The following is a 56,438-nucleotide window of genomic DNA, read 5'->3' as shown; positions in this document are numbered from 1 at the left end:
TTCTGGTCCATGCCCCCTGCCCAGCTGAACACGGGTTTGCCGAAATGAAGAAACTCCACGATGGCAAGCCCGAAGCTCTCACCGATTTTCTTGGCGTTCACACCCGCATCGCAACTGTTGATGAACCGCGACTTCTCGGTCGGACTGATGACGGGCGGCAGGAAAAGGGCTCTTGGATGCGAAAGAAACTTTTCCGTATTGACGAACAGAAAGTGGAGATCGGGGCGCCGTTCGAGTGCTTCGGCAACAGCCGTTTGAGCAAAGGGAATGTTGAACTGGTCGAACCCGCCATAGCGGCCGACCACGAACGCGTCCTCTGCGATGCCAAGTTCCGGGCGCAGGCTTCCCGCGGCCTCCGGCAGATCGACAATATGCGGCACAGCCGGTGCGGCCCCGCCTGTCATCCAGTCGGATAGCCAGTCGGAGACATAGGCATAGACATCTCCGTGGGGTTCGAAATGCCGGAATACCGTATGCACGCCGGTTCGCTCTGCGCTCAGACCCAACGGTTTTGAGCGCCCGTCGCGGATAAAATAGCAGAAGTCCAGTTTGTAGGGTTCGCTGAACAAACGCTGGTCCCGACCGTTCGGCAGCGCGACCAGGTGCAGCGATTTGCGGAATTTCTCGACGACCTGGGGATCGCTGTGGTGTTCGCTGTAAAAGACGATGGCCTCATGCCCCAGGAGTTCCTGGCAACCGCAGGCATAATCGTAGAGCGCAACACTCATTCCGCGCTCGTTTATGGCGCCTGCCTGAAATCCAATCCGCATTCCGGTCCCGCTTCTCAAGTTGCGGGACCGATATCGGATTTAACGGTCAAGGTCCATGGACTTGCGGAACATTCTCATCGCGCCGCCTCGGTTTCAATCCGACCCGTGCCGGCTAAAGCTGATCTGAGCCTCCGTCGCCATTGGGATCGTCCGGATCGAAGATACCGGCCGCCCCGCCGGCCGCCGCCGCCTGGATCGCGGCTTTTACGGCTGCCTGTGCTCCGGCGGGCGTCACGTCGCCGGCATCTGCATCCGCATCGCCTTCCCCGGCAACCCGAACAGTAACCTGGCGATGCGCAAACTTGATACCGTTCTGTTCGAACATGTCGCGCAGGCCGGCATAGACGATCTTGCGCAGTTCGAACTGCTTGCCGGGCTTGGTCGTGAACTTCACGCGCGCGATCATGGCGGAATCTTCCATCGACATGATGCCCTGGGACTTCAGAGGTGCCAGGAACATCGGCCCGTAATACTCGTCCTGCAAAAGCTCCTTGCCGAAGTTCTTGACCAGCTTGCGCATCTTCTCCACATCGGTGTCATATGTCACCCGGAATGCGAGCTTCATGACGGCCCAGTCTCTGGAGAAGTTCTCGACCTGCTGGATTTCTCCAAAGGGAATGGTGGTCAGTGCGCCCCGGTGATGCCGCAACTGCATCGACCGGATGGAGATCTTCTCCACAACACCTTTCGCGCTGCCGATGTCGATGTATTCCCCTTTCCGGAAGGCATCGTCAAGCAGGTAGAAAGCGCCTGAAAAGATGTCCCTGATCAGGGTCTGCGCGCCAAAACCTATGGCAAGACCGACGACACCGGCACCGGCAAAGAGCGGTGCAATGTTCACGCCGAGTTCCGACAGGACCACCATTGCGCCGATCACGACGATGGTAATGAGCAGGAAGTTCCGGAAAATCGGCAGCAGTGTCGCGATCCTGCTTTCCCCTGCTCCGCCAACCTCGACTTCCTCGTCTTCTTCGGCGGGCGATTCCTTTGCGATTTGCCGGTCAATGACAATCTTGACCGATTCATAGGCCATGTAGCCAAGGAATGTGACCAGCAGAACTTCCACGAACGAGCCGATCAGCGAACTGCTGCCTGCAAGAGGCAGTCCCCACCAGGAGGCCAGAAGATCAACCGAGCCGAACAGCACGATAATCACGGCGCCCTTGTCGAACAGGTCGCGGAAGGGCGACCTTTGCGCCTCACGCTCCGCTGCCTCGGCACGAGCCTGCGCCAACGCGCTTTCCACGTCTTCCTGATGGCCTTCGCTTTCATCCGCCCGCTGAATGTCCTCGGCAATTTTCGCCTGCGCATCGGCCGTATCCAGGCGTGGCAGCAGAAGCTTGTCTATGACCAGGACCAGAAGACCGTAGACGATTGCTGCCAGGAGCATCACCTGCAGCGGCGCGCCGACCAGACCGGTCGCGTCGGGAAGGTCAAGCAGGATGCGGACTGCGGAAATGCCCCACGCGATAAGGAAATAGATCACGGCGACGAAGTGCCAGACATTCGCAAACACTTTGCGCCACATTGGCGCTTCGCTGCCGGCCTCGCCGCGGATCAGCCGGGCGATCACCTTCCGATAGGCGACGGAAATGCCGATCAGGATGATCATGGAAAGCGCAGATGCCGCGATAAGCGCGATCTTGTGGGCATCACGAGACAGTCCGAGACGCTCCATCCACAGGCAGAAGCCGACGGCGAACAGGGAAACGGCACCGCCGATGACGAGGGCTCTGTAGAGGCCGCCGGCTTCCTCGCTCGTCAGATTCAACAGGCGATGGCTGTCTGCGTCCGGGGCAAGCACGTTGAGGAAAATGATGCGCAGAACGGCAAAGGCCGCGATCACGCTGAAGACCACCAGCGCTGTCTGGTTGGCTGCCTTCAAACCCGATCCGACCATGAGATATACAACGACCGCCACACCAAAGAACAGCGCGACACCGACAAGCATCAAAAGCGCGCGCAGGTAGAGATAAATGATCTTGTCCGAGCGGCTGTAGACATCTTCCCGATACATGCCCATGAACTGTCGCCGCCCCCAGCGCGCCAGAAGCGTCATGGCAAGCACCCCGAAAATGACGCCTGCGGCGATATCGACAAGCGCGGTCGGGATCCAGCTCAGCCCCAGCCCTTCGCCCTCGGCCTGCAACGTTGAGAGCATCGTCTGGTGTATGTCGGGGATTTCTCCAAGAATGGACCGGAAGACATCACGCGCTGAAACGGCATGGTCGACAAACTCGTCAACGTTCTGGATCAGGCCGGCTTCCTGTGCTTCGACCGGCGGGTCCGCGGCCGTCTTTGCCGCTCCGGTTTCGGCTGTTTCCGCGGTGTCCGTCCCGTCTTTCGTGTCGTCACTGCCCGACGCGATGCCGGAGACGACGCCGGTTATTCCCTGAGCCTGTGCTGATGTCGAGCCTGGATGGAACCCGGCGGACAGGACAAGTACAGCTGCCGCCAGGCAAATCGCCGCGCGCACCATGACCAGCCGAAAGACACCCTGTTGGAATAGGATTTTGTTCTTTTGCATTTGAGCCCCATGCGAGTCGCGTTTAGTCCCCCGCCCTTGTTAAGCACGGTTCCGCTCGATTTTAAAGAATCGTTAAAATGCACATGTGCTTTAACGCAAAAAAGCCCGGCGTTTCGCCGGGCTGAGATTTCGATGTCGCTTGCAAGCTGGGCTCAGGCGACCACCTTCTTGTCCCAGTGCGCCATTTTCCGCTTGGCTTCGGACACCGTCATGCGGCTGAACAGCGACATCGTCGCCACACGGACTTCAGGCGTAAGCCGGTGCCGCCATGGGCCGATGGACAACAGCCCGCTGACGGAGATGGACGAGAACCCGAAGCTCTTCGCCAGAACGATAAACGGCTCCGGATTGGGGCTCACCATGCAATGGCTGAGTTCTTCGACTTCAACACGCATGATAAAGGCGAGCGTGGCGACTGCTTCCGCGAAACGGTCCTCGGAGCAGAAGCGGCGCAATGCGGCTTCGTTCACCATCCCGCGCTTTGCGAGCAGCAGCACGCGCGCCCTGGCGGTCTTGAAGTCGTACTTGCCGAGCCAGTACTGGTTTGACATGTGCTGAGCGGCGATGTCGGCTGCCTCGCCGACTCTTTCAGCCTCTTCGCTGCACCCGGCATCACGAAGCTTCTTGCGGACTTCTTCGCTGGCAACCTTGACCAGATCCGCGATATGCGCTTCGGCAAGATCACCACGTTCGCTCAGGAAATTCTGCAGGGTTGCGTCCGAGGCGGCATCATTGATGAGCAACTTTACGGACGCATCTGACAAGGTCGCGCCATCGTTGCCGGCGACCTTGCGCTTTACTTTCAGGTCGCCCTGCTGAACCAGGATGTCCGTCACGCCTACTGACAGCACCTCGCGTTGCGCGATAGCGAGACAGTGCGAATTGCCGCGCTTCTCCGCAATCTTGATGAGGTCTTCATCGCTCAGGACGGTCGACCGTACCAGGATCGGTTCTGCGATTGATATCTCATCGTCCGCGAGACGGCGGATCGTGTCCCGAGGCCCGCGTTTCAGACCCGACATCTGCTCGGCGACATAGCGGCGAACCTCGCCTTCCACCATATCGACCAGCCGCAACAGCACGCTGTCATATACGCCGACCTGTTCGTCGGAGCAGCGCTCCGAGGTCAGCGCGAACAGCGCGGCGACATGTTTGGCCAGTTCCGCCTTGCGGGCGTTTCCTGCTTCCCCGGTAAGCTCCGAAAAGTTCACCAGTTCTGTTTTCAACGCTTCACTCATGCTTCGATACCAATTCTTGCACAAACGCCTGTCAGGGCTCTGATATCGAAGATGATTTGGAGAATTAAAGAAGAAACCAACAGGTTTGAACAGAATGTAACTGTCTTTTTGACAAATTTACCGAAAATTCGATTTTCATTGCCCAAACTCCCTATAGCTTATTGAAAAATATAGAGTACTAAAATTTTTTCGATCAAATTTTGCCCTATATGAAAGAGGAAAAAAATTGTAAATTTGATCGAAAAAAAGATGCTGCATCTGCGAACGGAAGACGGTCTGTGAAAGCGTCTGCGCTCCACAAATCCGCGCAAGCCGGTGCATCTCCGCACTTTTCGCAATACGGGCTCGTCGCCCGCGATCCAATCAATCGGCACGCTGTTGTCGGCACCGGCGCGATCAAGGAATTCGGGCGCAATCTCGTATTTGGAAATATTTTTCTTTTTTTATTGATCGCCGCCCGACACCCTCCTAAATTAAAAAAGAAATTCCTTTCTTAATGTAGGAGAATCGGATGCCCAAAGTGACCCCCTTTCCGTCACCGCAAAGATCCGGGCATGACGTCACAAGCGCTCGCTGGCCAACTTTTCTGCGGCGATTGAGAGATTGGTTGGAAACGCGGCGGCGGCGGCGGCGGTCACTCAAGAAAATTCCAACGGAACTTCTTAATGATGTGCTTCCCGACGGCGATACGCGCACCCGCGAGGAACTGCGCCGCAGGCCGAAACGTGTCGAGACCGGTCTCTGGTACTAACAAACAAGGGCACCGGTCCCGGCTGCCTCCCGGAACTGTCTCCCAACGGATCCGGGAGGAAGCCGGGCGGGACATGCCCCTACTCTGCAGCTTCCAGAAACTCGCCGGCCGTGTCGCTGTGATCGTCACCGTTGTCGGTTTTGTTGAGCTGTTCCATCAGGACGCGCCGCTTGTCCATCGCCTTGGCCAGGTTGGCTTCCTTGACGGGTCCGAACCCCTTGACGAGTTCCGGGACGCGGGCAAGTTCCACGAGCAGTCCATAGTTCACGAACGGCAGCCGGTTCAGGATTTCGGCAATGTCAGACTTGTACTGAGCGATCAGCGCGCGCTCTGCACGTCTTTCGGCGGTCCTTGCAAACGGGTCATACCATTTGCCCCTGAGGCTCTTGAACTTCGCCAGGAGCTTGAACGCGGTGAAGATCCACGGGCCGAACGCCATCTTTTCCGGGCGCCCCGTTTTCGGATCGATCCGATGCGCCAGAAGCGGAGGCGCCAGATGAACCTTGACCGTCTTCGGGTCCTCGAAGCGCTGCAGGATCTTCTGACGGAACTCCGCATCTGAATAAAGGCGCGCGACCTCATATTCGTCCTTGTAGGCCATCACCTTGTACAGCATGTCGGCAACCGACTGTGTCAGCCGCATGGTGCCTGTACCATTCTGCTCGTCGGCGCGTCTGACAGCCTGAACCAGGTCCCGGTAGGTCGCGGCATAAGCCGCATCCTGGTAGAGCGTGAGTTCGCTCTCGTGAAGCGCAATTTTTTCGTCCAGGCTCAGAACCTTGGGCAGCTCCTGTGACGGTAGAGCGCCCAGCAGTTTTTGCGCGTCCGCCGCCAGAACCCGTCCCGCGCGGAAGGCCTTGATATTGTTGGCGACGGCTGCGCCGTTCAGCTCCAGCGCCGTTTCGATCGCATGGCCGGAAACCGGCACTGCCCCGCTCTGATAGGCCATGCCGACCAGAAGCATGTTTGCAAAGATCGCATCGCCGAGAAGCTTCTCGGCGATCTCCGCCGCATTCAGGGCCAGGTAAGTGCCGGAGGCTTCCCTGAGCGCCTTGTCCATGCGCTGTTCATCAAAGGAGAGTGTCTGCTTGAGAACGAATTCCGCTGTCGGCGCCACCTTGGTGTTGGCTACCGTCAGTGTGTGCCCACGTTGCGCGAGTGCAAGCTGGTCGGCGTTGGTCGCGACCACGAGATCGCTGGCAATCAGAAGATCGAGGCTCGCGGTCGGGACACGGGGTCCCTCGATCGACCGGTCGCTCGCTGCGAAACGCACATGAGAGGTCACGGGACCGCCTTTTTGGGCAAGTCCGGTCATGTCAAGCGTCGATGCCTGCTTGCCGTCGACATGGGCCGCCATGGCCAGAACGGCGCTGATGGTTGTGACACCCATGCCGCCAATGCCGGCAACGAGCGCGTTCCGGGTCCGTTCGAGCGATGGAAGCACCGGTTCGGGCAAGGCGTCGACCATCGCCTCGATGTCGACATCGGCCTTTTTCGGCTTGCGAAGAGCAGCGCCATCGATCTCGACAAATGAGGGGCAGAAGCCCTTGATGCAGGAAAAGTCCTTGTTGCAGCTCGACTGGTTGATCACGCGCTTTTCGCCGAATGGCGTCGCAAGCGGCTCGACGGAGAGGCAGTTCGATTGCACGGAGCAGTCTCCGCAGCCTTCACAGACGCGGTCGTTGATGAAAAGCCGCTTGTCAGGATCCGGGTAGAGCCCACGCTTGCGCCGACGCCGTTTTTCCGCAGCACAGGTCTGGTCATAGACAATCACGGAAACGCCCTTGAACAACTGAAGTTCCTTCTGGACGTCCATCAGTTCGTCGCGATGATGAATTTTCGTGCCCCGGGCAACCGGCGTCCAGGAGCCATAGGCTTCCGGGTTCTCCGAAACAACGGCGATACGCTCGACACCTTCCGCCTCGAGCTGCCGCGTGATCTGCGGAACGGTAAGCTGACCGTCGACCTGCTGTCCGCCCGTCATTGCGACGGCGTCGTTGTAAAGGATCTTGTAAGTGATCGGCACCTTTGAGGCGAGCGCCTGTCGTATCGCGAGAATGCCGGAGTGGAAATAGGTCCCGTCGCCGACATTGGCAAAGACGTGGCTGTCGCCGGAGAACGGCTGTTGCCCGACCCAAAGAACACCTTCCCCACCCATGGCGATCTGGCCTTCGGTGGTACGGCCGGCCATCTCGGTCATGGCATGGCAGCCGATCCCCGGCATCGAGCGTGAGCCCTCGGGCGTCTTGGTCGAGGTGGAATGCGGGCATCCCGAGCAGAAATAGGGAATGCGAGCAGCCCGTTCCGCGTGTCCCTGAGCCCACATGACCTGTTTGGTCATGCGATTGGCGACCGCTCCCATTTCCTCCGAAACGACCTCCTGCGGCAGCCAGGCCATCAAACCCTTGATCAGTTCGGCGACGGAAAGCTCCAGAACATCGGACAGGAAAGGCGCCCCGTCCGGCCGGCGCTTGCCCCAGATTTCAGGACGGCTCATCTCGGGCCAATGATACGAAATCGCCTTGATCTGCGTCTCCATGAAGGCACGTTTGTGCTCGACGACGAGAAGACGCTCCGTGCCACGCGCGAAGTCGCGCAGTCCCAGCGGCTCAAGCGGCCAGGTCATGGCGACCTTGTAGACGGCAAGCCCGATCGACTTCGCGAATTCCTCGCTGACCCCCATGAGATTGAGCGCCTGCAGAAGATCCCTGTAGGCCTTTCCGGATGCGACTATCCCGAGCTTGGCCTGTCCCCGGGCGCCGAATGTCACGCGATCGAGTCCGTTGGTGCGCACATAATTCTGTGCGGCCGGAATTCTGAGGTCTCGCACGAGACGTTCGGTCTCCAGCCGGTTTCCGAGAAGCAGGTCACGGTTCTGGCGGTAGTCCTTGCGCGGATCGCCTTCCAGGGGCCGGACAAGCCTCAGCCTGTCTGGCGAAACATTGATCGTTGCCGATGCGTCCATTGTGTCCGCGACACAGATCAGCGCAGTCCAGAGGCTCGTGAAGCGCGACATTTCCAGCCCGTGAAGACCGTAATCAAGAACGTCCTGAATATCGGACGGGTTGAGCACCGGGATCTCCGCGTGCTCGAAGAAAAACTCGCTCTGGGCCGGGAGAATGGAAGATTTGGCAAGATGGTCGTCGCCGGCCAGCGCAAGAACGCCGCCGTTCCGATCTGTGCCGGAAGCATTTGCCTGGCGCAGTGCGTCGCCTGCGCGGTCAACACCCGGTGCCTTTCCGTACCAGATACCGAACACGCCATCATACTCGGTCGGCCGGCCGACACCGCCCTCACCGCGCAGTTTCTGGCTGCCCCAGACCGCAGTTGCTCCGAGTTCCTCGTTCACGCCCGGTTTGAAGACGACGTTGTTCCGGTCGAGATGTCTGCGTGCGCGCATCAGCTCCGTGTCATATCCGGCAAGTGGTGAACCGCGATATCCGGAGATGAACCCACCCGACTTCAGACCCGCCTGGCGGTCCAGTGCAGCGCGTTCGAGTGCAAGCCGCACAAGTGCCTGAATACCCGTTAGATAGACCTGTCCGCCCGTTGCAACATACTTGTCTTCCAACGATACGGTTGGCATGTGAACGTTCATCCAGCATCCTCCTGAAACGTCGATCCTGGCGGCTGCACCTCTCCGCTCGCCATCTTCAGATAAATATCATCCTTTTCTCGGGCGATTTCTGTGCTAACGTTACGCTCTCGATCCCCATAACCGCACAAAATTTCCTCAAATCAGCAATGTCCGATAAAAATCTTCTCGACCCTTCCGACATCCGCGTCCTGCGAGTCCTGCAGCGCGACGCATCGCTTTCGATAGCCGAGGTGGCCAAGGAAGCTGGAATGAGCCAGACGCCCTGCTGGCGCCGGATCAAGCGCCTGAAGGAGCAGGGAATCATACGGCAGATCACAGCAATCGTTGACCGGGAGTCGGTCGGGTTGGGCTTCGTCGCCTATTCCTTTGTCAAGCTCGCCGTGCCCAGCCGCGACAACATGGATACGTTCGACAAGCTTGTGCATCACTGGCCCGAAGTCGTGACATGCGAGCGCATCACCGGCGCCGTCGATTACCTCATCAAGGTGGTGACCGACGATATCAAGACCTATGACAATTTTCTGCGCCTGAAGCTGCTCGACAATACGCTGGTGTCGGACGTCCAGTCGCGCATCGTCGTGAACACGGTCAAGGACACGGTCGCGCTGCCGCTCAGGGAGAACTAGGTCTTTCAAGGGGCGCAGGCACCGGACGCAAGGGCGGCGTCAGTCCAGTTCGACCTTGATCACCTGTCCGGATTTCGGGTCCACCTTGATCTCGTACTTGGTCCCTTCCAGGATCGCCTCGATCTCGATCCGGTTTCTTTCCACGTCGATCTCCCGGATTTCGTAGCCCCCGGCTTCCAGGGAACCGGCGATCTCGGAAACGGATTGCCCCAGAGTGTCGCCCACCTCGAACTGCGCAAAGGCAGCCGAGCAGGTCCCCAAGGTAATTGCGGCGGCAAATATCCCGGTTTTCGCCGGGCCGAACATGTTCAAATGGATCATGACTGATCTCCTACTGGTACCGGCACCGTGCCGGCATACAGTTTCAAAATGGGGACGTTCCGCGCGCACCCAAATTAAGGATTGTCCACGAATGACCGGCAACCCAAGACGGGATCAATGTGCTGGAGGTCCCGTTCCGGTTTGTCCTATTCAGCAAATCGTGCCGCAGAAAAAGCGCTGAGGTCGAACCCCGTCTGCCTGCCTGCAATTTGTTCCGCCAGCAGCCGGCCGGTCACGGGTCCAAGCGTGAAGCCGTCGTGGCCGTGGCCGAAATTGAGCCAGAGCCCGGGTGTTTTCCGGGACGGCCCGCAGACGGGCAACGAATCCGGCAGGCACGGCCTCGACCCCAGCCAGGGTTCTTCCTGCAGCGCCCGTCCGAGTGGCAGCAACTCTGAAGCGCGCCGTTTGGCAAGCTTGATGATATTGGGATTGGGTGGCGCATCCCTGTCTGCGAGTTCCACACCCGTCGTGAGCCGGATCCCCTTGTCCGTAGGTGTCAGTGCAAAACCGTTGTCCACGTCGACTACGGGTCTGGACAGCGAGGCTCCAGTCTGTGGCTGGAAATGCATGTGGTATCCGCGTTTGGCAACAAGAGGGACGTCTTCGCCGAAATTCCGCAACAGATCGTTCGACCACGCTCCAAGGGCGATCACCGCGTTTTCGGCGAGAATCGTGCCGCGTTCGCTGTCAAGAAACCAGTCGCCTTGCCCGCGCTGAAGCTTCAGGGCATCACCGCGATAATACGCGCCGCCTTCCTGGATGAATCCGCGCCAGAACGCATCGACGACAGCGCCCGGATTGGACACCGAGCAACTCTCGAGCCAGTGAACAGCCCGGATGTTTGCCGATTTCAACCCAGGCTCAAGCGTGCGGGTTTCCCCCGACTGAAGCTCGTCATAAGTCACACCGAACACCCGGGCATAGTAGCGTTCAATCTCACCGTGACGGTACGAGGCCTCGCTGCGATAAAGATAGAGCCAGCCGCCTTTGCGGTAGAACCGGTCGGCAATGGTCGACTTCGCGAGGTCGAGATGATCTTGTGCCGCCAGCGCCCTCAGCGGCGCAATGGCACGCGAGTAGGCTTCGATGCCGCGCGGACTGCACGCTGCATGATACTCGCGGAGCCAGGGTAGGAGCTCGAAAGTCTTTTTCAGGTTGAGCGAGACGGCGCTGGACATGCCGAAAGCGATTTTCAGAAGCTGGACGGGATTGGTCGGTATCGCATGCGGTGCGAAGCCGTTGCACTGAACGATCCCCGCATTGCCGAACGAAGCTTCTTCGCCCGGATGCACCCGGTCGACCAGCGCAACTTCCAGTCCCAGGCGCCGCAAGTGAATGGCGGTGCAGACACCGACAATACCCGCGCCAAGCACCACGACATCATAGACATGTGGCTGAGCTGCCCTGTTTGTCATACACCTACCTGAAGTATCTCAGGCACGCCGATCTGGCTGGTATCGGCGCCCCCGTTCGGTTAAGTAGCGCAAGGTGCCGCCTCATCTTGCGGTTTCAGGAGACGACTTTAGATGATTCGAATGCTCGGGGCAGGATTGGCCTTCACCGGCCGTCATGGAACAACCGCGCTTGCGGTGAGCATCTTCATCGGCCTGGCTTTGCCTGCACTGTCGGCGTATCTGCGGCCCTATCTTGAGTTTGCTGTCTTCGGTCTGTTGACGCTTGCGTTCCTGCGGGTCGACCAGACCGCCATCAAAACGCGCCTGAAGCGGCCCGCCCTGTTAATCGCCGCCTTGGTCTGGATGATGCTGGGGGCACCGCTCCTCACCTATCTGCTGCTGGCGCATACGGGACTGTCGCAATTGGGCCCCGACGTCGCGCTCGCGCTGTTCATCTCCACGGCGGCCCCTCCGGTCCTTGCGGCACCCGCCTTCATCTACCTGCTCGGCCTGGACGGGACACTCAGTCTTGCCCTTTCCGTTGCTGCAATGATCGTCACGCCACTGACGGTTCCTTTTGTCGGCGGTCTCATGCTTGGCGACGCCCTGCCCCTGAGTGTCGGCGGCCTGGCGATGAAGCTGTCGGTCCTCCTGGCCGGGGCGTTTGTGATCGCGATGATCCTGCGACGCGTTTGCGGCAAGGAACGCCTCGCCCGCAGCGGTGATCACATCAGCGGACTGAACGTCATTGTGCTGCTTATCTTCGCGATCGCGGCCATGGACGGCATCGCTGCAAGCTTCCTGTCCCGCCCTCTCTTCACGCTTGCGATTACCGGCTTCACCTTCGGCCTTGCCCTGACGCAGATCGGCCTGTCGCTCGGCCTGTTCGTTCCGGCAACGCGGGAGGACGCCTATGCCATTGCCCATACCTGCGGAACGCGAAACATGGGACTGATGGTGGCCGCATTCGGCGGAACGCTGCCGGAATTCACATGGCTCTGGTTCGCGGTTGGCCAGTTCCCGATCTATCTTCTGCCGATGTTCCTAAAGCCCTTCGTCAGGGTGTTCTGCCGATTAAACGCCGATTCTGTGACGCAGCGGACCTGAATTGGCAAACCGGGTTGTTTAAGCTGGTCTGACACATGCGCTCTTCGAAGGACACGCTTATGCCAAACGGACTCCGTTTCACCAGGACCATTGACCGGGTGCTTGTCTGCCTGCTGCCGGTACTCGCATTCATCGGGATTGCGACCGCATCCGCCCGCGCCGGCGACACGGCCGAACTGGAAATCTACGGCTTTTCCAGCCACGGAGACTTTTTCGCCTTCGAACAATACGGGTGGCAGGATGGCTCGGGCTTTCCCTACTCGGAGATCTTCGTGCTCGACGTTCGCACGGACAGCTGGGTGAAACCCTCTCCCTTCCGCCGTGTCGACGAAGTTGACGAAGAAAACGGCTATGATCCTGAAGACGCGCTGGCCGAGACCCGCACTCTGAACCAGAAAGCGGCGCATGCGCTTCTGGACAAGACTTCCATTTTCGGGATGGGAAAGACCGTTGCCTTTAATCCGGCAACGGAGCTCGGCTCAAATCCCTACCACATCAAGGTTGCGCCGCGCCTGCCTCTTTTGGCGGGTGAAACCTCGCTCGACCTCGCCTTGACCGAATTCCCGCTCGAAAACGCAGAATGCGCCGGATACGGCGTTGAAACAAAGGGGTTTCAGTTGACCATGACGGCGAATGGCGTGACCCGGACGCTGAACAACGACACCAGTGTTCCCAAGAGCCGCCGCTGCCCGTTCTCCTATCGAATCGAACGGGTTTTCACTTTCTACCCGGAAAAGGGACCGGCAGTGTTTGCGATCTTCGTCCAGATGGAAAGTCTCGGATTTGAAGGCCCTGACCGCAGATACCTGGCAATCACCGGGCGCTTGTAAAGGCAACTGTGCCTCTCCACACGCCAAACCCGTGTTTGCCGGCAGACGCGCAAAAAGAATTTGAAACAGACAACCTGCCGTGATAGCCGCCCACTCAGATCAGTCGGCCCGGCCTCTTGCGATCCGGACCCTCGGACATTGCGGGAGCCTAGCCATGCCACACGACGTCAAAATTGCACCTTCTATCCTTGCCTCCGACTTTTCCAAACTCGGCCAGGAAGTCCGTGACGTGGTGACGGCCGGCGCAGACTGGATCCATCTGGATGTCATGGACGGGCATTTCGTGCCGAACATCACCTTCGGCCCGGATGTGATCGCAAAGCTCCGTCCGCATTCTGACAAGATCTTCGACACACACCTGATGATCGAGCCGGTCGATCCCTATCTGGAAGCCTTCGCAAAAGCCGGGGCCGACATCATTACCGTGCATGCGGAGGCCACCAGGCATCTGGACCGCACGCTTCAGGCGATCCGCGACCTGGGCAAGAAGGCGGGTGTGTCCCTCAACCCGTCGACACCGGAAAGCGTTCTGGAATACGTCCTGGACCGTCTCGATCTGATCCTCGTCATGACCGTGAACCCGGGTTTCGGCGGACAGAAGTTCATCCAGTCCCAGGTGGAAAAGATCCGCCGCATCAAATCCATGATCGGGGATCGCCCGATTGATCTGGAAATCGACGGCGGCGTGACCCCGGAAACGGCACCTCTGGTCGCCGATGCGGGCGCGAATGTGCTTGTCGCCGGTTCCGCGGTATTCAAGGGCGGCACGATCGACAGCTATAAGCAGAACATTTCCGCCATCCGGTCAGCCGTTTCAGCCTGAGGCTGCATGAAACGGATCTGCAACGCTTAGACTTTTCTTCACCCTGAATGATCGCATCCGCCATCACGCTGCGCGGCTTAATGGTTTGGAAATTCCGATACTACAGCTTTGCTACCCTAGAGTAAGAAGAAGATAGCCAGGGTGTGGGGAAAGATGTTACGTACCAGAAGTTTATCCAGCCTTCTGATTGACCGTGGCCTTTACGCTATTGCGGAAGTCATGCGTAACAGGGCAAATCGCCGGAGGGGCTTTACCCACATCTGCGTTCCCATGAACGATGTCATCGGCGTGCGACTGTTCAGCACCGGGAGTTTTGAGCAGACCCAGTTGGATGGTGTTCAGGATTATCTTGACGAGACATTCCCCGATGAAGATGCCGTCTTTCTCGATGTCGGCGGTAACATAGGTGTCTATTCCATCCTGCTGCGCGACTATTTTGGGCAGGTCTTCGCGTTTGAACCCAATCCCGTGACCTTTGAAGTGCTCAAGGCCAATCTTGCGCTTGCCGGTGCGGGCAATGCCACGCCGGTCAACAAGGCTCTGTCGGACACGCAAGGCAAAGTTCCGATTTTTGTTCCCCGGAACGGAAATCTTGGATGGGCGACCCTCGACGAAGCCCATCACGAGATACCGGTGAACCGGACCGATATCGAGTGCACAACGCTCGACGACTTTGTGGCGTCGAACGGAATTGACGCCGGCAAGATCCGGCTCGTCAAGATCGATGTGGAAGGACACGAGACAAGTGTGATCAGGGGCGGCGAGAAAACGCTCTCCGAAAACAGGCCGCCGCTCTTGTGCGAGGTTCTGAGCAACGAAAGCGGCGCTGCGCTTCTGTCCTATCTTCAACAGCTCGGCTATGCGCGTTTCGAAGTTTTCAAGCGCGACATAAAGAATGTTTTTTCAACGCGAGTCCGGCGCGAACAGGTCGACCTGTCCCGGACCGGAAAAGCGGCCCTCGTTCTTGCGACCTGAAGACGAACCATCGGCCGGCGCTGCGCTTCTTGTCCCGATCAGCGGATCCGGCTTTTGCCCGGACACGCGACATACCATTGCAAAACCAAATCCCGGCTTCCCGTTAAGACCTTCCCTCGGCTAAGCTCACTGCACATGCCGACGTTTGCGGGGGAACATCTTGGCGCACATGCATCGCAGCATTGGGCTTCTGGGCCTGACCTTTGTCGCAATCAGCGGCATCCTCGGCTCCGGCTGGCTGTTTGCACCGCTCCTCGCCGCGCAGGCCGCAGGTCCCTCGGCCATTGTTGCCTGGCTGATCGGCGGCGTCGCCATGCTGTTGCTCGCCGCAACCTTTGCAGAAATATCGGCAATCCTTCCCGTTCCCGGCGGCATCGGCCGCGTTCCCCATTTTTCCCATGGGTCCGTCGTCTCAATGGCGATGGGCTGGACCGCATGGGTCGGTTACAACACCGCCGCGACAATTGAGGTCGAGGCGGTGCTGCGCTACACGGCGAGCAACGCACCCTGGCTCTACGCGCCAGATGGGCAGCTCACGCCTGCCGGTCTTGGCGTCGCATGCGTGCTTCTGATGGTCTTCACGGTGCTGAATGCCTTCGGCGTCAAGTTTTTTTCGCGCATCAACACGGCCCTGACCTGGATTAAAATCATTGTTCCGTCGCTCCTCGCCGCCGTTGTGATCGCGTCCGCCTTTCGCCTGGAGAATTTCAGCAATTACGGTGGTTTCGCTCCCGAAGGCCTGAAAGGTATCCTGTCGGCGATCTCGGGCGGCGGCGTGATCTTCGCGCTCCTCGGCTTCCGGCATGTCATCGAGATGGCCGGTGAAGCGCGTAATCCCAAGGTGAACGTCCCGCTTGCGCTCGTTCTGAGCCTCGTGATCTGCCTGTTTATCCTCGGTGCCCTGCAGATTGCCTTCCTCGGCGCACTGAGCGGCAAGGACCTTGAAAACGGCTGGCATGCGCTTCATTTCTCCGGAGAACTCGGGCCCATGGCGGCACTGGCAACGGCGGTCGGTGCGCTCTGGATCGTCAGCCTCCTGGACACAAGCGCCCGCATCTCCAGCTTTGCTTCCGGCCTGGTTTCGGTCGGTTCCAACGCGCGTCTGGGTCTTGCGATGGCCCAGAACGGCCTGTTTCCAAAATTCATGGAGAGCCTGTCGCAACGCGGCGTGCCTTTATTCGCATTGCTTGTGAATTTCGTCGTCTCCGCAATCTTTTTCTTTCTGCTCCCCTTCAAGGAGGTGATCGCACTCAACACGTCCTCAATCGTGTTGTCCTTCGTTGTCGGACCGATCGCCGTTCTGGCATTCCGACGGCTTCTGCCCGACACACCGAGAGCCTTTCAACTGCCTGCCGCGCCCTTTACCGGATGCCTCGCCTTTATCATTGCCAGCCTGATCATCTATTGGAGCGGCTGGGACACCCTGAGCCACCTCGGCATTTGTCTGGCGATCGGTTTCGTGCTGCTGATCGTGCGCAACTCGCAAGGCGGATTTGACAGTCTGGATTGGCGCGAGGCCTCCTGGCTGGCACCCTATCTCGCCGGCATCATGCTGCTGTCCTATCTCGGCTCGTTCGGCAACGGGGCAGACATGATTCCGCTCGGCCCGGACATGCTCGCTGTCGCTCTTCTGGCGGCAATCGTCTACGTCTTCGCCATCCGCCTCAGCCTCGATCAAACGAAATTCAAGCGGTACATCGCCGAGGAGTTCCTGGATGAAATCGAGGAATACGACATGCCGGACGACGCTCCGGCGGAAAAACCCGACTTCAAATTCTAGGTGATGAACCCATAAATGAGACTGCAGTTTTGATCGGTTCACTTGCAGAACACAGAAAGTGGTGGTTGCTCGCTGCGATGAGCGGTGTGCTTGGCCTGATCGTTTTCGACGAAACCGTCGTGACCGTTTCCCTGCCGTCCATTGCAGATGAACTCGGGCTATCGGTCTCCGCCACCCATTGGGTCGTGAATGCCTACCTTTTGAGTTTCACCTGCGCCGTGGCGCTGGCCGGTCGTCTGGGAGATCATTTCAGCAGGCGCAGTTACTTCACCGCGGGTGCCGTCCTGTTTTCGCTTTCCTCCTTTTTTGCGGCGGTGGCCACAGACGGCGCGATGCTCATTGCCGCACGTGCGCTTCAGGGTGTTGCTGCCGCAATCATCTTTCCAACGTCAATCGCAATTCTTACGACGGCATTCAGGCCGGAGGAGCGCGGCGTTGCCTTCGGCTATCAGACAACGGTCGGCGCAATATTCATGGCGTCCGGTCCGCTGATCGGCGGCTTTCTTACGGAAGTCGTCTCCTGGCGAATGATCTTCTGGATCGGCATTCCGTTCGTTTTCGCAATCGGCATGCTGCTCTGGCTCGTCTGGTCACCGGACTATGAGGCGAAACGAAACGGGAAGTCCCTCGTCTCGGCCGGCCTCGACAAATCCGGACCCGTATTTCTGATCCTTGCCCTGCTGGCGCTTGTCACGAGTGTCATGCAGGGACCTGACTGGGGCTGGTTGTCTCCGCTGACGGTCAGCCTGTTTCTGTTCGGATGTGCACTGGTGACGCTCTTCCGACATTGGGAGCTGACCCACCCGGCACCGATCCTGGATCTGAGCCTCCTCAAGATCCCGGATTTCAGGGGCGGTGTTGTCATCTTCGCGATCTTTCAGTTCGAAAAGATCGCACTGTTCGTGTTTGTCGCGCAGTTCCTGCAATCCACCGTCGGTACATCCCCGATCCTGTCCGGTGCCGCGGTGTCCCTGGCTATTCTGCCGACGCTCGGCACATCCATTATTATCGGGAAGCTGACGGACCGACTGGGCGCGCGCCGTGTTGTCCTCATCGGCGCCGCGGTGCATGGAGCGGCGATCCTCTTGCTGGCGCTTGCATCGATCCGGGAAAACTATCTGCTGATGCTCATTCCGCTGCTGATATGGGGCGCATCAATGCCAAGCATCGCCATTCCGGTTCGCCGCGAGCAGATGAATTCCGTTCCGCAGGAAAAGCATGGACAGGCAAGCGGCATCAATCTGACCCTGCAGATGCTGGGCGGAAGCATGGGGCTTGCAGCAATGAGCGCGCTTCACGCGGAAACCCAGAGCTACGCCATATTGTTTGCCGTTGTCGGAATGATAACACTCCTGGTATTGCCCGTTGCGATGCGCACGATCGAACGTAGCTGACGAAACCAATTGATGGACGGGCTTCAGCTAAGTCGTGTGCTGCGACTGGTTTTCATTTCCGAACCCGAGAGCCTTTCCCGCAGTCCTGTCGGGTAAAGCTCAAGTCCCTTTGCGTCCATTTCAGCGATCGAGACCCACTTCGCGAGCCCATCGGTTTCGTCGCTCTCCTCAAATGCAAGGCTGTCCTGCCGGTAGAACCGGTTGTCCGTGAAATGGGCATGACACAAAAAAACGATTTCGTGCCCGGGCACACCATGATGTTCGTAAAGATTCTCAATCACGAAATGGGAGTCGAGCAATGTTATCTGTGCGCCAAGCTCTTCCAGAAATTCCCTTTGCAGTGCGTCACGCCAGGGTTCGCCGAATTCAACGGTCCCTCCCAGCGGCCGCATTCCTGTCGCCCGGCCAGTATCATCAAAAACATCCGACAAGAGCAGCGCATCATCCTGCCAGATCAGCGCAAGCGCCTTGACGGTAATCGTGTTCGCAGGACGCCAGATCGGCATGCGGGTCTCCAATGTCCTTCACGCAAACGAATCACATTCCATTTCGCGTAAAATTCACCGGCTTGGTGCGGCTCGCAAGCAAAATCCGCATCTGCGCATTGAAGGCCAGGCCGCCCTCTGCTATGCCGCAGCCAGGTTTCCCCCGCATGAAGAGGTTCTGTTCGCGATGATCCCGCGCTATTCCCGTCCCGACATGGTGTCCATCTGGTCTCCGGAATCGAAGTTTCGCATCTGGTTCGAGATTGAAGCCCATGCCTGCGATGCGCTGGCCGAACTCGGCGTCATTCCGAAGGAAGCCGCGGCGACGATCTGGGAAAAGGGCGGGAACGCGACATTCGACATTGACCGCATTGACGAGATCGAGCGTGAGACCAAGCACGACGTGATCGCCTTTCTGACGCATCTGGCGGAAATTGTCGGTCCGGATGCCCGTTTCGTTCATCAGGGCATGACGTCTTCCGACGTTCTGGACACCTGTTTCAACGTGCAGCTGGTCAAGGCAACCGATCTGCTGCTGGCCGACCTCGATGCCCTGCGCGACGCTTTGAAGCGCCGGGCGATGGAGCACAAGGACACGATCTGCATCGGCCGGTCCCACGGCATTCACGCCGAACCTGTCACATTCGGCCTCAAGATGGCAGAGGCCTATGCCGAATTCGACCGCTGCAAGACCCGCCTGCTCGCAGCCCGCGAAGAAGTGGCGACATGCGCGATTTCCGGTGCTGTCGGCACATTCGCCAACATCGACCCGCGCGTCGAGGAGCACGTCGCCAAGGCAATGGGCCTGACGGCTGAACCGGTCTCCACCCAGGTGATACCGCGGGACCGTCATGCCATGTATTTCGCAACGCTCGGCGTCATCGCCTCTTCCATCGAGCGCGTCGCGACGGAGGTCAGGCACCTTCAGCGCACCGAAGTGCTCGAGGCGGAAGAGTTTTTCTCCAAGGGGCAGAAAGGCTCCTCGGCGATGCCGCACAAGCGCAATCCGGTGCTGACGGAGAATCTGACCGGTCTAGCCCGCCTCGTCCGTGGTTATGCCATACCGGCCATGGAAAATGTTGCCCTCTGGCACGAGCGCGATATCTCGCATTCATCGGTGGAGCGCATGATCGGCCCGGATGCGACCGTCACGCTCGACTTCGCCCTCGCCCGGCTGACCGGTGTCATCGACAAGCTGATGGTCTATCCGGATCGCATGATCGGCAACATGGATCGCCTCGGCGGACTGGTGCATTCCCAGCGTATCCTGCTGGCCCTGACACAGGCCGGTTCCTCGCGCGAGGACGCCTACCGCCTCGTTCAGCGCAACGCGATGAAGGTCTGGGACAGCTACCAGGTCGCGGGCGCGGCCTCGGTCGATTTCCTGACCGAACTCCTGAACGACGACGACGTGCGCAATTACCTGTCCGAAGACGAAATCCGCGACCGCTTCGATCTTGGCTACCACACCAAGAATGTCGACGTGATCTTCAAGCGCGTCTTCGGCGAAAGCTGAGACACGTTTTCGGCCGGCTGCTCTTCCTTTGCCGTCCCGGACTTGATCCGAGACCTTTAACGGTGTTTGAAAAGGGGCCCCGGTTCATGACCGGGGCGGCATTGTGAAAACGACCTGAGTATTGATGTCCCTTCGCCGGAGCTGTTCATGAAAATTGCAGTCATTTCCGACATTCACGGCAATCTGCTTGCGCTGGAAGCCGTCCTTGAGGATCTGAAACACGAGAGTCCGGACGTCATAGTCAATCTGGGTGACTGCGTTTCCGGCCCGCTCTGGCCCGATGAGACGGCAACGATCCTGCGCGAGACGGACTGGCCGACTGTGCGCGGCAACCACGACCGGTTTCTCATCGAGGACCCAGTCGAGAAAATGGGGCCGACCGACGTCTTTGCGGCCGAACGCCTGAGCGCTGAGAATCTGGATTGGCTGAAAACCACCAGGGCAACAATCCGCCTGAGCGACGATGTGTTCCTCTGTCACGGCACACCCGACGACGATAACAGGTACCTCACCGAGAAGGTGGAAGGCCCCAAGGGTCATCTGCCGGACGAAGAGACGCTGCTTGCGGAGGTAAGATCCGAAGCGGCACCCGTCATTTGTTGCGGTCACACCCACATTCCCCGGGTGATCCATCTGAGCGCAACCGGCCAGACGATCCTGAACCCGGGCAGTGTCGGTCTTCCCTCCTATGAGGATGATCATCCGCACAAGCACAAGATGGAGGTCGGCAGTCCCCATGCGCGCTACGCTGTCATGACAAAGACGGGCAAGGCCTGGAATTTTCAGGAACGGATCCTCAGCTATGACTGGAACGCGGCCAGTCTTGAAGCGGAGAAGAACGGCCGTCCAGGCTGGGCACGCGCGCTGAAACACGGCTTCTACGGCCCGCTCTCCTGACAGGAACGAACACCGGAACCAGGCGATGAAAATATCAGAGACGGACATCCTGCTCATTCCAGGCTATGGCAAGACCCTGCCAGGCCACTGGATCCTGCGCTGGCGCGACAAGATGGCGACGGCCCGTGTCGTCAAGCAGGCCGAACTCCATGCCCCTGCGAAGAAGGACTGGCTCGACACGCTGGTGCGTGAGGTCGAAGCAGCGGAACGCCCGGTTGTTCTGGTGGCCCACTCGCTCGGCTGCATTCTGGTGGCTCACGGTGCCCACGTCCTCAAGGACAAGGTCAGGGGTGCCTATCTTGTGGCACCGTCTGACTGGGACCGGGACGGTCTGGTCGCGGAGTTTGACGGCGGAGACTTTAGGCCGATCCCGCGCGATCCCCTGCCCTTTCCGACGCATCTCGTCGCCAGCCGGAATGATCCCTATTGCGGCTATGACCGGGCTGAAGATCTTGCCAAGGCGTGGGGCGCGACGTTTCAGGATGCCGGTGAAGCTGGACATATCAATGTCGAAAGCGGCCACGGCCCCTGGCCGGAAGGCATGATGTCTTTCGCCCACTTCATGAAACGGCTCGGCTGAACAGGGCTATTCCGGCTGGCGTGAACGACGCACTCCGATCAGTAGCTGGCACCGGTTTTCCCGGCCAGCCTGTCTTTCAGCCAGCTGACCTCCCCGAGAGCTCCGCGTGCCGCTCCGTCGACGAAGAGCGTGTCGATGCCGTGGGAAATCAGCTGGTAGCCCATTGAAACGGCCTCTTCGACTTTTTCCCCGCTCAGGCAGAAGATCCCGGCAAGCTTGCCGGCGGCACGCGCCTTTTCTGCGATTTTCGCACACGCCTCTGCCGTCGCCGCTCCATTCGGGTCAAGCGCTGCACCGTTCGAAAGCGACAGGGAAAGGTCGCTGGGACCGACGAAAATGCCATCCAGTTCCGGAACCGACAGGATATCGTCCAGGGCGTCGATTGCTTCCTGTGTCTCGACCATGGCAAGCCCGATCGTCTGGGAATTCGACGTCTTCAGATACTCTTCGTTGGATTGGCCCGTGAGCATCACTGCGCGCCTGGGCGACCAGCTTCGGTCACCGAGTGGCGGGTACTTCAGCGAACGTGCAAACTCTTCCGCATCTGTCTTGGAGTTGATCATCGGGGCAATGATGCATTCCGCGCCCATGTCGATCAGCCGTCCGGCAAGCGCGTTGTCACCGACCGGAATGCGCGCGATCCGATGGGCACCGCCGAGCGCGATATGCGTGAAGGCGTCCACCGTGGCATCGAAGTCGTACATACCGTGCTGCATGTCGATCGTCACGGCGTCGTATCCTGCACGCGCAAGAATCTCCGGGATCATGGCAGAGCGCAGGAAACACCAGCTGGTCACGACCGGTTTTCCGGAACGCATTTTGTCGGCAAGAAACATGTTGTCGGTCACGGCTCAACTCCCATTTGTTGCCGCGATCAAAACGCGCACAGGCCCCGGCCGCAAGCCCAGTCCGGGACAAAAACGTCCAAAACCCAATTCCCCGCACGCCGCCGTTGCCCTGCGCTGATTTGGAAGAGCGGAAATTCTCAAGGTTTCCGGTGAACATATCCGTCGCGGGACCGAGCTGAGAAATGAAGATCGCGGGCGCAATTCCCTTGACCGAGGCTATGAGACTCACTACGTTACGTAACGTTATTAATAAATTTTTTATTTAGAAAAATGTTCAACTCTGTAGCAATACTCGCGCTGATTTCGGCGTTTTTTTACAGCATTGCAATGGTCGCAATGAAGTCCCTGGCGGATTTTCCAAGCATCGGTCTCGCACTGATAATCGGAGCCGCGCTTCTCACGGCGGGCGTATTTGAAGTGTTCGCCCTAAGGCAGGAAAGACTTGGCCTGATCTATATCGGTATCCTCGGTGCCGAGGTCATTTTCATCGGGGCAATGACCCACTTGCATTTCGGTGAAAGTTACTCGGCGCGCGAACTCACCGGCATGGGAATTGTCCTTGTGGGAACCGCCATCGCCTGGACCTGAGTTTCGGGTTCACGACCAATTGCGCCCGAACCGGCAAATCGACCGGAGCGCCCGGAAGGGCCGCGTCCGCAAGGCGCTGGCGCGTGCCTGCCTCCTGCGGCCGAATCGCAGGCTTTGGTCGTTGCGTTTCCGGATGCTGAAGTGGGATGTAGGGCAAGACAACAAAAACGCCCGCCGTTTCCGGCGGGCGTTTCACGTTGAAGCACCGGTCTTGTACGTCCGGCTCAGCCTTCGTTCTGAAGCTGGTCAATGGCCGTGGACATCAGTTCGTCCATGTTGCGGCGAATCTGGTGGTCGGACTGGTCGATGTTGTTGGCATCGAAGTCCTCGCGGATTTTGCGGAAAACGTCCTCGTCGCCCGGCTCTTCGAAGTCGGCGCGAACGACTTCCTTGGCGTATTCCTCGGCCTTTTCGCCTTCATAGCCCAGCAGTCCGGCGGCCCAGATGCCCAAAAGCTTGTTGCGGCGCGCGGTCGCTTTGAACCGCAGCTCCTCGTCATGCGCGAATTTGTTTTCAAATCCCTGTTCGCGCTTGTCGAAAGTGCTCATACTCTTCGTCTCCTGAACTGCGTTCATGCACTGCACCCCATATGGGGTTTGTCTGGCCTCTTGCATATCCCCGCAAGGCCATCAAATCAACGCGATAGATACGCGCATGCGCCAAAAGCAGTACAAAGCCGCGATTTCCGGTGCACGTGAGCGGATCGGAAAACATAAGATTGTACTTTTGTCGCGCTTCGGGTAAGTTCCGCGCCGCAAACGAGGGATTGCCGCCTTGCTGTTAGATGCCGGTTGACCGGGACAGGTCCCGCAGGAACAGTCACCAGGCGTGCAATACCCGTCCCAAGGTTTCACAAAAACGGTATAGCCCATGAACCGCCGTCGGCGCATATACGAAGGTAAAGGCAAGATTCTCTACGAAGGTCCGGAACCGGGAACACTGGTCCAGCACTTCAAGGACGATGCGACCGCCTTCAATAACAAGAAACACGAGATTGTTGACGGCAAAGGCGTTCTCAACAACCGCATTTCCGAGTTCATCTTCAATCATCTGAACGCGATCGGCATCCCGACTCACTTCATCCGCCGCATGAACATGCGCGAGCAGCTGATCCGAGAAGTCGAGATCATCCCGCTGGAAGTGGTCGTGCGCAACGTCGCCGCCGGATCCATCGCCAAGCGCCTCGGACTGGAAGAAGGCACGCAGCTGCCCCGCTCCATCATCGAGTTCTACTACAAGAACGACGAACTCGACGATCCGATGGTCGCCGAGGAGCATATCACCGCTTTTGGCTGGGCTACCCCGCAGGAACTGGACGACATGATGGCCCTTGCCATCCGCGTCAACGATTTCCTGTCCGGCCTGTTCCTGGGTGTCGGCATCCGCCTCGTTGACTTCAAGATCGAATGCGGCCGCCTGTTCGAAGGCGACATGATGCGCATTGTCGTTGCCGACGAGATCTCTCCCGACAGCTGCCGTCTGTGGGACATCGAGACCAACGACAAGATGGACAAGGACCGCTTCCGCCGCGATCTCGGTGGCATGCTGGAGGCCTACCAGGAAGTCGCCAAGCGCCTCGGCATAATGATCGCCGTGGAGCGCCCCGCGAATTCGGGCCCCACGCTGGTCCAGTAATCGTTCAAACCCCCGCGATCCCGAAGATTGGCGGGGGTTTTTCGTTTCCCGTCCCTTCTTCTCTTCCAGAACCCGGCAAGCTGGTGTAAGGAGCCTCGCAGGCAGGCAGCCAGACTTTATGGAGACCAGGACACATGAAAGCACGCGTGATTGTCACCTTGAAAAACGGCGTTCTCGATCCTCAGGGGAAAGCCATTGAGGGCGCGCTCGGTGGTCTCGGTTTCGGCGATGTCGGATCGGTCCGCCAGGGCAAAGTGTTCGATGTTGAACTCACGGGATCCAACAAGGATGCCGCAAGGAACGAACTGGAGCAGATGTGCGAAAAGCTGCTCGCCAACACCGTCATTGAAAACTATGCGATCGAAATCGCCTGAGGACAATCGCGGACCATGGATGAAGACACCCGCAAAGACGTGACGTTCATGGCGCTCAAAGCGGCGACTTTCATCCTGTTGCCAGCAATAGCGGCGCTCATTGCCGTTGTTGTCCTGCTCTAGAATTACGGGATAGCAAAATGAAAACAGCCGTCATCGTGTTCCCAGGTTCCAACCGTGACCGTGACATGTTCCATGCGCTTGAGCTGATTACCGGCTCGCGGCCACAGAGCGTGTGGCATACGGAGAGCACCCTGCCCGATGTGGACCTCGTTGTTGTTCCGGGCGGATTTTCCTACGGCGACTATCTGCGTTCCGGTGCCATTGCCGCGCGTTCGCCGATCCTGAAGGATCTGGTCTCAAAGGCCGACAGCGGCGTTTCCGTTCTGGGTGTCTGCAATGGCTTTCAGATCCTGACAGAAGCGGGTCTTCTGCCCGGTGCACTCATGCGCAATGCCGGACTGACCTTCGTCTGCAAGGAAGTGAAGATGGTGACGGAGAACACCGCCACCCGGTTTTCTTCGAAATTCACAAAGGGCCAGGTCTGGCGCTGCCCCGTTGCCCATCACGACGGCAATTACTTTGCAGACGAAACCACGCTCGCCGGCATCGAGGATAACGGCCAGGTCGTGTTCCGCTATGCAGACGGCACAAACCCGAACGGCTCCCTCAACGACATTGCCGGCATCACCAATGCCAAGGGCAACGTTCTCGGTATGATGCCGCACCCGGAAAACCTCGTTGAACCGCTGAATGGCGGCCTCGACGGCCGGCTTCTGTTCGAGAGCCTGCTTGACAAGGCAGCTTAAGGGTTCCGGAAGTCGCCCAAAGCTGTCCGGTTCTCACAGAATGGGGCCCGACGGGCGCTTGCAAGCCGACAGCCTTGTCATCCCTGCTGGAGCGAAGCGGAAGGCAAGGAACCAGTAACCCCTAGCTTCTCCTCCTTCTTCTCACACGCAGCACGCGGCAAACCGGGACGACAAGCTTGAGATTAAATCCAAATCCCGAGTTGACGTTAAACGGAAGATTGCCGCGTTTTCCATGACATAAGTTCGACAGCACGTTCTAAACCGGACACCGATGGGAGAATCCCATGAAGGAACTCAAGCTCGACAAGGACGTCAGGGCGCGCCTGACCGCCCAGATCCAGAGATATCTCGATGATGAGCTGGACCTGGAAATCGGCAACATGGATGCGGAGTTCCTGATCGATTTCCTGAGCGGCTCCCTTGGCGCTCATTTCTACAATCTCGGCCTGAAGGACGCACAGGCGCTCTTTTCGCGCAAGGCTGACGATGTGACCGACGAGATCTACGCAATGGAGCGCAAGGTCGAGGACCGCAAATAGGCTGCGCGCTTGCCGCTCAGCCGCAGTCACAAATGCCCCCGTCAAGCAGCCTGGTTGCGTTTCTGCTTGGGCGGATAACCGAAACGCCGCGAGAAGGCCCGTGAAAAGGCAGCGGGACTGGAAAACCCGCACAGCGTCGCAACCGACTTGACCTGCCGGCCCGACTCCAGCTCCGCACGGGCGATGTCGAGCCGCCAATTGGACAGGTACCCCATCGGTGTTGCGCCGACGAGTTCCTTGAACGTGACCGCAAACTGCGTGCGTGACATGCCGGCCGTTTCGGCCAGACGCTCCAGTGTCCACGATTCTTGGGGTGCCTCGTGGATGGCGACAAGCGCAGCGGCGATCCTTGGATGCGCAAGTCCGTTCAGGAGCCCGGTGTCGGCCTTGCCCTCTTCCATGGCGTGCCGCAGCAACCGGATCACCACGACCTCGCACAGGCGCTGGAACGCCGCCTGCCCTCCACATCTGGGCGTGGTTGCCTCTTCAATGAGGGGCGTCACGACGGCCGTGAGGTAAGGCTCCTCGGAAAGCGGCACGGAGATGCAGGCAGGCAACGCGTTGATCAACTGTTTGCCTATCCCCGAAATGGAAATATGCGCGGCGACCAGGGGCGTCTCCCCGTCCGAGGGCGCGATATCCGGATAGACCTTTTCCTCTTCTTCCATCGAGGGACAGAAGACCAGCCGGTTGGCGCCGTCCGGATCGGTGTAGATCACGAGATTGGCGAAGCCATTGCCCGGCTGATCGGTAAGCGCATTTTCAACATGAACCCTCAGACGATCTATCAGCGATGACAGCCGATCGAGCTTTCCGCTGAACGAAGTGCGATAGGCAACCGGCAAATTCGTACTCCTGATCATCTTTTTAGGATGTTTATTCTCGTTGCGTTCGCTATTTTAACCGCATCACAAGGCAAAAGTGAAGCCTTGCCACCAAAGTCATGAGGAAAAAATGCTAATTCCACGTCAACAGGTCCCCACCCTGACGGTAGAAACACTTGGCTCGGGCACTTTCGATCTTGCAGGTGACGGAGCCGACTTTGCAACACTGGTCGTGTTTTACCGCGGCCTCCACTGCCCGATCTGCGCCACGTATCTGAAAGAACTTGGCCGCCTGACCCCGGACTTCGCGGAAAAGGGCGTCAAGACCATCGCGATTTCGTCCGATGAAAAAGACAGGGCGCAGCAGATGGCCGACAAGGTCGGACACCAAGCCCTTCGCTTCGGCTACGGACTGCCCCTGACCGTGGCAAGGGAATGGGGTCTTTACGTCTCCACCAGCCGCGGAACCACGTCGATCGGGATCGAGGAACCGGCGCTGTTCTCCGAACCCGGCGTCTTCCTCATGAAAGGCGACGGAAGCCTCTACTTCGCATCCGTCCAGACGATGCCGTTCGTGCGCCCGCATTTCCAGGAGATGATCGGTGCGCTCGATTTCGTGCAGAAGAACGACTACCCGGCCCGCGGCGAATATACCGGCGCGGTCTGAGTGTCGTGCTTCCGGGCCGGGATCCCACTCCCGGCCTGGGGCAATCTCCTTTCCAGTTGACCACCGGACAGGGCTATACTCTGCGCGACCCTGATCAAGGTTCACGAAGTATAAAGTCGCATAGTTTTCCCGGTGCTTGCGAAACTCGGCGCGGAGTTTTTGCCTCACGTCTCTTTTCAAAAATCTCAAATTCTCTTCGAAGATTCTTGCGCTTAGAGCTTCACTTTCACAGACATTAGTTAGAAACAAGGCTTCCTGATTTCAATTTTATAATAACTTTAAGTATTGACGAAAAAACACTTTTACGCGAGTTTTCTCAAGACACCCGCAAAAGGAGAATAGAGTCAATGGGAATTAGCATCTGGTAGATAGTTATTGTTCTTCTAACGCTTTTGCCCTTCGTTTTCACGATCTACTACCTTGGCCGCATTCTTAGTAGAACCGGCATTTCTCCGTTTTGGATGATTCTCTTGCTCGTTCCGGTCATACAGATTTTCGTGTTTCCGGTCCTTCTTCGAAGCGTCAATAACCGACTCTCGAAATTGATGGTAAGTCCGTCGGCATTTGACTGATGTGCGCTAACCGGGGATTGAACATTGCTTGGCAGCATGGCCTACGTCATCAAAGTGAATACTGCCGTGGCACAAATGAACATTGACCCCACGACATTGCGCAATGAGTACCGGGAGTTCGTCCAAGAGGCTGGGCATGATGCGGGCGCATCACCACAATAGACGGCGCTCTCTTTGATCAGCCAATTGCCGTTACTTTACAAAGCAAAAGCCGACTATCGCATTGTCCGTGATTGGATAAGGAAGCGGAAAATCGAGATAGAAAACAGTGAAGTGAGAAACTCTCTTTATGATTTAGGTCTCCACGAATACACTAAAACCTACTATCCGGAGCGTTGAATTTGCTCTGCCATGGATGTTTCAAATGGCATTTGCTCTTATGCTGGCCGGATCTGCGACAGGGACATTTGTTTTATGGAATGCCTCACCCTCCTTAAAGCCCCATGACCGATGAACGAGAAGCCTCAGCCATGAGCGAAATCGACCACGTCCGGGACTTTTACGATCGCACCGTAGAGGAGGAATGGCTCCGGCTTGAAAGGAACTGGCTCGAATTTGGTGTCACGAAAGCCTTCCTGAACCGTTTTCTGCCCGCAAAGGCACGCATCCTCGACAGCGGATCCGGACCGGGACGATATGCGCTTGACCTCTCTGCCGCCGGGCACAGTGTCGATCTTCGCGATCTATCGCATGAAAATATTGCGCGCGCCCGCGAAGAAGCGGGAAAGCGCGGCCTGACCCTCAACACGGCACAGACCGGCGATGCGCGCGACCTGTCTGACCTGTCTGACGCCGGTTACGACGCCGTTCTGGTACTCGGACCTCTCTACCACCTGACATCGGAAGAAGATCGCAACCGCGTCATTTCCGAGACGATCAGGGTGCTGAAACCGGGCGGCCTCGCCGCCTTCGCCTTCATTTCGAGGTTCGCTGCGGCCCATTATCAGCTGAAGACCGATCCCGCTGCGATCGCACGGCGGCGCGGCGTAATCGACGAGTTTCTAAACGAGCGGCAGCACAGGCTCACACCTGAAACAGATTTCTTCGTGGATTCACACTTTGTCGACCCATCCGAGATCGCTCTGATTTTCCGGGACACCGGTCTGGCGCAACGCGCGCTCTTCGGAGCCGAGAGCATGATGGCGCAAAGCGAATGGCGGCTTGCCGATCTGCCCGATGCCGAACGGCGGCAATGGCTCGATTTTGCGGTCTCGGTCGCAGAAACACCTGCAGCACTTTACGGCAGCGAGCATCTTGTCTTCATCGGCGAGAAATCCGGCTGAGCGCGGCGAGAAACCACCCTCGCATTGCACGGGATTAACCCTGAAGGCAATTCCCGGCAGCTTTCAGTTAAACTTTTAGTTATATTGTCATTGTTTTTCTTTACAGCCCTACCACAACCGATTACTCTACGCGAAGTTGTTTCAGATTTCCTATTAAGTCGACAAAACTCAGTAAAATTGCGTGATTCCAATGGATCTAAACGATGAAGTGATTGTTGTTTTCAAAAAGATACTTGAATCTCAAGGCATTAATACCAGAAAGCACGAATATATTATGCAGACCGATAGCCATATTGATACGAGTAAAGAGTTGACGGCTGAGCGTTTACTTCTGCGCATCATGAAACTTGAGCATACGGTACAGGAACTCAGGCAGGAAAACACCTTCAAGGACAAGGAAATCAAGCGCCTTGAAGGTCAGATGCGCGACTGGCAGCAGGTCACGTTGAAACTCCAGTCCAGGGTCGCCAAACGCGTCTGACGGAAGGCGCTTTTGCTCCCCGTTTTCCGCCCCGTTGTCCACGGGTTGGCCGGCAGCGGGATATGACGCCTTTCCGGACAACAAAGTTTGTCGTTCCCCTCCCCTTTCCGGACGCAATCTGCTACACGGCGGCAACATTGCGCGACTGCGGCTGGCCGGCCCACCGCCGGCGGCCCCAAGAAACTGGAACGACATGATCCCGAACGACATTAAGATCACGCCCGACCTGATTGCCTCCCACGGGCTTAAGCCCGATGAATATGAGCGGATCCTTGAACTGATCGGGCGCGAGCCGAGCTTCACCGAACTCGGTATTTTCTCGGCCATGTGGAACGAGCACTGCTCGTACAAGTCTTCGAAGAAATGGCTGAAAACCTTGCCCACCGAAGGTCCACGCGTTCTTCAGGGGCCTGGCGAAAACGCCGGTGTCGTTGACATCGGTGACGGTCAGACCGTCGTTTTCAAAATGGAAAGCCACAATCATCCGTCCTACATCGAACCCTACCAGGGGGCCGCAACGGGTGTCGGCGGTATCTTGCGCGACGTTTTCACGATGGGCGCACGCCCGGTTGCCGCGATGAATGCGCTTCGATTCGGTGAACCTGATCATCCGCGCACGCGCCACCTCGTATCCGGGGTCGTTTCAGGTGTTGGCGGGTATGGAAACTCCTTCGGCGTTCCGACGGTCGGCGGAGAAGTTGAATTTCACTCCCGATACAACGGCAATTGCCTCGTGAATGCCTTCGCGGCCGGCCTTGCAAAATCGGATGCAATCTTCCTGTCCAAGGCGGAAGGCGTGGGCCTTCCCGTGGTGTACCTCGGTGCGAAGACCGGCCGGGACGGAGTTGGCGGCGCGACGATGGCGTCCGCGGAATTCGACGACACGATCGAAGAAAAGCGCCCGACGGTTCAGGTCGGTGACCCCTTCACCGAAAAATGCCTCCTCGAGGCATGCCTGGAACTCATGGAAACCGGTGCCGTCATCGCCATTCAGGACATGGGCGCGGCCGGCCTCACCTGTTCCGCAGTCGAGATGGGCGCGAAGGGTGATCTCGGCATCGAGCTTGATCTCGACAAGGTGCCTGTTCGCGAAGAGCACATGAGCGCCTACGAAATGATGCTTTCCGAAAGCCAGGAACGCATGCTGATGGTCCTGCGACCGGCAATGGAACAGGAAGCGGAGGCAATCTTCCGTAAGTGGGGCCTGGATTTCGCGATCGTCGGCAAGACGACGGATACCTTGCGTTTCGTCGTCAACCATCAGGGCGACATCGTCGCCGACCTGCCGATCAAGGAACTGGGCGACGAAGCCCCGGAATATGACCGCCCCTGGGCCGAGCCGGTGAAATTGCCGGTGCTTGCCGCCGCCGAGGTTGAAGAACCGCGCGACTATGCCGAGGCGCTGACAACACTGCTGGGCGGCGCAAACGGATCTTCGCGGCGCTGGGTTTATGAGCAGTACGACACCCTGATCCAGGGCAATACGGCAGCGTCCCCCGGCGGCGATGCCGGCGTGATCCGCGTCGAGGGCACGCGCAAGGGCCTCGCATTTTCCGTGGACGTCACGCCCCGCTACTGCGAGGCGGATCCGTTCGAAGGCGGCAAACAGGCCGTTGCCGAAGTGTGGCGCAATCTGACCGCCGTCGGCTCCGAGCCACTGGCGGCCACGGACAACCTGAACTTCGGAAACCCGGAAAAGCCTGAAATCATGGGGCAGTTCGTCGGCTGCATCAAAGGGATCGGCGAAGCCTGCCGTGCACTCGATTTCCCGATCGTTTCGGGCAACGTGTCCCTCTATAACGAAACCCATGGCGAAGCGATCCTGCCGACACCCGCGATCGGTGGGGTCGGACTTCTTCCGGACGTGACTGTCCGGGCCGGCGCCTCGTTTGCCAATGAAGGTGATGCCATTCTTCTGATCGGCGGCTATGGCACCCATCTTGGAGCCACGCAGTATCTGTCCGACGTGCTGGGCCGTGAAGAAGGCGCGCCTCCCCCCGTGGATCTGGCCGCCGAGAAGCGCCGCGGTACGATTGTACGCCAGCTTATCGGGGCTGCGCGCCTGACGGGTGTGCATGATGTCTCCTCGGGCGGGCTTGGCGTCGCACTTGCGGAGATGGCCATTGCCGGCGGGATTGGCGCAACGGTCAAGATTGATGGCCCCGCGCATGCCGCGCTTTTCGGAGAGGACCAGGGCCGCTACGTCCTGACCGTTTCCCGGGACAGGCGCGATGCGGTTCTCGAAGACCTTCTGGACGCCGGAATCGATGCACTGCAAATCGGTGAAACCGGCGGCAGGGATTTGACTGTTGAGGGCATTCTCACCATATCCGTTGCAAACTTGAAAAAAGCACACGAAGATTGGTTCCCGGACTATATGGCAAGCGCTTAAGCGGTTCGCCTTTCAGGAACTTGACATGAGGACTGATGCACGATGCCGATGAACGCGAACGAGATCGAAACCCTGATCAAGGAGGCGCTGCCCGACGCTCAGGTGGAGATCCGGGATTTGGCCGGCGATGGGGATCACTACGCGGCAAATGTCGTTTCTGAGCATTTCCGTGGCAAAAGCCGCGTGCAGCAGCATCAGATGGTCTATGAGGCCCTGAAGGGCAATATGGGCGGTGCGTTGCACGCGCTCGCGCTGCAGACCAAAGCACCCGACTGAGCACATGGGGATCAGCAAATCAGGGCATATCCCGCCGGCACCCTTGAATTTGCGGCAATCCGAAACACATATGCGGACAAAGTAAGGGAAATCGAATGGTTTGGCTTCTTCTCTCGGTGCTGATCATCATGCTGGTGATGGAACTGCGCATCTGGAGAGCGGTGGCAAAACTGATCTATCGGACTGGCCGTGACCGCCTCACGCCCGCGAATCAAAAGGACTCACATCCATGAGCATCCAGGACTGGATTAAGAACGAAGTCGACACCAACGATGTGGTGCTGTTCATGAAGGGCACGCCGAACTTCCCGCAATGCGGGTTTTCCGGACAGGTCGTTCAGATCCTCGATTATGTCGGCGCCCCCTACAAGGGTATCAACGTTCTGGAAGACGATGAACTGCGTCACGGGATCAAGGAATTCACCAACTGGCCGACAATCCCGCAGCTCTACATCAAGGGCGAATTCATCGGCGGCTGCGACATCATCCGCGAAATGTTCCAGAACCAGGAACTGCAAGGCATGTTTTCCGACAAGGGAATCGAGACAACACAGCAGCCTGCCTGATCCGGATTCAATTTCAGAACAGATTTGTCGAAGGGGCGGTTTTTCCGCCCCTTTTCTGTTTCAAGGTGACGCTGGAAACACGCCCCCGGGAGAAACTCGGCGCCAGGAGTGAGACAGTCTCAATGCGCCTGCGGATAAATCACCCCCTCCTTCGTCACCCCGGGCGAACGGAGTGAGACCCGGGGCCGGGGAGCCCCGGCTTGCGGCCACGCACCCCGCAGGAACCCCAGCGCCCGCGTCTCCCCGATCCCGGATCTTCGCTGTGCTGCGTCCTGGATGACGACGAGCGAAAAGTGCCGAGGCCTCAAAACAACTCTCACCTCTCCTGCGTCACCCCTGGCGAATGTCTCAAGACGCGGGGCCGGAGAGCCGAAGTCTATCGGGTAGAGAACCAAGAAAAATTCTGTTTATCCAAAGCAAAACCGAATCAAATCAGGCCGAAATCGGGCACAGGCTCGGCAAAACAGAGCGAATCACCTAACATGAACGCTAGGTGAATGCGGATTTCAGGGTAAGTACAGGTGCGTTCCGCCATTCTCCGTCCATATCGAAAGGTCCGGCATGATGTCGACCGGGAAATGGGATCGGGGACAATGAACAAGTTTGCAATCGCAACCACCTCTACTTTCGTAATTGCTCTGGCTGGACTCGGGCTCGTCCTGTCAGACAGCCCGGCGACCGACCGCGAATTGCGGCGGGTCGACTGCCAGGCGATCACGATGTTCACGCCCGCACAGGACAAAAGTCCGGAAGACCTTTGCGCCAATTACGGTGGTGTCGCCGAAACGGGGACCGAGCCAAGCAAGTCCGGACTGGTGATTTTGGTACGAAACCAGCCGATGGGTGGATTTGCGGGCGAAAACGCAGTGCGCTGATCAGAACGGCGTGGAAGCGCTCAGTCCTCTGCTTTTGGACTCGTCTTGATCGCAAAGGATTCCAGGGGTTCCAAGACATTGTGCAGAGCAAGGCTGCCAAGCGGTTCCAGAGGAAAACCGGATTCCCTCGCAACTTCTCCCGATGCCACGATTTCCTTCCCGTTGGCCTTGCCATGCTCGCCCAGGCGCGCTGCCAGGTTCGCCGCGCTGCCGATGACCGTGAAATCCAGGCGTTCCTTTGACCCCACATTGCCGTAGGTCACGTCGCCATAAGCAATGCCGATGGCGCAGGAGAGCGGCATGCCGCCGTTTTCCTTGCATGGTTCGGCAAGGGCCTTGACGATCTCATCCGCACTGGCCGCTGCCTGGCGGCAGGCCTGTGCGTGACCGGAGCTGGCCGGGAAGATTGCCAAAACGGCATCACCGATGAACTTGAGCACCTCCCCCTCATGGCCATTGACGATATCCGTCGCCGTTTCAAAGAACTGGTTCAGCACGGCAACGTAGTCATCACGGCCGAGTTCGGTTTCGAGCCGCGTCGAGTGGCGGAGGTCGCAAAAGAGGATCGCCGCGTCGATGACATCGCCATCACCACGGCGGATCTCGCCGCCGAGAACGCGGGCACCCGTGCGTTTGCCCAGATAGGTTTCAAGCAGCGTCGTCGCATTGGAGGTCAGCGCAAACACCTCAAACAGGCGGCTGATCAGGGCGGAACATTCGAAGATGAGGCCCAGATTGGCGGTCGAGAAGCCGTTGGGGTGATCGGAGGCAAGCGTCAGCACGTTGATCCGGCCGTCGGAAAATGGCAACGGCATCGCGACGTAATCCGTCACGCCCTGCTCTTTCAGGTCTTCCATGATCGGGAAATCGAACTCGTCCGGATTGGTGTCGAGTTTCTGGCGGATCCCTCCAAGCCCATTTGCCACGTGCTGAAACGGACTGTCCCTGAAAACAGGACTTTCCAGGATCTCATAAGACGGGTAGCGGCTGGTCACCTCTTCCTCACCGCGAACCCAGATACAGTTTTGTCCGGCCACCATCGGATGCAGTGACCAGATGAGGATGCTCATGCGCCTGACGGCGATACCGTCGGCGACCAGCTTGTTGCCCAGCGCCGCCAGCAGTTCTTCTGGCGTCTTGGCGAGCCAGGCTTCGCGCAGAAGCCAGTCCACAACCGGTCCGGAAATATTGCCGGTGGGCATCTCCGCGATCGGATCTCCCGCATGCTCGATGCTCGTCGTCACGCCGGGCATGAACCCCACGCACCCATCCACCGCCTGCCCTTCCGGCAGGGCCTTGGGATAGTGCCAGGCCCCGTATTTGATCGTGTCTCCGCCCACGGTCACATGGCTATAGGATGCCGTGCCCTTGAAGGGACAGAAAGTCTTGTGCTCAGGCGCGGGTTCCAGTTCGGCAACCACATCCTCGAAAGGAAAATAGACAACCGGCGAAAGCCGCGTCTCATACATCACCCGGGCGCACTTCGATCGGGCAACAATGTGGTCACCCTGCCGGGCGATCACCTCGCCGGACAGCTGCTCGACCACGATACCGTAGTCATTCGAAGTCTGTTGAACGCGAACGGTCATTGATCATGAGATAGGTGAGCTGACGGAAACTGTCCAGACAAACATGCCACACGCACTTTCCGCCGGAACTCTAAGGACGCCTTGACCTATTTGTCTTCGAACCAGTCATTCCAGGCCGGCCAGTTGTCGATCAGGTTCGCAATCATGGCATATCCGGTCCCGTCGCAATGGATCCTGTCGCCCCGCGTCAGGCTTGCCATGTAGTCGCGATTGGCAAGCAAGGGTGTCTGCAGGTCGAAATAGGGAACGCCGAGCGTTTCCGCCAGCGTCTTGAAACGCTGGTTAAGCGCTTCCGCGTCCTTCTGAAAGAAGGACACCTCAAGCCCCTCGCTCGGATGCATGGGAGAGCAGGCTTCGTTGGCGGGCGGCAGCCCGATCCACAGCGTCGGATAGGCCTCGGACACTTCTTTCACAAAGGCTTCGGCCTCCTCGACGGAGGCATCTTCTTCGATTTGACGGCCACTCCCGGTCACATTGCCGATGTCATTCATGCCGAATTGAAGCACCACCCGGTTGTCAGATCCTTCCGGAAATCGGGCTTCACAATCACGCTGCCAGCGCGCCCGGATCTGGGACGTCGTTTCCGCCCGGATGCCGAGATCGTAGAAGGACAGCTGCATGTCGCGTGTAAACCGGCGTTCGCACAAGCGCCCGATCCACCCCAGACAGCGTTCGTCGCCGGTCCCGTTGACGTAGCTGTCACCGACGAAGCAGATACGCAGATCCCTCATGAAGTCCTCCCACGATCCAGAACGACTAACCTCGCCTGATATGCTCGCAAGGTCCAGTCTGTTTCATGAACAACACGTGTGGGACCAATCTGTTACCAATGCTCTGTGCCGGGTGCGCCCTTGGGCATGCCCCTGAGGTTCGCCGTGATCCATCCGCCGTAGAAGCTGCCCGCCTGGGCGTCGACGGGCTGGTCACCGACGTAGCACTTGTCCATCCTGTCGGCATAAAAGGCCAGGTGATGGCGGATCTCGAAAAACCTGTGTGACGGGTCGTCATAGCACCATGCTGCACGTTTGACGGTGCGGCCGGAGGCGCGAACGTCAAAGTACCGCGCAAAGCCTTTCCATTCGCAATAACTTCTGCCGGATGCCGGCAGCAACTCGCACACGACGTCATCGGGCGGAATGTAATAGGTGGGCGGATGATGCGTTTCCAGGACCCGGAACGCCCGAACGCTGTCCACGATGAGCGTATCTGCGAAGAACACGCGGATCGGCTGCGGCACAGTTTGAATGATCGGAGGACGCGGAAAGGACTGTACGTTTTCAATCGGCAGCGGCACAAATTCTTCACTCATACGAACCTCGCCAGAACGTAGGCTGCCCCGGCAATGTGGGCGAGCGTGATCACAACAGACAGGCCGTGCAGGATCTTGAACCGCGTCTTCCGGCCCTCATCCGTCGCCCTGTTGATGGCCGGCATCAGGATCTGGCGTGTCGGAAACGTTGAAAGCGCAATCGCTGCCATCACCGACGCGGAAACCAGATCGCCGGTGAGCAGCAAAAGCGCCGCAAGCGCTGAAACGCCCAGCACGAACAGGTAGAAATACGGAAAGGCACGGCGGATCGTCGGACTGGCAATATCCGGCGGCAGCGCCGTGAACACGAAAGCTGCAAAGCCGAACGCATAGAGCACCATGCCCCCGAACAGCAGCGCGGATACAAGAAGTGCAAGTGTCTCCATCAATCAGCTTCCCTCTTCCCTGCAACCCGTTCTTCTTCAAAAAGACCTGTGGCTTCACGCGCCCGAACGGCGTTGCCCGGCCCCGCAAGGCGCGGCAGCATGTAGGGCACCCGTGCACGGTATGCCTTGAACCGCGCGCCGTAGGCTGCTGCGAACCTTCGTTCCTTCAGCAAGGGAGCCAAAATGCAGTATCCGGTCAAAAGCGTTGCCAGCACCAGCTGATCCGGCGTCCATACGGGCACGGTCCAGAGCGTCAGCGCAAAAGCGAGATAGATCGGCTGGCGCATCAGCCGGAACAGCCCTTCGTCCGGCATGTCGGGAAAGACGGGTCTGACCTTCGCCATGAGTGACATCCAGCCAAGAGCACCGGACTGCACCTCTGCTCCGGCGTCGAAACTCGCCTTGATCAAGAGCAGCCAGGCGGCGCCATAGGTGGCGCAGAGAACCCAGAAAGCGGTCCCTTCTGCCTGCCACCAGATGATGCCGGACGGGGTCCAGAGTGCGAACAGGGCGAGCAGTTGCGCCGAGGCGATCGTGGCGTAGGTGGTTGTCGACAGGACGGCGCCGTGGGGCCCTGGCACAATCCGGGCCAGGAACCGGCGACCGGCCGCAGTCAATAGGACCGAGTGCACAAGGGGAAACTGGAGGATCAGGAACAGGTTGACGGCCGCCGCCCAGGGCCACGGAACCGTCCCAAGACCGATTTGCATACCGTGGAACATGGCGCTCATCATCGCGATCACCGCAAGCGCAAAGTCCGCGTGACAGAGTGCACCGGAGGCAAGTGCAAGAAAAATGCGTGCCCGGCCCGGCGCAGGTTTGAGCGCCCCCTGCCCGAGCCGCAAGAGACCGGCGATGCGCGGGTCATCCAGCATTCAGGTCCCCAAGCAGGTCTTCGGCGATGGCCCTGCCGCTTGTCCAGGCCGCTTCTACGCGGGCGTCAAGACACCAGTCACCGCCAAGATAGAGCGTACCGGCGTCGTTGCGGCAGTATGGCTTGCCGAGCGGTTCCTCAACACGTGCATAACGCCAGCGATGCGCGCTTGCGTGCAACGCGCTTGACGGCTCCACGCGCAAGACGCCGCAGAGGCGCAGCAGCAATTCCTGCGCAACATCCTCCGGTTCGCGCTCCAGGTTCTTCTCGCTCCAGTCGGCACTGGCCTGAACAACCCAGCTGTTGGTATCGGGCCGCTCCGGTTTGGAACTGTTGAGCGCGATCCAGGCAAGGTAGCTGTCAGGTGCCGAACGGCTTGTGAAGGGAATCTCGTGCTGATCCGGAAAGGCTGCCATCAGCGTCCAGCATGGCGACATGCGAACCCCGGAAATCGCTCGTGCCAGAGGATGCTCCTTGCCGATCAGGTCAACCGTCTGCGGTTGCGGCGCGGTGATTACGAGCCGGTCGAACTCGAAAGTGCTGCCTGCCGTCGCAGCTTGCCAGCCGCTCTCCGTGGCCTGCAAGACATCCACGCGCGTGTTGCGCCGGATATCGAGACCTTCGGCGAGCGACTTGGCAATCGCATTCATCGAAGGTGTTCCGACAATCACCTCTCGATCAGCGCCTGCCCAGACACCGGCGGTCCCTTTGCTGCTCAGACATTCAACAGCCTCCCGAAACCCGACGCTTCTTGCTGTGATAAACTGCGCGCCGTGGTCGAACTGGAAACCGGCCTCGGTCCGGCGCGTTGCGAGCCGCCCGCCGACACCGCGCCCCTTTTCAAGAAGCAGAGGTGTGTAACCGTGATCCTGCAGCGTGCGCGCGCAAAAGATCCCGGCGACGCCCGCGCCGATAATCCCGATCGCGTTTCTTTCCATCAGCGCACCGCCCGCGCGAACTTCAGCGCGCCGTTGCGGCGCACGAACGCGAAACACTTGGATTCATCAGCGCACGCGCGCGATCCTGGAAACGTCATGCCAATACCAACCAAAGCAATTGCTCACGTTGGTATTACGTCCCGATCCGCGGATTGGATGGCGTCAATCGGACGCAGAACCTGAGGCAGCCAACACGGAACCTTCCGATTGACCTCAGCCGGTGATCGCCTTCAGTTCCAGAAAGTCCTCGAGGCCGAATTCGCCGTACTCGCGGCCGTTGCCGGATTGCTTGTAGCCGCCGAACGGAACATCCCAGTCCGGGCTTCCGCCATTGATATAGACGCTGCCCGCCCTGAGCTTGCGGGACACGCGTCTGGCCCGTTCGGGATCACCGGTCTGAACATAGGCTGCAAGGCCGTAGGGCGTGTCATTGGCCATCTGAACGGCATCATCTTCCGTTTCAAACGGGATCATCACGAGAACCGGTCCAAAGATCTCGTTGCGGGCAATCGACATCTGGTTGGTGACACCGGCAAACACCGTCGGCTTGACGAAGTACCCCGTCTCATGACCTTCGGGTTTGCCCGGACCGCCCGCGACGAGTCTCGCACCGTCTGCGACCCCGCGTTCGATATGCCCCTGGATGCGTTCATATTGAAGCTCGCTGATCACCGGCCCGATATGACTGCCGGGCATGGCCGGATCGCCGACAGTGGTTTCCGGCGCGATTTTGCCGGCAAGCGCGACAACCTGCTCGTAAACGCTGTTTTCGACGAGCAATCGCGTCGGGGCATCACAGGACTGACCGGTGTTGGAAAAGCAGCTTTCGAGCGAAAAGCGCACCGCTGTCTCCAGATCCGCATCGGAGAAGATGAGGTTCGGAGATTTTCCGCCAAGTTCCAGGGCAACGCGCTTGACGGTCGGCGCTGCGCTCTGCGTCACCGCAACGCCGGCCCGGGTCGACCCGGTAAAGGACATCATGTCGATCTCCGGATGCCCGGACATCGCCGCACCGACCCCGGGTCCATCCCCGTTGACGAGATTGAACACACCGGCCGGACAGCCGGCCTCATCCAAGATCTCGGCGAACAGCAATCCGGACAGCGGCGCAATTTCGCTCGGCTTCAGAACCATCGTGCAGCCCGCGGCCAAAGCCGGAGCGACCTTGGCGGCTATCTGGTTGATCGGCCAGTTCCACGGGGTGATGAGACCGCAGACACCGATCGGTTCGTGCCGGAGCACACTGCCGCCACGCGGGCTCGGACGCTCGAACCGGTGTGACTTCAGCGCCTCAAGGGTCGCTTGCAGATGCCCGGTACCTGCCGGGGTCTGCTGCTCACGCACAAAGTCGGCCGGCGCCCCCATTTCCAGCCGGATCGCCTCGTCCACTTCCGCCGACCTGCGCTCATAGATTTCGATGATCTTTTGCAACAGCGCAGCGCGTTCGTCGACGCTGGTCTCGGACCAGGAGACGAAGGCCCGTCTTGCCGCCGCGACGGCGCGATCGACATCTTCAGCAGATCCCAGGGATATGACGGCGACAGGTTTTTCAGTTGCCGGATTGACCACCTCAAGGTCCCGCGCCTTCGACGGATCAACCCAACTGCCGTCTATGTAGAACTGCCTCTTTTCAATCATCAGCCTGCCGCTTTCCGCAAAATCTTTTCGGTCCCGGTGCCGCGATGCGGCACGACCTCATATCCGGCTTCTTCCGGCTCGTCGTCAAGCATTTCCGCAGGAAAACCGGATGCGGTAATGTCCAGTCCCGTCGCGTCCTCAAGCCGTCGTATGATGTTGGGTGACAGTTCCCTTGGTCCGTAGCGTCCGATGGCATCGGCAAACAGCCGGTTGAGCATTGGCGAAAGCTCAAGCGGAACGTCGTGCGCATCGGCAATCGCCTGGAACAGGCCGATATCCTTGGCCACCAGATCCATCGTGAAGGAAATGTCACGGGACCCGTTCAGAATCACCTGGCTTTCGGTCTCGTGGACAAAGGAATTACCCGAAGAAATGCGGATCGCCTCGTAGGACGTGTTCAGGTCCATCCCGGCCGCCTTGCACGTGACCAGCGCCTCGGCAAGCGAGACCAGGTTCGCGGTGGCAAGGTAATTGGTCACCACCTTCAAAATGGAAGCGGTCCCGATGCCGCCCGTATGAAGAACACGCCGTCCCAGCACCGTCAGAAGCGGCAGGACCTTTTCAAACGTTTCGCGGGTACAGCCGGCAAAGATGGAGATGTTTCCCGTCGCGGCCCTGTGGCACCCGCCGGAAACCGGACATTCGATGGCCTCCCCGCCCCTTGCGATCACAAGATCGGCCAGCCGGCGGGTTTCGTCAGCGTCGGTGGTCGACATTTCAGCCCAGACCGTTCCGGGTCCGATCCCTTCGAGGATCCCCTCCGGCCCTTCAACCACGGTTGAACAGGCCGCCGGGCTCGGCAGGCAGGTGATGACGATGTCGCAGGTTTCAGCCAACTGCTTCGGACTTTCGCCCCGTTCTGCGCCCGAAGCCACGAACTGCTCCACAAGGTCGCCGTCCAGATCCAGAACCGTGAGGTCGTGGCCGTTCCGCAGAACGCTACCCGCAAGTTTTCCGCCGACATTTCCAAGACCGATGAAGCCGATTTGCATGTTCTGACCCTTGCCGTGTTGAAGTGCATTCAACGCGCAGGATGCGCCGCGCCAAAAGAAAAGAGAAACGATATAATCATTGGACATTCCCTTAAAATTTTTATCAAATAACCTGATGCAAGCCCTCCCGAACCTGCTCTGGCTCCGAAGTTTCGAAGCAGCCAGCCGTCTTCGCAGTTTCACTGCTGCCGGGAACGAACTCGGATTGACGCAGGCTGCGATCAGCACACACATAAGCGCGCTCGAAACCCAGCTTGGGCATCAGTTGCTTGAACGCACGACACGCAAGATCGGGCTGACGGCAAGCGGCAGGGCGTATTTGCCCGCGGTTCGCAAAGCTCTCCAGGAGTTGGCCGTCTCGACCGAAGGCTTGTTCGGCAACCGGACGGCCGGTTCCGTGACGATCCGCGCCCCCATTTCCGAAGGCGTGCTTCTGATCGCACCTGCACTGCCGGCCTTTCATGAACTGCACCCGGACATCGAGATCCGGCTTCTTTCGGCGATCTGGGCGAACACCGTGCTTGAGACTGGCGTCGATATCGAAATCCGTCTTGGCGACGGGAACTGGCCCGGCACACGTGCAGAACCATTGGGAAACGAATTCATCGTGCCCGTTTGCCACCCGGAGTTGATAAACAGAATTAAAAAACCGTCTGATCTTATTGATGTAGAGTGCATTCACACGCTTGGCTTTGATGACCACTGGTCCCGCTACTTTGACGCCATCAGCCTTGAATCACCCCTGGATCCATCAAGGATCACCGTCGATACGTCGCTGGCTGCAGTGGAGCTTGCGGTCGCGCAAAGCGGTGTCGCTCTGCTGCTGGAACGCGTTGCCATGAACCTTGTCGCGAGCGGGCGCCTCGCGGTTCCGTTCAAGACAAAGATCCCGTCTGTCCAAACGCACTACCTGCTGCATCGTGACGCCGGTCAGCCCCGGAAACCGGCCGCCCGCACCGTCGAGAATTGGCTGCGCAGGCTGTTTGCCGGTACCGGTTAGACCTTGAGATCAGAACGTGGCTGCGATTACTCGGCAGCGAACAGCTTTGCCGTCATCGCAAGGCTGGCGCCGCAGGGTTCTTCCGCCTCCCCGCCATCGTCGCCGGCTGCACGATCCGACGGACGCAGACCGACGAAGTCGTAAAGCGCGCGATCGAGCAAATGCGACGGGCGGGTATGACCGAGCGCCCGGGCCATCACGCCGAGGCGGCCCGGAGACGCCTTCTCCCAGCCCTGCAGCATCCGCTTGACTTCCTCGCGCTGCAGCCCGTCTTGGGAACCGCACAGGTTGCACGGGATGATCGGAAACTGCATGCCCGATGCGAATTTGGCGATGTCACGCTCCGACGAATAGGCGAGCGGACGCAGCACGAGCAGGTCGCCTTCATCGTTGACGAGTTTCGGCGGCATCGAAGCCAGTCGGCCGCCGTGGAAGAGGTTCATGAAGAAGGTTTCGAGAATGTCTTCCCGGTGATGACCGAGTACGATTGCTTCACAGCCCTGCTCACGCGCAATGCGGTAGAGAATTCCGCGGCGCAGACGCGAGCACAGCGAACAATAGGTCCGGTGTTCGGGGATCTTGTCGGTCACGATTGAATAGGTATCCTCGCGCACGATGATGTGCTCGATCCCGTTGTCCTCGAAGAACTTCGGCAGAATATCGGTCGGAAACCCCGGCTGCGCCTGATCCAGATTGCAGGCGACCAGATCCACCGGCAGCAATCCGCGCCAGTTGAGTTCGATCAGCACCGCCAGCAGCGTGTAGCTGTCCTTGCCCCCGGAAAGGCAGACCAGCCACTTCGGCCTCTTCAGCTGCGAGGCATCCTTCGGCAACATGCCGAAATCATCCATTGCCTCGCGTGCCTGGCGCAACAGCCGTTTGCGCAGCTTCTTGAACTCGACGCTGGATGGCGTGTTCCGCAGCAGCGCCGGGACATCCGTTGTGTTGTTCTCGGCTATGTCATTCATCTTCGAAGGCCCAGGCTGCAAGACGTGTCAGGTGTCGCGCTGATGTAGCCGAACAGGCCGGACTTGAAAAGACCCGCAGATCTGCACGGAGCCCCGTAAGCCTGGTTTGGCGCTGCAATGAAAAGTCGGCGAGAACCATTTTGTAGGTCAGGTCAGGTCAGGTCAGGTCAGGTCATGGCTCGACCCACTGCTGTCCGGTTCGGGAAATGCAATTTGATGTTTGCCGTTGGATAAATGATGGAATTCGGCCCAATGCCAAGCCGAGACACCGTTTTTCCCGGATTTGTCATCCCGGTTTGCCGAGAGAGCGGCAAGACCGGGAACCAGTAACCTCTTGTTTCTCAGGCTACTTCTAACCTTGAGTTACAGGGCGCAGTAGATCCCGGTCTTGCTGCTTACACAACAATCCGGTCCGACAGGGGAACGGCGCTACCTTGCACAAGACGGCCAAGGCAGCGCCGCCCATCGTGTCAGACCGCGCGGTAGCGCTGCGCAACGCTGTCGAAGACGAAGCGCGTATCAACGCCCCTGATTTCGGCGATCAGGTCGAAATTGTCGCTTCCGGTGGATGAATATCCTTCGTCCACGAAGATGCGGCCGAGACCGTCCGCAGCGATACTGCCCCACCAGCGATACCGGGACCCGCCAACGGGACCCGCGATTTCAACCGCCTGCCCGGCGAGGGACGAGACGCGGAACAGGATCGCCATTTTCAAGAGGATGCCGTCCGCATCCGCCCGAAGCGGCTGTGCCGAGACAAGTGCCTGCTGAAGCACGAATGTCGAGTGAGCAGCCACCAGCTGCGGGCTGATATCAATCATGGCCCGGACTTCCAGCGGCCGCCACCGTTCGACCTCTCGGCGGAAGGCGACGGAACGACGGTTGCCGCCCACACCGAAAAGCGCGCCTGCAAGCGCCGGAATGTCCGGCCGGTTGCCGATTCGCTGGGTTGCCGGACGGCCGGGCGCATCCTGCTGCGGACTGCCGGTTGTGCGCAGCGCATTTCTGAGCTCATCCGGCGTGAACACCGGTCTGCTTCTGGCCCGTGCCATGCCCTGCACGCAGGCCAGCGCGCCGGTGACGATCGGAGATGCACTGGATGTTCCGGAGAACGTGTCGGTGTACCAGAGGTCTTCGTCGGTGCCGCCCTGCAGATCACCGTAGCCACAGGTCGTGACCTCACGCCCCCAACCCTGAGCATCCACCAGTGCACCGTAGTTGGAAAACCCGAGCCGGGACCTGTCAGGTCCGTGATTGCGGCCATGTGTGCCGGGAGGCGGTGCGCCCGCACCGACGACAATCGCCCCGGAATCCCGGTTGGTTCTGCGGAACGGGTTGGTCCACCCGGCAGGAAATCCGAACCCGGGTGTCTCATACAGCGCATCATCGAGGTCTTCGGCGCCGTTTCCGGCAGCCTCGACAACAATGATCCCTCGCCGTGAAGCGTTGAGAATGGCGGCGAAGTCGTCCGGCCACCATTCAACTGCGATGTATCCGCGCTGGTCCGGCCTCAGTTGAAAATTGTGCCGTGGTCCGGGCCGATGCATTTCCAGAAGCAGGATATCGCCCGCACCCAGCCTGGCGGCCGCATGATTGATTGCCCCGGCCGACCCGAGAGTGCGGTGGGAGACAGCCGTACAGATCGCTTCGGGAGAAATCCCGGTGACGCCGAACGGGTTCTCGTCACCGCCATATTCGCCCAGAACGGCAGTTCCGTGATTGCGCCAGCTCACATCGTTGAATTCCACACCGCCAACGACGCCTCCCTGACGTTCGATCAGGTCTTCGTGGCTGAAGCGCCAGGCGCCTTCGATATCGGTGATATGGATACCCGTACCGCGCCCGCCGGCCTGGTTCCACGCCCAGCGCGCATCGACACCCGCCGGTGCCGGATCCAGGTAGATCTGGCGGGCGATGAAATCGGGCGTCGCCGGTGGCGGAACATCAGGCACGGCGACCATGGCGTTCATGACGCCGGAGACATCAGGTGCCTCTTCGGGCAATTCAGCAGGCGGCTTGATGTAGACGGCTTCAAAAATATCATTGTCGAGGAGCTCTTTCTGCAGGTCTTCCAGATCCGCATCCGGCGCAGACAACTTGTAAAAACCGGAAAGGCTTTCCAGAGGTGCCATCGCGGAAGGCGCCTGGGCTGCGACAGCCGCATCAACGCGTTCTTCGGAAGGACCGAACAAGGGCGTTGCGACACAATTGTGTTTCTTGAACGCCTTTTCCGCTTTCGTGGTCTTCGATCCGCCGAGGGAGCGCAGCGTCGCTCCGGCAACGCGCAACCCAACGTCCGGTCTGGCAAGCGCGATCAACTCTGGCTGACGCCCCTGCGGTGCAGATACTTTACGTGTCTTCCTGGCCATGGCATTTCCTCCTGCATGGAAGACGAACCGGCGGGCCGTATTACGGAAGCCCGATATCGGGCTTCACATAGACGGATAAAACTCCGTCGACTTTCTTGATGCTTTCAGCAAATTCACCGGCCTGTTCGTCCAGAAAAAATGTGACGAAAAAACTGTCACCGGCCTCCGGATTGGGCGTTGCCAGATCAAAATTGGAACGCGCATTGCGCCGTTTGCCTTCCAATGCGAACTCATTCGCATCAGCCCCGGTCGGCTTTTCCCTCTGCAAATCCGAGAAAAGCAAGGCAGACATCAAAACGACGACTTCAGCCAAGGAAGCAACCCGCAATACAAGCAAGTGACAAATAAACCAAGACAGGCTATGCCTAAAAAACGCTCAATTCAACGAACAAAAACCAATAAATTAAATTCAACCTGCATAACAACCAGAAGATGACTTAAGGTAATTTATTTAATTAAGTGAATTAATTAAGACAAAAGCGCACGCCATCAAGTGAACTATAAGATTTTAACACTAACCATCTATAAAAATTGGAAAAATTATCTGATTCAACCATTTTTCTATTTTAAATTGCTGATTGAGTTGCAGCTATTCAGGCCATGGCGCGAGGGTGTACGCTTTTCGGCAGCCTGCCCTTGAAGCAAAAAAGCCGGTTCGGGCAGTGCGGCTTGGGAGGGTTTCGAAATGACCGTTACACTCGACATTCAGCAGCCACAGCCATTCGATCTTGTCGGCTCGACCATCATGATAGCGGGCAACGCCGCCGCATTCGAAGGGACACTTACCATCCGAGTGTCCGAAGGACATGATGAGTACACATCCTTCACAAATGTCGGCTCGCTTGGCCTCAGGCAGTTCCAGGCTTCGATCGACATTCCGGACACGAACACGTTCCAGCTTAACAGGCTCTTCCTGACGCTGGCTGACGACACGGGCAATGAAAACGGGCCGTCCGTCGTCATCCCCGTGCTGTTCGGACCGAAGATCCTGTCGGGCTACGGAGGCTGGCAGCCTTATACGGTCCAGTCGGGTGACACTCTCTCCCAGATCGCGCAGCAACAATACGGAAACGCAAACTTTCAGCCGATCTTCGAAGCGAACCGGCACATCCTGAGCGATCCCAACGTTATTTTCCCAGGCCAGCTCCTGAGAATACCGCGCAACGATATCTGACGCGGACCTGCACCAAGACGCGGCAATCGCGACCGGCCCATCCGGCGCGGCAGCCACACCCAAAACGAGAACCTCATGACCGATTTCGTGCAATACGGCGGCCGATTCATGATGCTTGAGTTTCCCCGCACGCTAAGCAACTGATTTGAATGCCCTTTCTTCACCCCCCCTTCCGTTTTCACGAATTCTCGAACCGCCTGCGGCTCTGCTGCGTATCAGAGGGGAATTCATGACCGGAACACAGACTACCGAAAGAGGAAGGGATCACATGAAATCCAGAGGAACGATCAACGCAGGCGCTGGATGTTTTGCCGCATTCATATTCACGGCCCTCATGACCACATCTGCCACTGCCGACATCTCTGTCCGGTTCGATGAAGGTGCACCAAAGGACAGGTTCACCTTCGAAAATGTCGGGAGCTGCCCGATCGGCGCATCGGAACTTGTCCTCGACATCTCCGGTTCGAAGGCGGGCCTGATTTTCGATACGACCGGCGCAGGTGCCGGTGTCGAGGTCTATCAGCCGCTTGAGATTGTCAGCGGCGCTCAGTCGCTCGCAGCAATTACGTCCGTCAGAGACGGCGACAGTGAGATCACACTATCCATTGCCGACCTGCAGCCGGGCGCAAAAATCGCGTTCACGATCGATGTCGATGACACGGCCGGGGGGCGCGAAATCACCGTTTCCGGGTCTGAGATCGAAGGTGCCCTGGTGACGTTCAGCAAGAAGGGAAGGTCGGCAACCGCGGCTCTTTCCTCAGGCGCAACCGCACTCGTCAAGACGGGCGCTTGCTGACGCAAGGCGTGACCTGATTCTTCCGCGGCCGTTTGCGCACCTCTTTTAAGAGCTTGTGCGCCTTACGGCTGCGGGAGACTTTGTCCGAAAAACCTGGCGGCATCGGGCGGGCACGACGAGATATCTTGTTCAATCGGCCACCCCGGTGCATCCTGACCCGGACAGGAAAAAACACACCGAACCATGCCGCTCCCGAAAATCGCCGCGCTCACTCTCAACGTATCGGACCCAGCCCGCCTCGCGGCATTTTACTGTGAGGCGCTTGGCATGAAGCGCATTGCCGGTGGCGACACCCTGGCAATTGGTTATGGCGGAGACGGCGCAAACCTGGTTTTCTTGCCAGCGAAGGGTACTGCCCCTCACCGAATAGGTCCAAATGACCGCTACTGGAAAATCGCCATTACCGTCCCCGACCTCGACTGCGCTTACCGGCAGCTGCGCGCCAGGGGGATAGAAGTCACAGCTCCGAACCAGTTCAGGGACATTGCCTACATGAGCCATCTGGCCGATCCGGAAGGCTACACGGTCGAATTGATCCAGCACACATTCGGCGGCAACGACCTGACCCGTCAGGGCGACGATGCCCTGCCGCTCGGCGGCGGGGCTCGCCTTGGCCTGATCACACTGCGTACCGGCGATCTGGAAACGGAGTTCACAACCTGCCGCGATCAGCTCGGCATGCGATACCTTTCGCGTCAGGATGTTCCGGATCTCGACTTTTGCCTGTATTTCCTTGCCTTCACGGACGAGACCCCGCCCCTGCCGGATGTCGATGCCGTCGAAAACCGCGAATGGCTCTGGCAGCGTCCCTATACGGTGCTGGAATTCCAGCACAGGAAACAAGGGCACATTGTCTGTCGCGCAGACGGACAACAGGGAGCCGCTGCCGTCCGGATTAAAAACCCGGATGGGCGACAGACCATCTTGTGCTGAACCGCTTTAGGCGAACACACTCAAAGAAAAGGCCCGCCAATGGGCGGGCCTCTCCAGAACCATATTCGGCGCTGATCAGCGCGAATAGAACTCGACAACCAGGTTCGGTTCCATCTGTACCGGGTACGGTACATCGGCGAACGCGGGAACGCGGCTATAAGTTGCGGTCATTTTGGAATGATCGGCATCGACATAGTCCGGAACGTCGCGCTCAGCGGACTGAATCGCTTCCAGAACCAGTGCGAGCTGCTTGGAACGTTCACGCACTTCAACGACATCACCCGGGCGCAGCTGGTAGCTCGGGATGTTGACGCGCTTGCCGTTGACCTTGATGTGGCCGTGGTTGATGAACTGACGGGCCGCAAAGACAGTCGGAACGAACTTGGCGCGATAGATGATCGCATCGAGACGGCGCTCGAGCAGACCGATCAGGTTTTCCGAGGTATCACCCTTCAAGCGGGACGCTTCGGCATAGACCTTGCGGAATTGTTTTTCGGAGATGTTGCCGTAGTAGCCCTTCAGCTTCTGCTTGGCGCGGAGCTGAACACCGAAGTCGGACAGTTTGCCCTTGCGGCGCTGACCGTGCTGGCCGGGGCCGTATTCACGCTTGTTGGCCGGGCTCTTCGGACGACCCCAGATGTTTTCACCCATCCGGCGGTCGAGTTTGTATTTAACGCTGTGGCGCTTTGACATCGCGGTTTCCTTTGAATTCGCGTTGTTGTTCTAAAAGGAAACGCGCCCTCCTTTATCCTTGCCCAAGACAAACGACTTAAGGCCCGGATCGACAGGGGTTCAACAAGCGGCGCCGGCTGAACACCCACGGGTGCGTAGATCCGGAAGGCGTAAAACCCGCCGGACCGCGCGGAGATACAGCGATCGTCTTCAAATGTCAACGGCAGTCGATCGTTCGCCCCAGATCCGGATGAACGATTGCCTTTCGCGGTGACGTCTGGTCGCTGAGCCGGGGCATTTCAAAGATTTCAAACAAACGCCTCCGGTCCCCTGAATCGCGGCATCACAAACAGAATTGCCGAAAGATAGCCGGTCAAAAAACCGTAAACACGCATTTTTTCCACCCCTTAAGCAGGAAAAAAAATCAATGAAAGACAATCGATATCAAACGCTTGAATTAACTTAGTTTAAGCGCGAAGCGCCGTTACGGAAAAACAATGCATACATTTAGGAAAAATTAATTGCAATTTTTCACTATGCAATCAGCCCTGCAACCATAGATATTAATATCAGTGGCAAATGAGGGCATGACATTACGAAAAGAAGGGCTCTTGCGCCCCTGGCTTGTTTCCAGGATCCAATATGCACGCCAATATCAACCCTCCGCAGGATACGGACTTGGGTATCTCAGCAACCGAATTGCAATCCGCTGAGGCCTGTTGCAACCAGGTCGACTTCCTGCTCCAGCCGGTCGCCGACATCGGAACGGGCGTTGTCTACGGTTACGATGCGCAACCGCAGATCGTCGACAGCTCCGTTGTCGAGAGTTTTGAAAGCCTGACCGAGGTCGCATTCAATGCGGGCTTTCTGCCCGAATTGAACATCCGGCTCTTCGAAAAGGTGCTCGCGAATTTCAAGAAGCTGCGGATTGCGCAAGGAACCAAACTCTTCTTCAAACTCGATGGACGGGACCTGGGACACCAACGTCGTCCCGGGGCAACATTTACGTCGTCATTTACGTCCAAGGTGACCGATGCCGGATTGCAGACCCACCAGATCTGCATCGCCTTTTCGGAGCGCCACCGCCAGGCCGTCGCCGATGGCATCGAACATGCCATAGACGATCTGCGCGACTCCGGCTTCATGATCGCCCTTGTGGAGTTCGGGCAGGCGTCCTCGGAGCTGCGCATGCTGCACGACCTTTCGCCCGATTACGTCAAGATCGACCGGTTCTTCCTTGCCAACGTCGACAGCGATCCGCGCAGAAAACTCTTCGTGACGACGGTGGCGAACCTTGCTCACGTCCTTGGCGCCCGCGTGATCGCGCAAGGCACGGAAACAGAGCGGGAATTCAAGGCATGCCGCGACATCGGCTGCGATCTTGTTCAAGGCGCGTTCGTTGCCGGTCCGATTTCAAGACCTTCCTCCGTGAAGCTGTTTTATGAGCATTTGAGACGACCGGAAGCCGGTCTGAAAAAGCGCACTGAACAGGACAGGATACGCAGCGAACTGATCCAGCTGCCGACAATCAATCTCCATGCCTCGATGGGAGAGCTTCTGGATATGGTCGTTTCCAACCAGGAGGGAAACGCGATCCCGGTTGTCGATGACAATCAGGAGCCACGCGGTTTCGTCCACGAACGGGACCTGAAGAAGTATCTCTATTCCGGCGCGCATACAGATGAAAAGCCGAACCTGGACCTGAACGCGCCGATCAGACCCTTTGTCCGCGCCTGCCCGATTGCCGACATCAATTCAAATGCCGACATGCTGTTGGTGACCTTTGCCTCCTCGATCAACTCCGACGGCATCATCCTGACCGAAAACTTTCACTACGCCGGCTTTCTGTCGGCAACGTCGCTCCTGAAGATAATCCACGAGAAACGCCTCCAGGAGGCCCAGGACCAGAATCCCCTCACCCGCCTTCCCGGCAACAGCGCGGTCACACGCTACATCGCCGAAGCCGCGCGCAAGGGGAACCAGGAGCGTCATCTGTGTTACCTCGACTTCGACAATTTCAAACCCTTCAACGATACCTATGGCTACAAGCAGGGCGACCGGGCCATCATCCTGTTCAGTGAACTGTTGCAGCGGCACGTATCCGGCACCGGCACGTTTCATGGCCATGTCGGCGGCGACGATTTTTTCGCCGGGTTTCAGCAGATGGATCAGACAGACGTTGCTGCCCGGCTGCTCGCCCTCAAACGCGCCTTCAGGGATGACGTGGAAAGTTTTTACGATCCGGTCCACCGGGAACAGGGTTTCATGGAGGCACAGGACCGTTTCGGCACGACCCGGCAATTCCCGCTGCTGCAGTGTTCGATTTCAATCCTGAGCCTGTCCAGGGGACTGACAATGCACCCGGACGCGCTGAACGATGAAATCAGCAATCTTAAGCTCGAAGCGAAGCGCTCGGATGACGGTATCGTCGTCAGGAGCCTTGCCGCTTAAGGTACGGCCCCAAAAATGAAGTCAATTTGGTTTGGATCGTTTTGACCAACTGCGAGAAGCGAAAGCGCAGGAAATGTGGTGCATTTTCAAGCCTTGCGCGACGTGGCAGATGGCCAAAACGGCCAAATCCGAAGGACGGCAAAATGGCTTCACCCCGCAGCGTCACCGCGCTTGACCGGGCAAAAGCCCGCTCTGCACACGCTTCCTCCCGAGATTCTGCCATTTCTGCCGCCAAATCGTCTTCATTTATGGGTCCGTACCCTAGGTCACGAGCGTCAGTCCGAATCCCGCCAGCAGACGCATCAGCACCGGATCTGCGGGCGCAGACGTAAACACGGCACAGTCCAACGCGTTAGAGGGCGCGCTCGCGGCATTGTCTTCCAGCACGCGCACCAGTTGGCGTGCGATGGCTTCGGCCGGATCCAGCCAGTCTACGGGCCACGGAGCGAGCTTGCGAAAGCGGTTCGCCAGAAACGGGTAGTGCGTGCACGCGAGCACCACGACATCCGTCCTTCTGCCGTCCTGTTCCAGGAAACAGTCAGAGATCTCGGCAAAAAGCGCTTCGTCCGCGACATCCTGGCCGCGCAGGTGTCTTTCGGAGAGTTCGGCTAGCTTGTCAGAACCGACCAGGCGCACGTGGCACTGACTGGCAAAGCTGTCGATCAAGGTGCGCGTATAGGCTCTGCGCACCGTTCCGGGCGTCGCCAGAACGGATATGAGACCGGACGATGTCTGTTCCGCTGCCGGCTTAATTGCCGGCACTGTGCCGACAAAGGGCGTGCCGGGATGGGCTTTGCGCAGCGCTTCGCCGGCCAGCGTGAATGCGGTGTTGCAGGCAATCACCACCGCCTTCGGCCGGTGGTCCGCGATCAGGTTCTCAAACAGCGCCAGCAGACGCGCCTTGAGGTCTTCCTCGGCCCAGCGACCGATCGGAAAGGCGGCATCATCCGCCACATAGAGCAGGGTTTCGTAAGGCAGCAGGTAGCGCGCCTCGCGCAGGACGGTCAGGCCACCGAGACCGGAATCAAAGATCAGGACCGGTCCGTCGCGACGCGTCTTGCGGCCCTCAGTCTCCACGTCCCTCACCACGATCCTTGCGCGGCCGCGGCTCGCGCTTTTCCAGCGACGCGACAATGCCGCGAAGCGCCCGCACTTCCTGTTCGGTCAGTTCGGCTTTCTGGAAGATGTTGCGAAGCGTGCGCACCATGTGAGGTCTCCGCTCCGGCGGCCGGAAGAACGTCACCTCGTCAAGCGCGCCTTCCAGGTGTTCGAAGAAGCGCAGGACATCTTCCTTCTTTGCTGGAGGATGCTCGTCTTCGGACAGAATGAACGGAAGTGCGCCGGATGTTGCCGTCTTGCGCCATTCATAGGCACAGACAAGAACCGCCTGGGCAATGTTCAGGGATGCGAAATCCGGGTCGACCGGCAGCGTGACGATCTCGTCGGCCAGCGCAACCTCGTCATTGTTGAGGCCCCAGCGCTCCCGGCCGAACAGGTACCCGGTCGCATGCCCCTTCTCTCCGAGCTCCACGCTCTTGTGTGCCGCTTCGTCAGGACCGCGCACGGGCTTTGGTACCTCGCGTGAGCGTGCCGTCGTTGCATAGACGAATTGAAGATCCGCAATCGCCGCCTCGACACTGTTGAAAACCTGGACCTTGTCGATGACGTGGTCGGCTCGGCTGGCGGCAGCCCGCGCCTTTTCGCTCGGCCATCCGTCACGCGGATTGACGATCCGCAGATCAACGAGCCCGAAATTCGCCATCGCCCGCGCAGCCGTACCGATGTTTTCCCCGAGTTGGGGTTCGCACAGGATCACGGCGGGCGGCTTGGCCGTCACGGCCCGGGCCTCGTCTCTGATTTTTGCATTCTTGCTCATGCTGCGGGGTTTAGCGCTTCCGGGGAAAAATGAAAAGCACGTGCAAGGACGATCAGCGGCCGAAAGCCCGCCTGGCCACTTCGTGAAAGGCTTTCGTCTTGCGGCCGGATCGGCTTTCGGCCGCAAAAACGAACCAGACGGGCGCTTCAGGTGCATGGAGGCATCCCGGCAGGACTTCGAGCAGCACGCCTTTCTCAAGTTCGTCCTTAACCGCCATGCGCGACTTTACGGCGATGCCGAGCCCCTCCACCGCCCCGGTTGTCAGCATGTCGGAGTTTGACACCGCGATGCTTCTGCTGACCGTGAACGGACGCTTGCGGCCTTTCGCGTCGTTCATGTCGAAGCGTGTCTGCCAGGGAAGACAGACCCACGGGCAATCCCTGAGATCGTCCACGGTTTGCGGTTCACCGTGGGTTTTCAGAAGCGTTGGCGACGCACAGACGATCCGGTCATTGTCACTCAGCTTCCGGGCAACAAGTGCACTGTCGGCGAGCTGACCGACACGGATCGCACAGTCCTGTGCCTCTTCGACCAGCGGCACGAAACGGTCGACCGCCAGAAATTCGATGGTGAGGTCGGGATTTGCCTGCCGGAACTCCCCCAGGACGGGCATGATGAACCGGGACAGGATCCACGGAGACATGGTGACGCGCAAATGCCCGCGCAGGCGCGCCGTGCCGCTGCCGACCTCCATCTCCGCCTGCTGCAGGTCGTCGAGGATCATATCGACCCGTTCCAGAAAGACCTGTCCCTCGTCGGTCAGCCGGAACGTCCGGCTGTTCCGGTGAAACAGGGTGACGCCGAGCGCTTGTTCCAGTTTGGCGATCCGGTGGCTGGTTGTCGCCGTCGAAATTCCGAGCTGGCCGGCCGAAGAGGTAATGCCGCTGTTTTTGGCGACAGTGACGAAGGTTTGCAGGTCCGCAATGCTGTACATTCGATTTTTTCTAACGCTGCTTTCGAAATTCAGGGAGTTCTGTTCAAAATCTAAAACAATTAAACCCTCCTCATCAACATATGGAGGAGCCCATGAAACGCTTTTTGGCAGCCGCCGGTCTCAGCGCCGCCCTGATCTTCCCGGCCGCTGCGGACGGCATCGAGACGTATCTCGACTTCGACAAGTCCATGCCGCCGGGCAACCTGGCGATCGGACCGGACGGCCGCATGTTCATGTCGGTGCACGAATTCTACGGCCCGGAACTTCGTGTCGTTGAAGTGATGAAGGATGGTTCGACGAAACCCTATCCGAGCGAGGCCTGGGCGCGCGCGCCCCAGGAAGACGGTGACGGCCTGAAAGGCGTGCTCGGGCTGCGCGCCGACCGGGACGGCATCCTGTGGATGCTCGACGGTCAGGGCGAGAACCAGACGGGCCGTGTCGTCGGCTGGAATACGAAAACCGAACAGTTGCATGCGATCCACTATATCGGTGCTCCGGTCGCCCGGCCGACCTCGTTCCTGAACGATCTCGCCGTCGACCGCGATCACGAGGCCATCTACATCTCCGACACGGGTGACGGGGTGAACTCGGCCCTGATCGTCGTCGATCTTGAAACGGGCCGATCGCGCCGCGTGCTGGAGGGTTCGCAATTCACCACCCCGGAAGACACGCCCATGGTAATTGACGGACGCGAAATCCTGCTCGGTGGCAACCCTGCGAAGATCGGCGTGAATCCGATCACGGTCGACCCGACCAACACCTGGGTCTATTTCGCCCCGATGACGGCCAGCGCCATGTACAGGGTCCGCACGGCCGATCTCCTGAATGAAGACCTCGCCGACGAGGACCTTGCAGAACGCGTGGAACGTTATGGCGACAAGCCGATTTCGGACGGTTCCACCGTTGATACGGGCGGCAATGTCTACATCACCGCGATGACGGACAATGCAATCGGTGTCACCAGGCCTGACGGCAGCTACGAGGTCCTGTTGCAGTCGGATGAAGACCTGCCCTGGCCGGACGGCTTCTCGATCGGTGCGGACGGCTATGTCTACGCGACCATCAACGAACTGCACCGCTCGCCGGTCCTCAATGGCGGTGAAGACGCATCGCTCGGCACCTACAAGATCGTTCGCTTCCCGGCCCTCGCCGATGCGGTCAGCGGCCGCTAGACGCACTTTCCATTACGACGACAAGAA

The 56,438-nt window shown here is 58.8% G+C and carries 56 protein-coding genes (1 of these 56 running past the window's edge); 31 read left to right on the top strand and 25 right to left on the bottom strand.

Annotation, left to right across the window (positions count from 1 at the left end):
• From RDA78_RS18690 to RDA78_RS18680, 3 genes are all read right to left on the bottom strand, one after another.
• Positions 1-728 carry the 5' portion of a hypothetical protein gene (locus tag RDA78_RS18690; protein ID WP_434051325.1) on the bottom strand. It extends 280 nt beyond the left edge of the window, so only the first 728 of its 1,008 coding nucleotides appear in the window; the start codon lies at positions 726-728; the stop codon falls past the left edge of the window.
• A 154-nt stretch (positions 729-882) separates the two neighbouring features.
• On the bottom strand, positions 883-3,297 hold the full coding sequence (locus RDA78_RS18685) for a mechanosensitive ion channel domain-containing protein (protein WP_434051324.1): 2,415 nt from the start codon (positions 3,295-3,297) through the stop codon (positions 883-885).
• Positions 3,298-3,449: 152 nt separating this feature from the next.
• Positions 3,450-4,535 (bottom strand): DUF2336 domain-containing protein, encoded by a 1,086-nt coding sequence (locus RDA78_RS18680; protein ID WP_434051323.1) that lies wholly within the window; start codon positions 4,533-4,535, stop codon positions 3,450-3,452.
• 278 nt (positions 4,536-4,813) lie between these two features.
• Between RDA78_RS18680 and RDA78_RS18675 the strand changes: the two genes are divergently transcribed.
• Complete coding sequence (locus RDA78_RS18675) at positions 4,814-5,032, top strand: hypothetical protein (RefSeq protein ID WP_434051322.1); 219 nt, start codon at positions 4,814-4,816, stop codon at positions 5,030-5,032.
• Between the two features lie 333 nt (positions 5,033-5,365).
• On the opposite strand, the gene RDA78_RS18670 is transcribed toward RDA78_RS18675, so the two are convergent.
• Complete coding sequence (locus RDA78_RS18670; RefSeq protein WP_434051321.1) at positions 5,366-8,884, bottom strand: indolepyruvate ferredoxin oxidoreductase family protein; 3,519 nt, start codon at positions 8,882-8,884, stop codon at positions 5,366-5,368.
• Positions 8,885-9,030: 146 nt separating this feature from the next.
• Here RDA78_RS18670 and RDA78_RS18665 point away from each other — a divergent pair, with 146 nt between their 5' ends.
• Entirely contained in the window at positions 9,031-9,510 is a 480-nt protein-coding gene (locus tag RDA78_RS18665; protein ID WP_434051320.1) for an Lrp/AsnC family transcriptional regulator, read from the top strand.
• Between the two features lie 39 nt (positions 9,511-9,549).
• Here RDA78_RS18665 and RDA78_RS18660 read toward each other — a convergent pair whose 3' ends face one another.
• Both RDA78_RS18660 and RDA78_RS18655 read right to left on the bottom strand, forming a co-directional pair.
• Positions 9,550-9,831, bottom strand: coding sequence for a PepSY domain-containing protein (locus tag RDA78_RS18660; protein WP_434051319.1), 282 nt, complete (start codon positions 9,829-9,831; stop codon positions 9,550-9,552).
• Positions 9,832-9,977: 146 nt separating this feature from the next.
• The gene (locus RDA78_RS18655) at positions 9,978-11,246 is read right to left on the bottom strand and encodes an NAD(P)/FAD-dependent oxidoreductase (protein ID WP_434051318.1); all 1,269 of its coding nucleotides are present in this window, start codon (positions 11,244-11,246) and stop codon (positions 9,978-9,980) included.
• Between the two features lie 111 nt (positions 11,247-11,357).
• On the opposite strand from RDA78_RS18655, the gene RDA78_RS18650 reads away from it, so the two are divergent.
• The 6 genes from RDA78_RS18650 to RDA78_RS18625 all read left to right on the top strand — a co-directional run bounded on the left by RDA78_RS18650 (position 11,358) and on the right by RDA78_RS18625 (position 18,134).
• Positions 11,358-12,332 (top strand): sodium:proton symporter, encoded by a 975-nt coding sequence (locus tag RDA78_RS18650; RefSeq protein WP_434051317.1) that lies wholly within the window; start codon positions 11,358-11,360, stop codon positions 12,330-12,332.
• A 59-nt stretch (positions 12,333-12,391) separates the two neighbouring features.
• Positions 12,392-13,162 carry a DUF2259 domain-containing protein gene (locus tag RDA78_RS18645; protein WP_434051316.1) on the top strand — a complete coding sequence of 257 codons (771 nt, stop codon included), beginning with the start codon at positions 12,392-12,394 and terminating at the stop codon, positions 13,160-13,162.
• A 154-nt stretch (positions 13,163-13,316) separates the two neighbouring features.
• Positions 13,317-13,985: a ribulose-phosphate 3-epimerase gene (gene rpe, locus RDA78_RS18640; RefSeq protein ID WP_434051315.1), complete on the top strand. Its 669-nt coding sequence runs from the start codon at positions 13,317-13,319 to the stop codon at positions 13,983-13,985.
• A gap of 153 nt (positions 13,986-14,138) precedes the next feature.
• Positions 14,139-14,960, top strand: coding sequence for an FkbM family methyltransferase (locus RDA78_RS18635; RefSeq protein ID WP_434051314.1), 822 nt, complete (start codon positions 14,139-14,141; stop codon positions 14,958-14,960).
• Between the two features lie 169 nt (positions 14,961-15,129).
• Positions 15,130-16,740 carry an APC family permease gene (locus RDA78_RS18630; protein ID WP_434051313.1) on the top strand — a complete coding sequence of 537 codons (1,611 nt, stop codon included), beginning with the start codon at positions 15,130-15,132 and terminating at the stop codon, positions 16,738-16,740.
• A 29-nt stretch (positions 16,741-16,769) separates the two neighbouring features.
• Entirely contained in the window at positions 16,770-18,134 is a 1,365-nt protein-coding gene (locus RDA78_RS18625) for an MFS transporter (protein WP_434051312.1), read from the top strand.
• A gap of 23 nt (positions 18,135-18,157) precedes the next feature.
• Here RDA78_RS18625 and RDA78_RS18620 read toward each other — a convergent pair whose 3' ends face one another.
• Entirely contained in the window at positions 18,158-18,640 is a 483-nt protein-coding gene (locus RDA78_RS18620; protein WP_434051311.1) for an NUDIX hydrolase, read from the bottom strand.
• 166 nt (positions 18,641-18,806) lie between these two features.
• On the opposite strand from RDA78_RS18620, the gene purB reads away from it, so the two are divergent.
• The 3 genes from purB (at position 18,807) to RDA78_RS18605 (ending at position 21,612) form a co-directional block, all read left to right on the top strand.
• Complete coding sequence (gene purB, locus RDA78_RS18615; protein ID WP_434056173.1) at positions 18,807-20,135, top strand: adenylosuccinate lyase; 1,329 nt, start codon at positions 18,807-18,809, stop codon at positions 20,133-20,135.
• A 147-nt stretch (positions 20,136-20,282) separates the two neighbouring features.
• A complete protein-coding gene (locus tag RDA78_RS18610; RefSeq protein ID WP_434051310.1) occupies positions 20,283-21,032 on the top strand; it encodes a metallophosphoesterase family protein in 750 nt (249 codons plus the stop codon).
• Positions 21,033-21,057: 25 nt separating this feature from the next.
• Positions 21,058-21,612: an RBBP9/YdeN family alpha/beta hydrolase gene (locus RDA78_RS18605; protein WP_434051309.1), complete on the top strand. Its 555-nt coding sequence runs from the start codon at positions 21,058-21,060 to the stop codon at positions 21,610-21,612.
• A gap of 38 nt (positions 21,613-21,650) precedes the next feature.
• On the opposite strand, the gene RDA78_RS18600 is transcribed toward RDA78_RS18605, so the two are convergent.
• Positions 21,651-22,460 (bottom strand): HpcH/HpaI aldolase family protein, encoded by an 810-nt coding sequence (locus RDA78_RS18600; RefSeq protein WP_434051308.1) that lies wholly within the window; start codon positions 22,458-22,460, stop codon positions 21,651-21,653.
• Positions 22,461-22,730: 270 nt separating this feature from the next.
• Here RDA78_RS18600 and RDA78_RS18595 point away from each other — a divergent pair, with 270 nt between their 5' ends.
• On the top strand, positions 22,731-23,048 hold the full coding sequence (locus tag RDA78_RS18595) for a hypothetical protein (RefSeq protein ID WP_434051307.1): 318 nt from the start codon (positions 22,731-22,733) through the stop codon (positions 23,046-23,048).
• Between the two features lie 224 nt (positions 23,049-23,272).
• Here RDA78_RS18595 and RDA78_RS18590 read toward each other — a convergent pair whose 3' ends face one another.
• Positions 23,273-23,596, bottom strand: coding sequence for a DUF1476 domain-containing protein (locus RDA78_RS18590; RefSeq protein ID WP_434051306.1), 324 nt, complete (start codon positions 23,594-23,596; stop codon positions 23,273-23,275).
• A gap of 322 nt (positions 23,597-23,918) precedes the next feature.
• Between RDA78_RS18590 and purC the strand changes: the two genes are divergently transcribed.
• The 5 genes from purC (at position 23,919) to RDA78_RS18565 (ending at position 26,405) form a co-directional block, all read left to right on the top strand.
• Complete coding sequence (gene purC, locus RDA78_RS18585) at positions 23,919-24,683, top strand: phosphoribosylaminoimidazolesuccinocarboxamide synthase (RefSeq protein WP_306145997.1); 765 nt, start codon at positions 23,919-23,921, stop codon at positions 24,681-24,683.
• 134 nt (positions 24,684-24,817) lie between these two features.
• Complete coding sequence (purS, locus tag RDA78_RS18580) at positions 24,818-25,057, top strand: phosphoribosylformylglycinamidine synthase subunit PurS (protein WP_434051305.1); 240 nt, start codon at positions 24,818-24,820, stop codon at positions 25,055-25,057.
• 15 nt (positions 25,058-25,072) lie between these two features.
• A complete protein-coding gene (locus RDA78_RS18575) occupies positions 25,073-25,180 on the top strand; it encodes a phosphoribosylformylglycinamidine synthase-associated small membrane protein (protein ID WP_434051304.1) in 108 nt (35 codons plus the stop codon).
• A gap of 17 nt (positions 25,181-25,197) precedes the next feature.
• Positions 25,198-25,866 carry a phosphoribosylformylglycinamidine synthase subunit PurQ gene (gene purQ / locus RDA78_RS18570; protein WP_434051303.1) on the top strand — a complete coding sequence of 223 codons (669 nt, stop codon included), beginning with the start codon at positions 25,198-25,200 and terminating at the stop codon, positions 25,864-25,866.
• A 284-nt stretch (positions 25,867-26,150) separates the two neighbouring features.
• Positions 26,151-26,405 carry a DUF2164 domain-containing protein gene (locus RDA78_RS18565; protein WP_434051302.1) on the top strand — a complete coding sequence of 85 codons (255 nt, stop codon included), beginning with the start codon at positions 26,151-26,153 and terminating at the stop codon, positions 26,403-26,405.
• Between the two features lie 41 nt (positions 26,406-26,446).
• On the opposite strand, the gene RDA78_RS18560 is transcribed toward RDA78_RS18565, so the two are convergent.
• On the bottom strand, positions 26,447-27,250 hold the full coding sequence (locus RDA78_RS18560; protein ID WP_434051301.1) for a helix-turn-helix domain-containing protein: 804 nt from the start codon (positions 27,248-27,250) through the stop codon (positions 26,447-26,449).
• A gap of 109 nt (positions 27,251-27,359) precedes the next feature.
• Between RDA78_RS18560 and RDA78_RS18555 the strand changes: the two genes are divergently transcribed.
• The 8 genes from RDA78_RS18555 to RDA78_RS18520 all read left to right on the top strand — a co-directional run bounded on the left by RDA78_RS18555 (position 27,360) and on the right by RDA78_RS18520 (position 34,340).
• The gene (locus tag RDA78_RS18555) at positions 27,360-27,896 is read left to right on the top strand and encodes a peroxiredoxin-like family protein (protein WP_434051300.1); all 537 of its coding nucleotides are present in this window, start codon (positions 27,360-27,362) and stop codon (positions 27,894-27,896) included.
• A 1,042-nt stretch (positions 27,897-28,938) separates the two neighbouring features.
• On the top strand, positions 28,939-29,751 hold the full coding sequence (locus tag RDA78_RS18550; RefSeq protein WP_434051299.1) for a class I SAM-dependent methyltransferase: 813 nt from the start codon (positions 28,939-28,941) through the stop codon (positions 29,749-29,751).
• A gap of 190 nt (positions 29,752-29,941) precedes the next feature.
• Complete coding sequence (locus tag RDA78_RS18545; RefSeq protein ID WP_434051298.1) at positions 29,942-30,232, top strand: hypothetical protein; 291 nt, start codon at positions 29,942-29,944, stop codon at positions 30,230-30,232.
• A gap of 193 nt (positions 30,233-30,425) precedes the next feature.
• Positions 30,426-32,624: a phosphoribosylformylglycinamidine synthase subunit PurL gene (purL, locus tag RDA78_RS18540; RefSeq protein ID WP_434051297.1), complete on the top strand. Its 2,199-nt coding sequence runs from the start codon at positions 30,426-30,428 to the stop codon at positions 32,622-32,624.
• 42 nt (positions 32,625-32,666) lie between these two features.
• Complete coding sequence (locus RDA78_RS18535) at positions 32,667-32,900, top strand: BolA family protein (RefSeq protein WP_306145981.1); 234 nt, start codon at positions 32,667-32,669, stop codon at positions 32,898-32,900.
• A 95-nt stretch (positions 32,901-32,995) separates the two neighbouring features.
• Positions 32,996-33,133, top strand: a complete 138-nt coding sequence (locus RDA78_RS18530) for a hypothetical protein (RefSeq protein ID WP_434051296.1) — start codon at positions 32,996-32,998, stop codon at positions 33,131-33,133.
• On the top strand, positions 33,130-33,465 hold the full coding sequence (gene grxD, locus RDA78_RS18525; RefSeq protein ID WP_434051295.1) for a Grx4 family monothiol glutaredoxin: 336 nt from the start codon (positions 33,130-33,132) through the stop codon (positions 33,463-33,465). Before RDA78_RS18530 ends, grxD begins: the two co-directional genes overlap by 4 nt.
• A gap of 593 nt (positions 33,466-34,058) precedes the next feature.
• The gene (locus RDA78_RS18520) at positions 34,059-34,340 is read left to right on the top strand and encodes an antitermination protein (RefSeq protein ID WP_434051294.1); all 282 of its coding nucleotides are present in this window, start codon (positions 34,059-34,061) and stop codon (positions 34,338-34,340) included.
• A 20-nt stretch (positions 34,341-34,360) separates the two neighbouring features.
• Here the strand turns inward: RDA78_RS18520 and RDA78_RS18515 are convergent, their stop codons facing one another.
• From RDA78_RS18515 to RDA78_RS18480, 8 genes are all read right to left on the bottom strand, one after another.
• Complete coding sequence (locus tag RDA78_RS18515; protein ID WP_434051293.1) at positions 34,361-35,929, bottom strand: DUF427 domain-containing protein; 1,569 nt, start codon at positions 35,927-35,929, stop codon at positions 34,361-34,363.
• An 86-nt stretch (positions 35,930-36,015) separates the two neighbouring features.
• Complete coding sequence (locus RDA78_RS18510; protein ID WP_434051292.1) at positions 36,016-36,660, bottom strand: GDSL-type esterase/lipase family protein; 645 nt, start codon at positions 36,658-36,660, stop codon at positions 36,016-36,018.
• A gap of 92 nt (positions 36,661-36,752) precedes the next feature.
• Positions 36,753-37,238, bottom strand: a complete 486-nt coding sequence (locus tag RDA78_RS18505) for a DUF427 domain-containing protein (protein ID WP_434051291.1) — start codon at positions 37,236-37,238, stop codon at positions 36,753-36,755.
• Positions 37,235-37,624: a DUF4149 domain-containing protein gene (locus RDA78_RS18500; RefSeq protein WP_434051290.1), complete on the bottom strand. Its 390-nt coding sequence runs from the start codon at positions 37,622-37,624 to the stop codon at positions 37,235-37,237. The genes RDA78_RS18505 and RDA78_RS18500 overlap by 4 nt, the downstream gene beginning before the upstream one ends.
• Positions 37,624-38,499 (bottom strand): methyltransferase family protein, encoded by an 876-nt coding sequence (locus tag RDA78_RS18495; RefSeq protein ID WP_434051289.1) that lies wholly within the window; start codon positions 38,497-38,499, stop codon positions 37,624-37,626. The genes RDA78_RS18500 and RDA78_RS18495 overlap by 1 nt, the downstream gene beginning before the upstream one ends.
• The gene (locus RDA78_RS18490) at positions 38,489-39,436 is read right to left on the bottom strand and encodes an NAD(P)/FAD-dependent oxidoreductase (protein ID WP_434051288.1); all 948 of its coding nucleotides are present in this window, start codon (positions 39,434-39,436) and stop codon (positions 38,489-38,491) included. The genes RDA78_RS18495 and RDA78_RS18490 overlap by 11 nt, the downstream gene beginning before the upstream one ends.
• A 213-nt stretch (positions 39,437-39,649) precedes the next feature.
• Positions 39,650-41,074: an aldehyde dehydrogenase family protein gene (locus RDA78_RS18485; RefSeq protein WP_434051287.1), complete on the bottom strand. Its 1,425-nt coding sequence runs from the start codon at positions 41,072-41,074 to the stop codon at positions 39,650-39,652.
• Entirely contained in the window at positions 41,074-42,066 is a 993-nt protein-coding gene (locus RDA78_RS18480) for an NAD(P)-dependent oxidoreductase (RefSeq protein WP_434051286.1), read from the bottom strand. Before RDA78_RS18480 ends, RDA78_RS18485 begins: the two co-directional genes overlap by 1 nt.
• 115 nt (positions 42,067-42,181) lie before the next feature.
• Here RDA78_RS18480 and RDA78_RS18475 point away from each other — a divergent pair, with 115 nt between their 5' ends.
• Positions 42,182-43,066, top strand: a complete 885-nt coding sequence (locus RDA78_RS18475) for a LysR substrate-binding domain-containing protein (RefSeq protein WP_434051285.1) — start codon at positions 42,182-42,184, stop codon at positions 43,064-43,066.
• Positions 43,067-43,092: 26 nt separating this feature from the next.
• On the opposite strand, the gene ttcA is transcribed toward RDA78_RS18475, so the two are convergent.
• From ttcA to RDA78_RS18460, 3 genes are all read right to left on the bottom strand, one after another.
• On the bottom strand, positions 43,093-44,034 hold the full coding sequence (gene ttcA, locus RDA78_RS18470; protein ID WP_434051284.1) for a tRNA 2-thiocytidine(32) synthetase TtcA: 942 nt from the start codon (positions 44,032-44,034) through the stop codon (positions 43,093-43,095).
• 470 nt (positions 44,035-44,504) lie between these two features.
• Positions 44,505-46,403, bottom strand: a complete 1,899-nt coding sequence (locus RDA78_RS18465; protein WP_434051283.1) for a S8 family peptidase — start codon at positions 46,401-46,403, stop codon at positions 44,505-44,507.
• A 40-nt stretch (positions 46,404-46,443) separates the two neighbouring features.
• Positions 46,444-46,695 carry a hypothetical protein gene (locus RDA78_RS18460; RefSeq protein WP_434051282.1) on the bottom strand — a complete coding sequence of 84 codons (252 nt, stop codon included), beginning with the start codon at positions 46,693-46,695 and terminating at the stop codon, positions 46,444-46,446.
• A 393-nt stretch (positions 46,696-47,088) separates the two neighbouring features.
• Between RDA78_RS18460 and RDA78_RS18455 the strand changes: the two genes are divergently transcribed.
• From RDA78_RS18455 to RDA78_RS18445, 3 genes are all read left to right on the top strand, one after another.
• Positions 47,089-47,577, top strand: a complete 489-nt coding sequence (locus tag RDA78_RS18455; protein ID WP_434051281.1) for a LysM peptidoglycan-binding domain-containing protein — start codon at positions 47,089-47,091, stop codon at positions 47,575-47,577.
• A 268-nt stretch (positions 47,578-47,845) separates the two neighbouring features.
• Positions 47,846-48,373, top strand: coding sequence for an aggregation factor core (locus RDA78_RS18450; RefSeq protein ID WP_434051280.1), 528 nt, complete (start codon positions 47,846-47,848; stop codon positions 48,371-48,373).
• Between the two features lie 183 nt (positions 48,374-48,556).
• Positions 48,557-49,306: a VOC family protein gene (locus RDA78_RS18445; protein WP_434051279.1), complete on the top strand. Its 750-nt coding sequence runs from the start codon at positions 48,557-48,559 to the stop codon at positions 49,304-49,306.
• Positions 49,307-49,381: 75 nt separating this feature from the next.
• On the opposite strand, the gene rpsD is transcribed toward RDA78_RS18445, so the two are convergent.
• Entirely contained in the window at positions 49,382-49,999 is a 618-nt protein-coding gene (gene rpsD, locus RDA78_RS18440) for a 30S ribosomal protein S4 (RefSeq protein WP_434051278.1), read from the bottom strand.
• A gap of 657 nt (positions 50,000-50,656) precedes the next feature.
• On the opposite strand from rpsD, the gene RDA78_RS18435 reads away from it, so the two are divergent.
• Complete coding sequence (locus tag RDA78_RS18435) at positions 50,657-52,429, top strand: EAL domain-containing protein (protein WP_434051277.1); 1,773 nt, start codon at positions 50,657-50,659, stop codon at positions 52,427-52,429.
• A 261-nt stretch (positions 52,430-52,690) separates the two neighbouring features.
• Here the strand turns inward: RDA78_RS18435 and murI are convergent, their stop codons facing one another.
• The 3 genes from murI to RDA78_RS18420 are packed head-to-tail and all read right to left on the bottom strand — an operon-like array spanning position 52,691 to position 55,239.
• Positions 52,691-53,506 carry a glutamate racemase gene (murI, locus tag RDA78_RS18430; RefSeq protein WP_434051276.1) on the bottom strand — a complete coding sequence of 272 codons (816 nt, stop codon included), beginning with the start codon at positions 53,504-53,506 and terminating at the stop codon, positions 52,691-52,693.
• Positions 53,496-54,305 (bottom strand): RNA methyltransferase, encoded by an 810-nt coding sequence (locus RDA78_RS18425; protein ID WP_434051275.1) that lies wholly within the window; start codon positions 54,303-54,305, stop codon positions 53,496-53,498. Before RDA78_RS18425 ends, murI begins: the two co-directional genes overlap by 11 nt.
• 52 nt (positions 54,306-54,357) lie before the next feature.
• Complete coding sequence (locus tag RDA78_RS18420) at positions 54,358-55,239, bottom strand: LysR family transcriptional regulator (RefSeq protein WP_434051274.1); 882 nt, start codon at positions 55,237-55,239, stop codon at positions 54,358-54,360.
• Between the two features lie 92 nt (positions 55,240-55,331).
• On the opposite strand from RDA78_RS18420, the gene RDA78_RS18415 reads away from it, so the two are divergent.
• Positions 55,332-56,411, top strand: coding sequence for an L-dopachrome tautomerase-related protein (locus tag RDA78_RS18415; protein WP_434051273.1), 1,080 nt, complete (start codon positions 55,332-55,334; stop codon positions 56,409-56,411).
• The last annotated feature ends 27 nt before the right edge of the window (positions 56,412-56,438 follow it).

The sequence above is a fragment of the Roseibium sp. genome, assembly GCF_051016195.1.
GTDB lineage: Bacteria > Pseudomonadota > Alphaproteobacteria > Rhizobiales > Stappiaceae > Roseibium.
The sequence above is the reverse complement of the archived record's forward strand: the minus strand, read 5'-3'. Positions and strand labels throughout refer to the sequence as shown.

Bases quoted from the DNA above. Each gene is read 5' to 3' on its own strand.
- RDA78_RS18415 (WP_434051273.1), top strand. From the start codon at position 55,332: ATGAAACGCTTTTTGGCAGCCGCCGGTCTCAGCGCCGCCCTGATCTTC.
- RDA78_RS18530 (WP_434051296.1), top strand. From the start codon at position 32,996: ATGGTTTGGCTTCTTCTCTCGGTGCTGATCATCATGCTGGTGATGGAA.
- RDA78_RS18555 (WP_434051300.1), top strand. From the start codon at position 27,360: ATGCTAATTCCACGTCAACAGGTCCCCACCCTGACGGTAGAAACACTT.
- purC (WP_306145997.1), top strand. From the start codon at position 23,919: ATGAACCGCCGTCGGCGCATATACGAAGGTAAAGGCAAGATTCTCTAC.
- grxD (WP_434051295.1), top strand. From the start codon at position 33,130: ATGAGCATCCAGGACTGGATTAAGAACGAAGTCGACACCAACGATGTG.
- RDA78_RS18635 (WP_434051314.1), top strand. From the start codon at position 14,139: ATGTTACGTACCAGAAGTTTATCCAGCCTTCTGATTGACCGTGGCCTT.
- RDA78_RS18665 (WP_434051320.1), top strand. From the start codon at position 9,031: ATGTCCGATAAAAATCTTCTCGACCCTTCCGACATCCGCGTCCTGCGA.
- purS (WP_434051305.1), top strand. From the start codon at position 24,818: ATGAAAGCACGCGTGATTGTCACCTTGAAAAACGGCGTTCTCGATCCT.
- RDA78_RS18565 (WP_434051302.1), top strand. From the start codon at position 26,151: ATGAAGGAACTCAAGCTCGACAAGGACGTCAGGGCGCGCCTGACCGCC.
- RDA78_RS18425 (WP_434051275.1), bottom strand. From the start codon at position 54,305: ATGAGCAAGAATGCAAAAATCAGAGACGAGGCCCGGGCCGTGACGGCC.
- RDA78_RS18650 (WP_434051317.1), top strand. From the start codon at position 11,358: ATGATTCGAATGCTCGGGGCAGGATTGGCCTTCACCGGCCGTCATGGA.
- RDA78_RS18465 (WP_434051283.1), bottom strand. From the start codon at position 46,403: ATGGCCAGGAAGACACGTAAAGTATCTGCACCGCAGGGGCGTCAGCCA.
- RDA78_RS18590 (WP_434051306.1), bottom strand. From the start codon at position 23,596: ATGAGCACTTTCGACAAGCGCGAACAGGGATTTGAAAACAAATTCGCG.
- purL (WP_434051297.1), top strand. From the start codon at position 30,426: ATGATCCCGAACGACATTAAGATCACGCCCGACCTGATTGCCTCCCAC.
- rpe (WP_434051315.1), top strand. From the start codon at position 13,317: ATGCCACACGACGTCAAAATTGCACCTTCTATCCTTGCCTCCGACTTT.
- purB (WP_434056173.1), top strand. From the start codon at position 18,807: ATGATCCCGCGCTATTCCCGTCCCGACATGGTGTCCATCTGGTCTCCG.
- RDA78_RS18450 (WP_434051280.1), top strand. From the start codon at position 47,846: ATGAAATCCAGAGGAACGATCAACGCAGGCGCTGGATGTTTTGCCGCA.
- RDA78_RS18620 (WP_434051311.1), bottom strand. From the start codon at position 18,640: ATGCCGATCTGGCGTCCTGCGAACACGATTACCGTCAAGGCGCTTGCG.
- RDA78_RS18500 (WP_434051290.1), bottom strand. From the start codon at position 37,624: ATGGAGACACTTGCACTTCTTGTATCCGCGCTGCTGTTCGGGGGCATG.
- RDA78_RS18670 (WP_434051321.1), bottom strand. From the start codon at position 8,884: ATGAACGTTCACATGCCAACCGTATCGTTGGAAGACAAGTATGTTGCA.
- RDA78_RS18460 (WP_434051282.1), bottom strand. From the start codon at position 46,695: ATGTCTGCCTTGCTTTTCTCGGATTTGCAGAGGGAAAAGCCGACCGGG.
- RDA78_RS18455 (WP_434051281.1), top strand. From the start codon at position 47,089: ATGACCGTTACACTCGACATTCAGCAGCCACAGCCATTCGATCTTGTC.
- RDA78_RS18445 (WP_434051279.1), top strand. From the start codon at position 48,557: ATGCCGCTCCCGAAAATCGCCGCGCTCACTCTCAACGTATCGGACCCA.
- RDA78_RS18505 (WP_434051291.1), bottom strand. From the start codon at position 37,238: ATGAGTGAAGAATTTGTGCCGCTGCCGATTGAAAACGTACAGTCCTTT.
- ttcA (WP_434051284.1), bottom strand. From the start codon at position 44,034: ATGAATGACATAGCCGAGAACAACACAACGGATGTCCCGGCGCTGCTG.
- RDA78_RS18605 (WP_434051309.1), top strand. From the start codon at position 21,058: ATGAAAATATCAGAGACGGACATCCTGCTCATTCCAGGCTATGGCAAG.
- RDA78_RS18685 (WP_434051324.1), bottom strand. From the start codon at position 3,297: ATGCAAAAGAACAAAATCCTATTCCAACAGGGTGTCTTTCGGCTGGTC.
- RDA78_RS18490 (WP_434051288.1), bottom strand. From the start codon at position 39,436: ATGGAAAGAAACGCGATCGGGATTATCGGCGCGGGCGTCGCCGGGATC.
- RDA78_RS18485 (WP_434051287.1), bottom strand. From the start codon at position 41,074: ATGATTGAAAAGAGGCAGTTCTACATAGACGGCAGTTGGGTTGATCCG.
- RDA78_RS18520 (WP_434051294.1), top strand. From the start codon at position 34,059: ATGAACAAGTTTGCAATCGCAACCACCTCTACTTTCGTAATTGCTCTG.
- rpsD (WP_434051278.1), bottom strand. From the start codon at position 49,999: ATGTCAAAGCGCCACAGCGTTAAATACAAACTCGACCGCCGGATGGGT.
- RDA78_RS18480 (WP_434051286.1), bottom strand. From the start codon at position 42,066: ATGCAAATCGGCTTCATCGGTCTTGGAAATGTCGGCGGAAAACTTGCG.
- RDA78_RS18680 (WP_434051323.1), bottom strand. From the start codon at position 4,535: ATGAGTGAAGCGTTGAAAACAGAACTGGTGAACTTTTCGGAGCTTACC.
- RDA78_RS18420 (WP_434051274.1), bottom strand. From the start codon at position 55,239: ATGTACAGCATTGCGGACCTGCAAACCTTCGTCACTGTCGCCAAAAAC.
- RDA78_RS18595 (WP_434051307.1), top strand. From the start codon at position 22,731: ATGTTCAACTCTGTAGCAATACTCGCGCTGATTTCGGCGTTTTTTTAC.
- RDA78_RS18515 (WP_434051293.1), bottom strand. From the start codon at position 35,929: ATGACCGTTCGCGTTCAACAGACTTCGAATGACTACGGTATCGTGGTC.
- RDA78_RS18655 (WP_434051318.1), bottom strand. From the start codon at position 11,246: ATGACAAACAGGGCAGCTCAGCCACATGTCTATGATGTCGTGGTGCTT.
- RDA78_RS18510 (WP_434051292.1), bottom strand. From the start codon at position 36,660: ATGAGGGATCTGCGTATCTGCTTCGTCGGTGACAGCTACGTCAACGGG.
- RDA78_RS18645 (WP_434051316.1), top strand. From the start codon at position 12,392: ATGCCAAACGGACTCCGTTTCACCAGGACCATTGACCGGGTGCTTGTC.
- RDA78_RS18575 (WP_434051304.1), top strand. From the start codon at position 25,073: ATGGATGAAGACACCCGCAAAGACGTGACGTTCATGGCGCTCAAAGCG.
- purQ (WP_434051303.1), top strand. From the start codon at position 25,198: ATGAAAACAGCCGTCATCGTGTTCCCAGGTTCCAACCGTGACCGTGAC.
- RDA78_RS18550 (WP_434051299.1), top strand. From the start codon at position 28,939: ATGAGCGAAATCGACCACGTCCGGGACTTTTACGATCGCACCGTAGAG.
- RDA78_RS18610 (WP_434051310.1), top strand. From the start codon at position 20,283: ATGAAAATTGCAGTCATTTCCGACATTCACGGCAATCTGCTTGCGCTG.
- RDA78_RS18630 (WP_434051313.1), top strand. From the start codon at position 15,130: ATGCATCGCAGCATTGGGCTTCTGGGCCTGACCTTTGTCGCAATCAGC.
- RDA78_RS18475 (WP_434051285.1), top strand. From the start codon at position 42,182: ATGCAAGCCCTCCCGAACCTGCTCTGGCTCCGAAGTTTCGAAGCAGCC.
- RDA78_RS18495 (WP_434051289.1), bottom strand. From the start codon at position 38,499: ATGCTGGATGACCCGCGCATCGCCGGTCTCTTGCGGCTCGGGCAGGGG.
- RDA78_RS18660 (WP_434051319.1), bottom strand. From the start codon at position 9,831: ATGATCCATTTGAACATGTTCGGCCCGGCGAAAACCGGGATATTTGCC.
- RDA78_RS18535 (WP_306145981.1), top strand. From the start codon at position 32,667: ATGCCGATGAACGCGAACGAGATCGAAACCCTGATCAAGGAGGCGCTG.
- RDA78_RS18545 (WP_434051298.1), top strand. From the start codon at position 29,942: ATGGATCTAAACGATGAAGTGATTGTTGTTTTCAAAAAGATACTTGAA.